Annotated in this window: 65 protein-coding genes (2 of these 65 running past the window's edge); 39 read left to right on the top strand and 26 right to left on the bottom strand. The window is 63.4% G+C overall.

The genetic code is table 11. The features are described 5' to 3' along the window. Positions 1-247 carry the final stretch of a DJ-1/PfpI family protein gene (locus ACYQ6W_RS14380; protein WP_459676193.1) on the top strand. The gene continues 437 nt to the left of window position 1, outside the view, so 247 of the gene's 684 nt are visible here — the last part of the coding sequence; its start codon lies off the left edge, out of view; it ends in the stop codon at positions 245-247. On the opposite strand, the gene ACYQ6W_RS14375 is transcribed toward ACYQ6W_RS14380, so the two are convergent. The 8 genes from ACYQ6W_RS14375 to kaiC all read right to left on the bottom strand — a co-directional run bounded on the left by ACYQ6W_RS14375 (position 244) and on the right by kaiC (position 8,358). Next, positions 244-426 (bottom strand): hypothetical protein, encoded by a 183-nt coding sequence (locus ACYQ6W_RS14375; protein ID WP_459676191.1) that lies wholly within the window; start codon positions 424-426, stop codon positions 244-246. The two genes, ACYQ6W_RS14380 and ACYQ6W_RS14375, sit on opposite strands and share 4 nt — an antisense overlap. 202 nt (positions 427-628) lie before the next feature. Further along, complete coding sequence (locus tag ACYQ6W_RS14370; RefSeq protein ID WP_459676190.1) at positions 629-1,444, bottom strand: hypothetical protein; 816 nt, start codon at positions 1,442-1,444, stop codon at positions 629-631. A 91-nt stretch (positions 1,445-1,535) separates the two neighbouring features. Continuing rightward, positions 1,536-2,345: a bestrophin-like domain gene (locus tag ACYQ6W_RS14365; protein WP_459676188.1), complete on the bottom strand. Its 810-nt coding sequence runs from the start codon at positions 2,343-2,345 to the stop codon at positions 1,536-1,538. A 120-nt stretch (positions 2,346-2,465) separates the two neighbouring features. Further along, positions 2,466-4,052, bottom strand: coding sequence for a mechanosensitive ion channel family protein (locus tag ACYQ6W_RS14360; RefSeq protein ID WP_459676241.1), 1,587 nt, complete (start codon positions 4,050-4,052; stop codon positions 2,466-2,468). Between the two features lie 228 nt (positions 4,053-4,280). Continuing rightward, positions 4,281-4,481, bottom strand: a complete 201-nt coding sequence (locus ACYQ6W_RS14355; protein WP_459676187.1) for a hypothetical protein — start codon at positions 4,479-4,481, stop codon at positions 4,281-4,283. An 81-nt stretch (positions 4,482-4,562) separates the two neighbouring features. Continuing rightward, positions 4,563-6,335, bottom strand: coding sequence for an ATP-binding protein (locus ACYQ6W_RS14350; RefSeq protein ID WP_459676185.1), 1,773 nt, complete (start codon positions 6,333-6,335; stop codon positions 4,563-4,565). Beyond that, positions 6,335-6,661, bottom strand: a complete 327-nt coding sequence (locus tag ACYQ6W_RS14345) for a circadian clock KaiB family protein (RefSeq protein ID WP_459676184.1) — start codon at positions 6,659-6,661, stop codon at positions 6,335-6,337. Before ACYQ6W_RS14345 ends, ACYQ6W_RS14350 begins: the two co-directional genes overlap by 1 nt. Further along, positions 6,658-8,358: a circadian clock protein KaiC gene (kaiC, locus tag ACYQ6W_RS14340; RefSeq protein WP_459676183.1), complete on the bottom strand. Its 1,701-nt coding sequence runs from the start codon at positions 8,356-8,358 to the stop codon at positions 6,658-6,660. The genes ACYQ6W_RS14345 and kaiC overlap by 4 nt, the downstream gene beginning before the upstream one ends. A 379-nt stretch (positions 8,359-8,737) precedes the next feature. On the opposite strand from kaiC, the gene ACYQ6W_RS14335 reads away from it, so the two are divergent. Further along, entirely contained in the window at positions 8,738-8,938 is a 201-nt protein-coding gene (locus ACYQ6W_RS14335; RefSeq protein ID WP_459676182.1) for a hypothetical protein, read from the top strand. An 88-nt stretch (positions 8,939-9,026) separates the two neighbouring features. After that, positions 9,027-9,554 carry a DUF1003 domain-containing protein gene (locus ACYQ6W_RS14330; protein ID WP_459676180.1) on the top strand — a complete coding sequence of 176 codons (528 nt, stop codon included), beginning with the start codon at positions 9,027-9,029 and terminating at the stop codon, positions 9,552-9,554. On the opposite strand, the gene ACYQ6W_RS14325 is transcribed toward ACYQ6W_RS14330, so the two are convergent. Together ACYQ6W_RS14325 and ACYQ6W_RS14320 are read right to left on the bottom strand one after the other, a co-directional pair. Beyond that, positions 9,551-13,207: a Hint domain-containing protein gene (locus ACYQ6W_RS14325; protein WP_459676179.1), complete on the bottom strand. Its 3,657-nt coding sequence runs from the start codon at positions 13,205-13,207 to the stop codon at positions 9,551-9,553. The two genes, ACYQ6W_RS14330 and ACYQ6W_RS14325, sit on opposite strands and share 4 nt — an antisense overlap. 120 nt (positions 13,208-13,327) lie before the next feature. After that, on the bottom strand, positions 13,328-13,777 hold the full coding sequence (locus ACYQ6W_RS14320) for a BLUF domain-containing protein (protein ID WP_459676178.1): 450 nt from the start codon (positions 13,775-13,777) through the stop codon (positions 13,328-13,330). A 238-nt stretch (positions 13,778-14,015) separates the two neighbouring features. On the opposite strand from ACYQ6W_RS14320, the gene ACYQ6W_RS14315 reads away from it, so the two are divergent. Continuing rightward, the gene (locus ACYQ6W_RS14315; RefSeq protein ID WP_459676176.1) at positions 14,016-14,162 is read left to right on the top strand and encodes a hypothetical protein; all 147 of its coding nucleotides are present in this window, start codon (positions 14,016-14,018) and stop codon (positions 14,160-14,162) included. After that, complete coding sequence (locus ACYQ6W_RS14310) at positions 14,149-16,116, top strand: hybrid sensor histidine kinase/response regulator (protein WP_459676175.1); 1,968 nt, start codon at positions 14,149-14,151, stop codon at positions 16,114-16,116. Before ACYQ6W_RS14315 ends, ACYQ6W_RS14310 begins: the two co-directional genes overlap by 14 nt. A 38-nt stretch (positions 16,117-16,154) precedes the next feature. Here ACYQ6W_RS14310 and ACYQ6W_RS14305 read toward each other — a convergent pair whose 3' ends face one another. The 9 genes from ACYQ6W_RS14305 to ACYQ6W_RS14265 form a co-directional block, all read right to left on the bottom strand. Further along, positions 16,155-17,237 carry a metallophosphoesterase family protein gene (locus ACYQ6W_RS14305; RefSeq protein ID WP_459676174.1) on the bottom strand — a complete coding sequence of 361 codons (1,083 nt, stop codon included), beginning with the start codon at positions 17,235-17,237 and terminating at the stop codon, positions 16,155-16,157. A 188-nt stretch (positions 17,238-17,425) separates the two neighbouring features. After that, a complete protein-coding gene (locus tag ACYQ6W_RS14300; RefSeq protein ID WP_459676172.1) occupies positions 17,426-18,277 on the bottom strand; it encodes a glycosyltransferase family A protein in 852 nt (283 codons plus the stop codon). A 377-nt stretch (positions 18,278-18,654) separates the two neighbouring features. Continuing rightward, positions 18,655-18,981: a helix-turn-helix transcriptional regulator gene (locus tag ACYQ6W_RS14295; RefSeq protein ID WP_459676239.1), complete on the bottom strand. Its 327-nt coding sequence runs from the start codon at positions 18,979-18,981 to the stop codon at positions 18,655-18,657. A 28-nt stretch (positions 18,982-19,009) separates the two neighbouring features. Next, positions 19,010-19,249, bottom strand: coding sequence for a hypothetical protein (locus tag ACYQ6W_RS14290; RefSeq protein WP_459676171.1), 240 nt, complete (start codon positions 19,247-19,249; stop codon positions 19,010-19,012). Beyond that, the gene (locus tag ACYQ6W_RS14285; protein ID WP_459676169.1) at positions 19,246-19,419 is read right to left on the bottom strand and encodes a hypothetical protein; all 174 of its coding nucleotides are present in this window, start codon (positions 19,417-19,419) and stop codon (positions 19,246-19,248) included. Before ACYQ6W_RS14285 ends, ACYQ6W_RS14290 begins: the two co-directional genes overlap by 4 nt. After that, entirely contained in the window at positions 19,416-19,892 is a 477-nt protein-coding gene (locus ACYQ6W_RS14280; RefSeq protein WP_459676167.1) for an ASCH domain-containing protein, read from the bottom strand. Before ACYQ6W_RS14280 ends, ACYQ6W_RS14285 begins: the two co-directional genes overlap by 4 nt. Beyond that, positions 19,892-20,113: a hypothetical protein gene (locus tag ACYQ6W_RS14275; protein ID WP_459676165.1), complete on the bottom strand. Its 222-nt coding sequence runs from the start codon at positions 20,111-20,113 to the stop codon at positions 19,892-19,894. The genes ACYQ6W_RS14280 and ACYQ6W_RS14275 overlap by 1 nt, the downstream gene beginning before the upstream one ends. Further along, entirely contained in the window at positions 20,113-20,397 is a 285-nt protein-coding gene (locus ACYQ6W_RS14270) for a hypothetical protein (protein ID WP_459676163.1), read from the bottom strand. Before ACYQ6W_RS14270 ends, ACYQ6W_RS14275 begins: the two co-directional genes overlap by 1 nt. A 563-nt stretch (positions 20,398-20,960) precedes the next feature. Further along, the gene (locus tag ACYQ6W_RS14265) at positions 20,961-21,350 is read right to left on the bottom strand and encodes a helix-turn-helix domain-containing protein (RefSeq protein WP_459676161.1); all 390 of its coding nucleotides are present in this window, start codon (positions 21,348-21,350) and stop codon (positions 20,961-20,963) included. Positions 21,351-21,386: 36 nt separating this feature from the next. Between ACYQ6W_RS14265 and ACYQ6W_RS14260 the strand changes: the two genes are divergently transcribed. The 12 genes from ACYQ6W_RS14260 (at position 21,387) to ACYQ6W_RS14205 (ending at position 30,374) form a co-directional block, all read left to right on the top strand. Beyond that, complete coding sequence (locus ACYQ6W_RS14260) at positions 21,387-21,599, top strand: YdaS family helix-turn-helix protein (protein WP_459676160.1); 213 nt, start codon at positions 21,387-21,389, stop codon at positions 21,597-21,599. Positions 21,600-21,793: 194 nt separating this feature from the next. Further along, entirely contained in the window at positions 21,794-22,039 is a 246-nt protein-coding gene (locus ACYQ6W_RS14255) for a hypothetical protein (protein WP_459676158.1), read from the top strand. Further along, positions 22,024-22,335, top strand: a complete 312-nt coding sequence (locus tag ACYQ6W_RS14250; protein WP_459676156.1) for a hypothetical protein — start codon at positions 22,024-22,026, stop codon at positions 22,333-22,335. Before ACYQ6W_RS14255 ends, ACYQ6W_RS14250 begins: the two co-directional genes overlap by 16 nt. Positions 22,336-22,507: 172 nt before the next feature. Then, the gene (locus ACYQ6W_RS14245; RefSeq protein WP_459676155.1) at positions 22,508-22,792 is read left to right on the top strand and encodes a DUF2312 domain-containing protein; all 285 of its coding nucleotides are present in this window, start codon (positions 22,508-22,510) and stop codon (positions 22,790-22,792) included. 3 nt (positions 22,793-22,795) lie between these two features. Beyond that, on the top strand, positions 22,796-23,113 hold the full coding sequence (locus ACYQ6W_RS14240; protein ID WP_459676153.1) for a hypothetical protein: 318 nt from the start codon (positions 22,796-22,798) through the stop codon (positions 23,111-23,113). Then, the gene (locus ACYQ6W_RS14235; RefSeq protein WP_459676151.1) at positions 23,110-23,400 is read left to right on the top strand and encodes a hypothetical protein; all 291 of its coding nucleotides are present in this window, start codon (positions 23,110-23,112) and stop codon (positions 23,398-23,400) included. Before ACYQ6W_RS14240 ends, ACYQ6W_RS14235 begins: the two co-directional genes overlap by 4 nt. 192 nt (positions 23,401-23,592) lie before the next feature. Further along, positions 23,593-24,480, top strand: coding sequence for a hypothetical protein (locus ACYQ6W_RS14230; RefSeq protein WP_459676149.1), 888 nt, complete (start codon positions 23,593-23,595; stop codon positions 24,478-24,480). Between the two features lie 10 nt (positions 24,481-24,490). After that, complete coding sequence (locus ACYQ6W_RS14225; protein ID WP_459676147.1) at positions 24,491-24,832, top strand: hypothetical protein; 342 nt, start codon at positions 24,491-24,493, stop codon at positions 24,830-24,832. Between the two features lie 205 nt (positions 24,833-25,037). Then, positions 25,038-25,877 carry an HNH endonuclease gene (locus ACYQ6W_RS14220; protein WP_459676146.1) on the top strand — a complete coding sequence of 280 codons (840 nt, stop codon included), beginning with the start codon at positions 25,038-25,040 and terminating at the stop codon, positions 25,875-25,877. Positions 25,878-25,996: 119 nt separating this feature from the next. After that, positions 25,997-27,148 carry a hypothetical protein gene (locus tag ACYQ6W_RS14215; RefSeq protein WP_459676145.1) on the top strand — a complete coding sequence of 384 codons (1,152 nt, stop codon included), beginning with the start codon at positions 25,997-25,999 and terminating at the stop codon, positions 27,146-27,148. Positions 27,149-27,475: 327 nt separating this feature from the next. Then, positions 27,476-28,516: a hypothetical protein gene (locus ACYQ6W_RS14210; RefSeq protein ID WP_459676143.1), complete on the top strand. Its 1,041-nt coding sequence runs from the start codon at positions 27,476-27,478 to the stop codon at positions 28,514-28,516. Positions 28,517-28,592: 76 nt separating this feature from the next. Continuing rightward, on the top strand, positions 28,593-30,374 hold the full coding sequence (locus ACYQ6W_RS14205) for a hypothetical protein (protein WP_459676142.1): 1,782 nt from the start codon (positions 28,593-28,595) through the stop codon (positions 30,372-30,374). 290 nt (positions 30,375-30,664) lie between these two features. Here the strand turns inward: ACYQ6W_RS14205 and ACYQ6W_RS14200 are convergent, their stop codons facing one another. After that, positions 30,665-31,762: a helix-turn-helix domain-containing protein gene (locus ACYQ6W_RS14200; protein ID WP_459676140.1), complete on the bottom strand. Its 1,098-nt coding sequence runs from the start codon at positions 31,760-31,762 to the stop codon at positions 30,665-30,667. A 23-nt stretch (positions 31,763-31,785) separates the two neighbouring features. Next, the gene (locus ACYQ6W_RS14195; protein ID WP_459676138.1) at positions 31,786-32,370 is read right to left on the bottom strand and encodes a hypothetical protein; all 585 of its coding nucleotides are present in this window, start codon (positions 32,368-32,370) and stop codon (positions 31,786-31,788) included. Positions 32,371-32,559: 189 nt separating this feature from the next. Between ACYQ6W_RS14195 and ACYQ6W_RS14190 the strand changes: the two genes are divergently transcribed. After that, positions 32,560-32,727 (top strand): hypothetical protein, encoded by a 168-nt coding sequence (locus tag ACYQ6W_RS14190; RefSeq protein WP_459676135.1) that lies wholly within the window; start codon positions 32,560-32,562, stop codon positions 32,725-32,727. Positions 32,728-34,177: 1,450 nt separating this feature from the next. Here the strand turns inward: ACYQ6W_RS14190 and ACYQ6W_RS14185 are convergent. The 3 genes from ACYQ6W_RS14185 to ACYQ6W_RS14175 all read right to left on the bottom strand — a co-directional run bounded on the left by ACYQ6W_RS14185 (position 34,178) and on the right by ACYQ6W_RS14175 (position 37,557). Beyond that, on the bottom strand, positions 34,178-35,596 hold the full coding sequence (locus ACYQ6W_RS14185; RefSeq protein ID WP_459676133.1) for a macro domain-containing protein: 1,419 nt from the start codon (positions 35,594-35,596) through the stop codon (positions 34,178-34,180). A 3-nt stretch (positions 35,597-35,599) separates the two neighbouring features. Continuing rightward, positions 35,600-36,943 carry a DUF4433 domain-containing protein gene (locus ACYQ6W_RS14180; RefSeq protein WP_459676130.1) on the bottom strand — a complete coding sequence of 448 codons (1,344 nt, stop codon included), beginning with the start codon at positions 36,941-36,943 and terminating at the stop codon, positions 35,600-35,602. A gap of 326 nt (positions 36,944-37,269) precedes the next feature. Then, entirely contained in the window at positions 37,270-37,557 is a 288-nt protein-coding gene (locus ACYQ6W_RS14175) for a BrnA antitoxin family protein (protein ID WP_459676128.1), read from the bottom strand. Positions 37,558-37,814: 257 nt separating this feature from the next. On the opposite strand from ACYQ6W_RS14175, the gene ACYQ6W_RS14170 reads away from it, so the two are divergent. The 14 genes from ACYQ6W_RS14170 to ACYQ6W_RS14105 all read left to right on the top strand — a co-directional run bounded on the left by ACYQ6W_RS14170 (position 37,815) and on the right by ACYQ6W_RS14105 (position 48,055). Beyond that, positions 37,815-38,366, top strand: a complete 552-nt coding sequence (locus tag ACYQ6W_RS14170; protein WP_459676126.1) for a DUF6362 family protein — start codon at positions 37,815-37,817, stop codon at positions 38,364-38,366. A 108-nt stretch (positions 38,367-38,474) separates the two neighbouring features. Beyond that, the gene (locus ACYQ6W_RS14165) at positions 38,475-38,867 is read left to right on the top strand and encodes a hypothetical protein (protein ID WP_459676125.1); all 393 of its coding nucleotides are present in this window, start codon (positions 38,475-38,477) and stop codon (positions 38,865-38,867) included. An 89-nt stretch (positions 38,868-38,956) separates the two neighbouring features. Continuing rightward, entirely contained in the window at positions 38,957-39,853 is an 897-nt protein-coding gene (locus tag ACYQ6W_RS14160) for a tyrosine-type recombinase/integrase (RefSeq protein ID WP_459676123.1), read from the top strand. Positions 39,854-39,856: 3 nt separating this feature from the next. Further along, positions 39,857-40,060 carry a hypothetical protein gene (locus ACYQ6W_RS14155; RefSeq protein ID WP_459676121.1) on the top strand — a complete coding sequence of 68 codons (204 nt, stop codon included), beginning with the start codon at positions 39,857-39,859 and terminating at the stop codon, positions 40,058-40,060. Between the two features lie 2 nt (positions 40,061-40,062). Next, entirely contained in the window at positions 40,063-40,275 is a 213-nt protein-coding gene (locus ACYQ6W_RS14150) for a hypothetical protein (RefSeq protein ID WP_459676119.1), read from the top strand. Then, positions 40,220-40,588, top strand: coding sequence for a hypothetical protein (locus ACYQ6W_RS14145; RefSeq protein ID WP_459676116.1), 369 nt, complete (start codon positions 40,220-40,222; stop codon positions 40,586-40,588). The genes ACYQ6W_RS14150 and ACYQ6W_RS14145 overlap by 56 nt, the downstream gene beginning before the upstream one ends. Positions 40,589-40,593: 5 nt before the next feature. After that, positions 40,594-40,806: a hypothetical protein gene (locus tag ACYQ6W_RS14140; protein WP_459676114.1), complete on the top strand. Its 213-nt coding sequence runs from the start codon at positions 40,594-40,596 to the stop codon at positions 40,804-40,806. 45 nt (positions 40,807-40,851) lie between these two features. Next, positions 40,852-41,502 (top strand): hypothetical protein, encoded by a 651-nt coding sequence (locus ACYQ6W_RS14135; RefSeq protein ID WP_459676113.1) that lies wholly within the window; start codon positions 40,852-40,854, stop codon positions 41,500-41,502. A 134-nt stretch (positions 41,503-41,636) separates the two neighbouring features. Beyond that, complete coding sequence (locus tag ACYQ6W_RS14130; RefSeq protein ID WP_459676111.1) at positions 41,637-42,299, top strand: hypothetical protein; 663 nt, start codon at positions 41,637-41,639, stop codon at positions 42,297-42,299. Then, a complete protein-coding gene (locus tag ACYQ6W_RS14125; protein WP_459676238.1) occupies positions 42,262-44,337 on the top strand; it encodes a phage terminase large subunit family protein in 2,076 nt (691 codons plus the stop codon). The genes ACYQ6W_RS14130 and ACYQ6W_RS14125 overlap by 38 nt, the downstream gene beginning before the upstream one ends. Before the next feature lie 107 nt (positions 44,338-44,444). Continuing rightward, positions 44,445-44,699, top strand: coding sequence for a gpW family head-tail joining protein (gene gpW / locus ACYQ6W_RS14120; RefSeq protein WP_459676110.1), 255 nt, complete (start codon positions 44,445-44,447; stop codon positions 44,697-44,699). Then, the gene (locus tag ACYQ6W_RS14115) at positions 44,696-46,405 is read left to right on the top strand and encodes a phage portal protein (RefSeq protein WP_459676108.1); all 1,710 of its coding nucleotides are present in this window, start codon (positions 44,696-44,698) and stop codon (positions 46,403-46,405) included. The genes gpW and ACYQ6W_RS14115 overlap by 4 nt, the downstream gene beginning before the upstream one ends. Further along, the gene (locus ACYQ6W_RS14110) at positions 46,402-47,304 is read left to right on the top strand and encodes a S49 family peptidase (protein ID WP_459676107.1); all 903 of its coding nucleotides are present in this window, start codon (positions 46,402-46,404) and stop codon (positions 47,302-47,304) included. The genes ACYQ6W_RS14115 and ACYQ6W_RS14110 overlap by 4 nt, the downstream gene beginning before the upstream one ends. A 40-nt stretch (positions 47,305-47,344) precedes the next feature. Next, positions 47,345-48,055 (top strand): hypothetical protein, encoded by a 711-nt coding sequence (locus tag ACYQ6W_RS14105; RefSeq protein ID WP_459676105.1) that lies wholly within the window; start codon positions 47,345-47,347, stop codon positions 48,053-48,055. Between the two features lie 29 nt (positions 48,056-48,084). Here ACYQ6W_RS14105 and ACYQ6W_RS14100 read toward each other — a convergent pair whose 3' ends face one another. After that, on the bottom strand, positions 48,085-49,266 hold the full coding sequence (locus ACYQ6W_RS14100; protein ID WP_459676103.1) for a type II toxin-antitoxin system HipA family toxin: 1,182 nt from the start codon (positions 49,264-49,266) through the stop codon (positions 48,085-48,087). Between the two features lie 58 nt (positions 49,267-49,324). Continuing rightward, positions 49,325-49,672, bottom strand: a complete 348-nt coding sequence (locus ACYQ6W_RS14095; protein ID WP_459676102.1) for a helix-turn-helix domain-containing protein — start codon at positions 49,670-49,672, stop codon at positions 49,325-49,327. An 85-nt stretch (positions 49,673-49,757) separates the two neighbouring features. Between ACYQ6W_RS14095 and ACYQ6W_RS14090 the strand changes: the two genes are divergently transcribed. The 7 genes from ACYQ6W_RS14090 to ACYQ6W_RS14060 form a co-directional block, all read left to right on the top strand. After that, entirely contained in the window at positions 49,758-50,441 is a 684-nt protein-coding gene (locus tag ACYQ6W_RS14090) for a head decoration protein (RefSeq protein WP_459676100.1), read from the top strand. 117 nt (positions 50,442-50,558) lie between these two features. After that, positions 50,559-51,635, top strand: a complete 1,077-nt coding sequence (locus ACYQ6W_RS14085) for a major capsid protein (protein ID WP_459676099.1) — start codon at positions 50,559-50,561, stop codon at positions 51,633-51,635. Then, entirely contained in the window at positions 51,635-51,907 is a 273-nt protein-coding gene (locus ACYQ6W_RS14080; protein ID WP_459676098.1) for a hypothetical protein, read from the top strand. Before ACYQ6W_RS14085 ends, ACYQ6W_RS14080 begins: the two co-directional genes overlap by 1 nt. Before the next feature lie 7 nt (positions 51,908-51,914). After that, the gene (locus tag ACYQ6W_RS14075) at positions 51,915-52,259 is read left to right on the top strand and encodes a head-tail joining protein (RefSeq protein WP_459676096.1); all 345 of its coding nucleotides are present in this window, start codon (positions 51,915-51,917) and stop codon (positions 52,257-52,259) included. Further along, entirely contained in the window at positions 52,256-52,759 is a 504-nt protein-coding gene (locus tag ACYQ6W_RS14070) for a hypothetical protein (RefSeq protein WP_459676095.1), read from the top strand. Before ACYQ6W_RS14075 ends, ACYQ6W_RS14070 begins: the two co-directional genes overlap by 4 nt. Before the next feature lie 10 nt (positions 52,760-52,769). After that, positions 52,770-52,958: a DUF2635 domain-containing protein gene (locus tag ACYQ6W_RS14065; protein ID WP_459676093.1), complete on the top strand. Its 189-nt coding sequence runs from the start codon at positions 52,770-52,772 to the stop codon at positions 52,956-52,958. Positions 52,959-53,049: 91 nt separating this feature from the next. Further along, positions 53,050-53,299: the start of a phage tail sheath subtilisin-like domain-containing protein gene (locus ACYQ6W_RS14060; RefSeq protein WP_459676092.1), read on the top strand. It continues 1,253 nt past the right edge of the window; only the first 250 of its 1,503 coding nucleotides appear in the window; its start codon is at positions 53,050-53,052; the stop codon falls past the right edge of the window.

Below are 53,299 nucleotides of genomic sequence, written 5' to 3'. Positions count from 1 at the left end.
CATCACAGCAGGCGGGGTCACCAGTGGCATTGATTTCGGCTTGTCGGTGATCGCCGAGCTTTATGGCCAGGCGGAAGCTGAGCGCATCCAGCTCACCCTGGAATATGCCCCTGCACCGCCCTTTTCGGCCGGGCGGCCCGAGGATGCGCCCGCCACAGTTCTTGCGGCGGCGCGGCAGGTGCTCGCCACCGGTCGGGCGGCGCGTGAAGCGATCATCGCCCGGATCGCTCCCCCGGCTGAAGCTTAGTTCTTCCGTTCGATGTCGGCGAGCCAACGATCGAGCGAACCCAGGAGCTGCCGAGCGTCTTCCGGATCGATCGGCAGATAGACAGCCGGTGTTCCCCTGGCTTCCGCCTCTTCCGACCACAGGGTCAGCACGAAATTCTGCACCCCGGCTACCGTCGTCAGTCGCTCCGCACGTTTCATGGCCATCCAACTCCGTGATGTCCGTCAGAGATAATCCCTACTTATTAAGTAGGATTTCTGGCCATGTCAATAAATTTGCACGTGCTTCATAGCGCTACCTGTTCAAATGAAGGTTGTGATCAGAGACGGCAGCGGCTGTGCCGTAGCGACAAAGAAGAACGACTAGGTGAAAATTCCGACTAAGAGCGCCTAGGGCTCCTGCTCAACTCCCAAGCCGGCGGAGTTCGTCCGACTTGCGCAGGAAGGCAAGGTAGTGGCCGGCGGAGCTGATGGCCTGCTGCTTTTCAGCCAGGGCGCTGAGATACATCTCGTTCAGGATGGAACGCAGTTTGGCGCGAAAGAACACGTAATTCTCGGGCAGTAGGGCCCCGCTCCGATACCACCCACCGCGGAAGAGCCAATCGCCCAGCCGTTCGGCGACCGTGATGTCGAGTCCCTCGAAGAACCGAGTCTCCAACGCATCACCCGTATCGCCCTGCTGGCGATTGTCGAGTTCCGGCACTAGGTCGTAGGCGATGCGCTGGCCCACAGCCTGGAGCAAGTTCCGATCCGCGAAGAAGAGACACGTCGAAACCCAACGGGAGACCGGCAGGCCGGCGATGCAAAGCGTCACCCCAGGACCATAGCGGTCAACCGTGCCGAAGAGGACAGGAAGGCGCCCGGTGAGGGAAGCCGCAAAGGCGGCGTAGGTCAGACAGACATTGTGATCCCAATCCTTCCGGCCGATCGTATCGTTGAGGAAGAAAACACCTCGGGACCGGCCCAGCTCGCCCAACTGGACGATATGGTCTAATCCCGTCTGATAAGCGCCGAATTCCATTCGGCGGTTGTCATCCGCCAGCACCGCGTCGAACAGCTCAGCTTCGGCACCTGCCTGCTCCAAGATCCTGCCGCCCCCGGTGGAGACGGCCAAGATAGAGATCTGGGGAATGAACTGGCGCAACTGCCGGATAAACCAGAGAGAGCGCCCAACATCGGAGGCTCGGTAGGCACAGAAGACAGCGTGAAACCGATCCATGAGACCAGGGCTCTCCTGCACACAGCCGCGCCAGGCCACTTCGGCCGGGCACAGACAGAGCGCTCTCTTCTCGGAGAGCACATAGCGGGGATCAAGGGCGTTTTGACGTATCCGCAGCTTGCGGAGAGCGGAGCGGGACGATCGGGATGTCGTTGACATGCGCCAGCGTGTTCACCAATGTTTCCGGCGCGATGCGGATGCTGCCCTCGAAGGGGTAGTCCAGCAGATGAATGGTCACCAGGATGGTGGCGAGGAAGGCGGCGAAGATGCCGACCAGGACCGACTGCACGCCGTGATGGCCGACGCCGCTCGCCATCACGAAGAGCACGAGCACGCCTGAGAAGCCGATCAGCAAGCCCCAGACCCAGGGCGGCACATTGGTTTCCAGCTGAAACAGCCGCAACTGCCGCTGGTCGCGCACGTCGCTGGTGAGGTGCAGCAGGCTTTCCCGGGTGCCGACGACCAGGGCGTCGCTGAGGGGTACCGCGGCCACCGCGGCGAACAGATGGGTGAAGGCATCTGTCGTCTGCGGGCTGATCTGGCGCCGCGCCATGGCCGGCCATTCGCTCTCCACCTCGCTCTGCACGTAGCGGGCGAGCGCCTGGCGCACGGCGGCAGCGGCCTCGGGCGGCAGATAGGCCGAGCGATCGGCCATGTTCTGCAAGTCCAGCGCTTCGCGGTCCACCGCGTTGGACGCGTCGTTGAACTGATCCCAGACATTGGTGAAGACGAAGGCAATGATGACGGCGAGAATGACGCCCATCTGCAGAAAGACGGCGATGCCGACTTCGTGGAACTGCCGGCGGCTTTCGTGATGCGTCCGGCGCGAGATCAGGTAGCTGGCGACAGCCGGCACCAGAAAGGCCGCGACAACGACGAGCAAGGCACTGAAGTAGGTCACACGGCCCCCCGCCGCTCGTGCCACCACATGCGGGGGCCCAATGGGCTTATGTCGTCGCACCCCCTGTATTGGCAACCCATCTCGGCAAGCCTGGGACAGGCGGGGTCCGCGAACCCTGCCCTATCCGGCCGCGGCGAAGCTCGCGCCGGCCTCTGCCACGCACTGCATCACGCCGAACAGCAGCGCCTCCTGAACCTCGAGGAAGAAGGCGTAATCCGTCGTCAAGACATGCGCCTGCAACTGCACGGTGATAGCCGACCCGCCAAGGCTTGTCAGCGCGACGCGCGGGAAGCCCGGCCGCTTCTCCACCTGCGGATGGTCCGTCAACAGTCGCCGCAGCCCGTCCAGCACCGCCTGGCACTGTTCGGAGGAGGTATCGGCGCGCAACGTGATGTCATGGCGGAAGAGGCACTTGGAGCGCATCGACGCGTTGTTGACGTGCATCCGGGCCAGATCGCCATTCGGCACGGTGGTGAGCGTGCCGTCGAGTTCCCGGATCCGGCTCGAACGCGGACCGATCGATTCCACCACGCCCGATTGCGGGCCGTATTGGATGAAGTCTCCGACGCGGAAGGGCCGGTCCGCGAAGATCGAAAAACCGCCGATGAGGTTCTCGACCGTCGACTGCGAGGCGAGCGCCACCGCAATGCCGCCGACGCCGAGGCCGGCGACGAGGCCGAGGGCGGGAATGCCGATCTGATTGGCACCGTAGAGCAGCAGAACCGCGACGGCGGCGAAGCCGCCGAGCCGCGCGCAGAGCCGCAAGAGGTGCGAGTCGTAGCTGTTGTCCGGGATGCGGGGCGAGGCGATGACGGCTTCCGCAAGCAGGAAGCAGAGGCGCCAGGCCGCCCAAGCGGCGATGAGATAGAGCAGCAGAACGGAAAAGAAGACCTCCGCCACGGCGAAGGTGCCGGAGAGGTTGAGCTGGGACCGCACCAGCAGGATGAAGATCATGTAGAGCAGGAAGAGCCCGAGCGGCGCCACCAAGCCGGCGGCGGCACGGCGGAATCGGCTATGGCCGCGGCCCCAGCGCCGCGTGACCAGGAGCCAGAGGGCGGCGAGGCACAGGACCACGCCAAAGGCGATCAAGGTCGCCGCGATCTTCCAGAGCGGCGTCCCCAGCACGGTGTTCAGAGACCATCGCGGCAGTGCGGCAATCAGGGAGGCCGGGATCAGCGGCCCGGTGATGTTGACCTGCACCATCCGCCAGTTGGCGGCCTTGCTCGGCCGCAGCATCGGCTGATCCTGCATGAGCTCGTGATCGGCCGGGAGCTGCGCCACGGTATCCGCGGTGAAGAGATACTCGCCCTTCTGCGGCCCGCTCTCCATCCGCGCGATGGTGATCGCGGTACCCGGAATGAGCCACTTGTCGGGCAGCTTGCCGCCGGTCCAGCCAGGGGCGCCCGGAATGCTGGCCGGTGGGATGTCGGGCAAGCGGTTGAGGATGTCGGCGAGATACATGGCGGCCGAAGCACCTGCCTTCTGCCGCAGAGCCGGCGCCGCATCCGACAGATCGAAGAGGTCGCCGGCCCGCCGCGCCGTGAAGACCAGGCGCCGCTCGCCATCCAGGGTCTTATGGTTCGTATAGGCGATGAATTCCGCTTCGGTCCGGGCCGTCTGCCGCAGGAAGGATTGATAAGTGGCGCTCGGGCTCGACGTATCGAGCGGCTGCAGCGGCGTATCGGCTGCCGCGACACGGAGTGTCACGAGCAAGAAAACAAGCAACGGCAACGGGGCCAGAAGGTGCCGGCCGATTTCCATGAGGACGCGCAGCCGCCGCCGCCCTCGCCTCCGCTCGCGCGCCTGAGTCACCCGCCCCTCCCGTTTCGACCTGGCAATCGTTGCTCTATGCCACTGGGAAAGGTGAGCGGCCAGGAGGACTGCCGGGCAAGGTCTTTTTCTGGTCGTAGCCCGCTACCGGCTGGGCGGCGCTGCTCACCGCCGGCTGAGAAGCTTCTGAACCTCCTCGAAAACCTCCACCGCGTCCTGGGCCTGTCCCTCGACCGTTCGGCGGTAATCCGCGCGAATGGCAAGAATCTGGGCGGCGAGGATCGCCGCAGCCTGCAAGCGGCCCGATTCGAGCGTCGCCTCGGCAATGGCTTGCGCGTCGTCGCTCGGGTTCAATCCCGCGTTCATGACGAATCTCCCTGTCTTTTTATCGTCTTGCGGGAGACCCTAGGGGTTGCGGGGGCGGCTGGGAAGCCGTGCAGGCTCCGCTCAAACGCCTTCGATCACCTCTTTGATGCGGCGCGCCAGCGTCTCCATACTGAAGGGCTTGCTCTGGATGTGCATGCCGGGCGCGAGATTGCTCGCATTGAGCACTGAATGCTCGGCATAGCCGGTGATGAAGAGCACTTTGAGGTCCGGTCGCACGATGCGCGCGGCTTCGGCGAGCGCGCGGCCGTTCAGACCGCCGGGCAGGCCGACATCGGTGACGAGGAGATCGATCGGCAGATCGGATTGCAGCAGGGCGAGCGCGCCCGTGCCTTCGGCGGCTTCCAGGGCCTTGTATCCGAGGTCGGTCAGCACCTCCGTCACCAGCATGCGCACCGTCGGCTCGTCGTCCACCACCAGCACGGCTTCGCCCGCCGCGGCGCGCGGCACTTCCGCCCGCTCGCCCTGGGCCAGCGCCGCCGCGGCGGCGCCGCCATGCGCGGGCAGATAGAGGGACACGCAAGTTCCCTGGCCGAGCGCCGAGTCGATATGCACCTGCCCGCCCGACTGCTGGACGAAGCCGTAGATCATCGACAAGCCGAGACCGGTGCCGACGCCGATGGGCTTGGTCGTGAAAAAGGGATCGAAGGCGCGGGACAGAACCTCGGGCGACATGCCGGTGCCGGTGTCTCGCACCCGAAGCTCGACATAGGCGCCGGGCGCCAAAGACAGGGTCTGCGCCGCCGCCGAGTCGACCTGCACGCGGCGCATGTCGATCAGGATGTCGCCGCCCTGTGGCATGGCGTCCCGGGCATTGATGCAGAGGTTGAGGAGCGCATTCTCCATCTGCCCGGGATCGACCAAGACATGCAGGGCGCCCTCCTCCGCGGCCGTCGTTCGCACGGCGATTTCCGGGCCCACGCTCCGCTGGATCAGCTCGCGCATGCCGTCAACCAGATCGGCGAGGTCGGTCGCCTTGGGTGCCAAGGTCTGGCGGCGGGAGAAGGCGAGCAGCCGGTGGGTGAGCGCCGCGGCCCGGCGCGCGCCGTCCTGCGCGACACTCACATAGCGCTCGATTCCCTGCAGCCGCCCCTGGGAGAGGCGCGTCTGCAGCAGCTCGAGACCCGCCGTGATGCCGGTCAGGAGATTGTTGAAATCATGCGCGAGGCCGCCGGTCAGCTGCCCGACCGCCTCCATCTTCTGGCTCTGCCGCAGCGCGTCCTCAATCCGCTCGCGTTCGGCGATCTGCTCCTTCAGCCGGGCATTGCTCTCGGCCAAGGCACGGATATGAAGCTTATGTTCGGTGAGGTCGGTCACCACGCCACACAGCAGCATGGAGGGGCTGTCGCGCCCCGTGCCCTCTCCCGGCAACGGGCTGAGCGAAAGATAGACCGGCACCCAGGTCTGATCCGCCGCCACCAGCGTGAACTCCCGCCGCGCGCCGCCGAGTGCCGCAGCGGACAGAAAGGAGGGGAGGCCCTCGCGATCCTCGCCTGAGAGGATGGAGCCGAGGCCGCGCCCGACCAGGCTCGCGGGCTCCGAACGCAGCATCCCCGCCAGACGCGTATTGGTGTAGAGGATGACGCCATCCTCGTTCAGGGTCAGCGCACCTTCCTGGATCTGCTCGATCAGCACGCGGTAGGGCCGGTCCGCGCCCTGCAGGGTGTAGACCGCGTGCTCGCGCCGCGGCGTGGCCACCACCAGAGCGTCGATTTCGCCGCGCCGAATGGCCTCGAGCGTCTCCTCACTCTCTTGCAGCCGCGTCTCGAGCTCCCGGATGCGCGCCGCCATCGCGGCGACGTCGCCACCCCTTCCCGGCGCGTCTCCGCCCGGCATCAGCCGGCGCCCTTGGCTCGCACGTCGAGACCGACGAGCACCTTGTCGGTGTTGGAGAGATCCCCGATGATCCGCTTCAGCGGCGTAGGCAGCTTGCGGACGAGGGTCGGGATGGCGAGGATCTGATCCCCTGCCGCGAGGCGGGGGTTCTGGATGAGGTCGATCACCTCGATTTCGTAGCGACCGGCGAGATGCTCCTCGCACACCCGCTTGAGGTTGGAGAGAGCCGCCAGGGACTTGCTGGTCTGCCCCGCGACGTAGAGGCGCAGGTGGTAGTGCTCGGGATCGTCGTTCATCGCGTCGTCAGCCTGGTCGTCGTCCGTCATTCTGCAGCCCCCCGCATCGCTGCCATCGTCTCTCGGTCTCGCAGAAGCTCTTCTTCGCGGCTGCCGAGCTCAGCGAGGAGGAGGGATTCTTCCTGCTCCTCGTCGGTCAGCACCGCCTGGAGCTCCGCGATCTGCCGTTCGATCCCGGCACGGCGCCGCGCGAGATCCCGCCGGCGACGCTCAGCCTCCTGCTGGCGGGCAAGCTGTGCGGCTTCCTCCCGGGCGCGCTGCGCGACCCGTGCCGTGCCGGTGAGCACGCCTTCCGGCCCGATATAGGGCTCGATCAACTCGATGCCCGCGCCCGTGATCCGGTATTCACGGATCTGGTTGGAGTGGCTCATGCCACGGGCCTTGAGCATGTACAGCGTGCGGTTGAGCTCGCCATTCGCCTCGTCGTTATCGAGCTTGATCCAGCCGTCCATCAGCGAGGAGAGGCCCATGTCGGCATAATCGACCAGCCCGCCGTCGCTGCGCAGGCTGGTGAAAACGCCCAGGATGCCGCGGCTCTTCAGCAGGTCGATCATGCGCAGCAGCGTGCCGTGGACCTCGGAATCCGGGCCGCGAAAGGCGGAGATCGGATCGATGACGACGACCTCGGGGCGAAACTCCTCGAGATCGCGATTCATCCGGGCCAGATGCATTTCCAGACCAAAAAGACTTGGCCGCGAAGCCTCGAAGCGCAGCAGACCGGCATCGAGCCAGCGCCGCAGATCCAGCCCGTAAGACAGGGCGTTGCGCGCGATCTCGTCGGCGCTTTCCTCGAAGGCGAAGAACAGGCAGCGCTCACCCCGCAGGCAGGCGGCATGGGCAAAATGGGTGGAGAAGGTGGTCTTTCCCGTGCCCGCGACGCCCGAAATGAGGATGCTGGAGCCGCGGTAGAAGCCACCGCGCCCGAGCATCGCATCGACCCCGAAGACGCCGGTGGAGACGACCTCCTGCGACGCGGGACGATAGAGGCCCGAGGAGGTAACAGGCAGGACGCTGATGCCGCCGGTATCGATGAGGAAGGGATATTCGTTCGTGCCGTGGGCCGAACCGCGATATTTGACGACGCGCATGCGCCGCGTCGTCACCTGATCCACCACCCGATTGTCGAGGAGGATCACGCAATCGGAGACGTATTCCTCCAACCCCTGGCGGGTCAGCTGCCCCTCGCCGCGCTCACCTGTGATGACGGCAGTGAGGCCCCGATCCTTGAGCCAGCCGAAGAGACGGCGCAGCTCGGCGCGCAGCAGGGCGGCATCGGTGAAGCCGGAGAACAGGGTCTCGATCGTATCGAGCACGACGCGCTTGGCGCCCACGCTGTCCACCGCGAAGCCGAGGCGCAGGAACAAGCCTTCGAGATCGTATTCGCCGTTCTCCTCGATCTCGCTCGGATCGACGCGGACATGGTCGATGGCGATCCTGCCCTGCGCCACCAGCCCGTCGAGATCGTAGCCGAGCGACGCGACGTTGGCGGCCAGATCCTCGGCCCGTTCCTCGAAGCTCATGAAGACGCCGGGCTCGTCGAAGCGAGTGGCGCCATGGACGAGGAAGGTGGTGGCAAACAGCGTCTTGCCGCAGCCGGCGGCACCGCAGACCAGGCTGGGCCTGCCGGAAGGCAGCCCCCCCAGGGTGATCTCGTCGAAGCCCACGATGCCCGTGGGCGTCTTCGCGAGGCCGGCGGCTGCCATAGGCTCGGTCAGATTATCGTGCATCGATCGGGGCGTCCTTCCGGGCCGCGTCGGCGCGCCGGCGGCATCGAGAGAACCAAGACGCCTCAACCGAGAGGCTGGACCCAATCTGACTGCCGGCTACAGTGGGCCAGTGCCCGTTGTCGCCCCAAAACCGTTGCACGTCCTACCCTGCTCCCATTCGGCGGGTGTGCAGGACCCGGCGCCCGGTTCACCCACTGTCCTACTATTGTATCCCGCGGGGAATGACAGCGGGCTTCCCTCAATTTTTTCTCAAGCTTTCGAGAGCCCACGGCGCCGTCATCGGTCATGAAAGGGAGGCCGCCCTCCCATGTAGCGCCGGCCCTGGCCCGGGGGGGCCGGCGGCGCATACACTACCAGAAACAAACATCGGGAGGGCAGGATGGAGTTTCAGAATAGCGTCGTCGTCGCACGGCAGATGATCGAGCGGTTTGGACTGCAGGCGCAGGCCGTGGCAGCCGAGCGGGCAACCCTCGCTCAGCACGACGACCCCCGCATGCAGAACCACTGGGAACAGGTTCACGCCGCCATCTGCGAGCTGCGCCGGAGCGCGGCTGCGAAGGAGCGGGCCGCGCACAACTGAGGCTTGTCGATCGGGGGGCGCAGGTCACGCGCCTTCCGTTCCACACCGCATGGCCAGACCTTAGGATGGGCAAAACAGGAGCCCATCCATGCTTGGTTTTCATCACCACCTTCCTGACGACGATCTGAAGCTTCTGGCGCGCCTCAGGGCGCGCCCGCGCCATGCCAAGCCTGCCGAGGCGGATGGGGCGCGCAGCACCGGGGCCCGCGTCTCGGATGCCGTCACCGCGGTCGTCGGCTCCTGGCCCTTCATCATCATCCAGAGCGTGCTGCTCGCCATCTGGATGCTCCTGAACACCCTCGCCTGGATCAAGCACTGGGACCCCTACCCCTTCATCCTGCTCAACCTCGTGCTCTCCTTCCAGGCCGCGTACACCGCGCCGATCATCATGATGAGCCAGAACCGGCAGGCCGATCTCGACCGCGCGGCGGCGCAGCACGACTATGAGGTGAACCTCAAGGCGGAGCTCGAGATCGAGCTGTTGCACCAGAAGATCGACCAGATGCGCGAATCCGAGGTGGCGAAGCTCACGGAGATGCTGGACCGGCTGCAGACCGCGCTTCTCACCCTGCGGAAGGACCGGGAGGGCGATGAGGAGGCGGGCCGCCCCGCCTAAACGCGGCGGACCGCTCTTCGCTTGCCCCGCGCCGCAGCGCTCTCGGCCTGCCGATCGAGCCGCGCGCGCACACGGGCAAGCTCTGGTCCGGTGACGACGAGTGGCGCGCAGCCGCGCGCATCCCAGATGAGCGGCGAGAAATCGGGAAAGAGCGCGACGGCGGCACCGCCATTGCCGAAGCTGTGGCGGTTGCCGGTATCGAGATAGCTTTCCACCGGCAGGTCTTCCGCGAGGATCACCGCGTGCTCGGGTAGCTCCACATGGAAATAGGTGATCTCGGGGAAGCGCGACTGCGGCTGCCGGGCCACGGTGCGGCCGTTGACCAAGTAGCGGACCGGGATGAGCACGCCCTCCGCGTAGATCGCATGGTCGGGCGAGAGAAAGAGTGGCCGCACCGGAAGGTCAGGCCCGAAGGCATGGGCTGCGATCCGCACCGGCAGCACGGCCTCTGGCTCCGGATGATGCGCGACGTCGACCACGCGGCGGCCAATCCAGACGATGGGCTGCAGCAGACCCTCGGCGCAGACCACTTCGTCATCCACTGCGAGTGTTTCCACCGCAACGTCGCCCCGCGCGGTCTTGATGCGTGTGCCGGCTGCGAAACAGGTGACGAAGGTGATCGCGCTGCCTTCCTGCGTGGGCCCGACGAAGAGGCTGGAATAGATCGTGCCGAGCGTGTTGCCGTCGAGGCCGAGGCTGCCGCCGTCGTTGGAGACGACGAAGTTGCCGGAAAGCCCCAGCGGCAAGAAGAGTTCCGCTGCGACAGAGCCAGCCGACGTCACCTCACACGCGCCGGTTGCCTCATCATAGGAAATGGACGTCGCGCTATAGACGAGATCGGTGAAGTCGAGCGTATCCCCGATCCCGAAGCCGAGGATCGTCGCACCGTTCAGGAGCGCCGACGTGTCGGCGATGACGTCCGTCCCGCCACCGCAGCTGATGGTGCCGGACGGGCCTGCCGGGATGATGAGATCGTTGTTCTGCGTGCCGAAGGTGGTGGCGCTGGCGAGATTCTGCACCAGCGTACCATCGGATTTCGTCGTGTCGACGAGATAGAGGTCGTTCGGGTCTAGCCGGAAGATGGTGATGTCGTTCGGGTCCGTCTGGGTCCAATAGGTCACCTGATGGATGCCGATCGCCTCGTATCCGTCGCCGAAATAGACGTTGTCGAAGACGGTGATGGAGCCGTTCGCGTCCAGCGGGGCAAGGATGGTGAAGGAATGGGGGCCGCCGTTGCTGGCCCAGCCGATGCGCATGATGTCGCCGGCCAGCACCATCGTGGACCAGTTGGAGACGGCAGTATCGTCCTGGGGTGCCGCATAGGCGATGCGCCAGAAGCCCCCGGCGACGTTGTCCTCGGGATCGGTGCTGCCCGTGTTGGCTTGCATCGTGGCACCGGCCGCCGCGGCGACCTCGTGGGCGATGTTGTAGCAATCTTCGGTGTTGGCGGCGCCGGTATAGGCGGCGGCGAAGGCCGAGGCTGCGTTGACCACGTCCTGCGGCGTCGGCGCGCCGCCGAGGCTTGGTTGCGCGAAGGCCGAACCGAAGTTCTGGATGTTGTAGTCCATCGTGCCGACGGGCGTGCCGCTGTCGAAGGCAATGGGGATCTCGATCCCCGCATTGGCCTGGATCGCGTTGCCGCCGACGTAATAGACGTTTGCGAAGTCGCTCGCCTGGATCGTCTCGAGATTGTCGGGGGTGAGGATGGTGCCGTTCTGGACCCAGTACGGCAGGGACGGATCGCTCGGGTCCCAGTAGGAGAAATACTGCATGTCCGCGGCGCTCTGCGAATAGAGCGCGACACTCGGCAGTGACAGAGCAACCGATCCGAAGCTCCGCACCAGCAGGTCTTGCAGGCTGATCGACTGGCCGGGCGCAACCAGGGCCGGCACGGGCAGGGTTGCGTAGTAGTTGTGGGACGTGGCGGTCACCGTGTCGGTGATGAAGACGCCGCCATTCCCGTCGGACTGCACGGCGAAATCGGTCGGTCCGTAGTCACCGGTGACCGTGAGGCTTGCCACCACTTGGCCGGTGGCGCCACCCTCCTTCACGATGAGCTGGCTGCTCTGCTGGTCGTAGGCCACGTAGTCCGCGGCGACGCCCTGCAGGTCGATCGTATCGCCGTTTCCAAAGTCTTCGATGATGCCGGCGAAGCTCGCGCCCTGGGCGATGGTCAGCTGGTCCTCGTACATGGCGATCTGCTGGCCTGCGCCCACCGTGCCCGCAACCGTCAGCGTCAAGCCGCTGTAATCCATCGCGACCACGCCGGAGCCGTCGAGCGTCGTCCCCGAGGCGATCGTCATCGCGCCATCGTCGATGATCTGGCCGTCATTGGTGACGTGTCCGGCCGTGAGCGCAAGCGCGGCTTCCGAACCGATGACGATGCTGCCGTCGAGCCCGATCGACAGGTCTCCTGCAATCGTTCCATCCGGCACGATGGCGAGGTTCAGCGTGCTGCCCGCCCCCGTGACGTTGATCTGCGCCTCGGACGTCACGGTGCCGCCGATGGTCAGGCTCATGTCGGCATTGGCGGCGGCGGCATTGAGGGTGAGGTCCGGCCCGAGCGCACCTTCGATGAGGGTGAGCCCAGCGCCATCGCCGCTGAGCTGCACCACCTCGTTATCCAGCGGGCCGAACTGCTGAGAATCAGCCGCGGTGATGGTGGGCGCACCGGCGGTGATGATCGCCGTGTCGCCGATCAGCGGATAGGAATTGGGAGCCGTGCTTGCCTCGGTGGTCCAGTTGCCGGTCTGGTACCAATCGCCGCCGCCGCCGTTCCACATCCGCGGGGTCGCGAGCAGGATCAGGGAGCCGCCGTTTCCAGCGCTGCCGACGAAGATTTGCTGGCTCGAGAGCGGCGTGTTGCTTGCAAGCGCGAATTTCGCGACCAGAGGGTTGGAGTGGCTGGCATTCCCGCCATAGACCGCCAGGATCCCGGTGTTCCAGTTGTAGGACCAGGAGAGCGACGGCGCGTCGATCAGGTCGATCGTGTCGCCAGTGACGAAACTGGTGATGGAGCCGGTGAACCCCAGCGGGTCCGTGAGATCGATCGTGCCGCTGGCATCGGCGAAATCGAGGGTGACACCGCTCGTGGCGCCGCCCACCGCCACCGTGCCGCCCTGCCCGACCGTGATCGTGCCGGCGCCCGTGAGCGCGGTGCTTCCGGCATCGAGACTTCCGCCTTCGACCGAGATTGCACCCGAGAGATCCAGCGTGCCACCCGAAAGAGCGAGGTTATCACCATTGCTGACAGAGACGGTGCCTGCGAGCGCAAGCGTGTCCGCGCCCGTCTGGTCCGCGGCGATGCCGAGGGTCACGCTGCCTTGATACGTCGCGAAATCCATACTGCCCGCATAGGTCACGTCGCCCGAGAAGCTCAGTGCGGTATAGCCGGCGCCGGCGTCGCCCATTGCGAATTGCGGGCCGAAGGTCGCGCCGTCGACGGCAAGCCCGGCGGGCGTGATGGAATCGGTGCTGCCGATCCACAGCTGCTCACCATCGATCGTCGGGTTGTTCGCGACGTCGGCTGCGGTGATCAGCGCCGTGCCGCTGGTGATTGTCAGCGTATCGCCCGTTTGCGGCACGCCGGGCGGATCCCAGGAGCCGGCCGAAAACCAGTCGGACTGGCTGCCTTGGAACAAGCGATCCGTCATGGTGGGCGACCCGTGCTTGGCGTGAGATTCGTTTCCTCGCCCGCACCTTACCGTAAATGAAACGTTTGAGCAGTCGGATTTTCAGGGGCAATCGACGCAAGAAGCGCCGCCCGCACCGGCTCAGTGCAGGACCGGAAGCTCCGTCGCGCCTTCGCCCAGAAGGAGCGCCCGCAGCATGCCGCGGATGTCGTCTGCATTGTCCGGCACCGCCACGGGGAAGCGCCGCGCCGTGGAGGTCAACTCGATCTCGAAGGCGGACGCGGTGGTGACCACCGCCATGGCCCAGTTCTCGAAGTCTCGGTCCGGATGATAGTCCCCATAGAGCAGTTCCACGTCCTCGTGGCGCGGGTCGAGGACGATGCGCTGGTAGAGCGCCTTGACCAGATCCGAGTCTCCTTCCAGCACCTGAGCATAGCCTGTCGCGCTGACCAGCAAGGCGCCGGTTATGCCGGCGACCGCATTGTAGGCCCGCGCGGTGGAGACGATGTTGGCGATGTCCGCCTCATTCTGCGCCTGATCGGCATGCCATCGCGCCCGGCTGCGGTAGACCAGTTTGAAGATCTGTGTCACGACCCCGCACTTCCCTGCTTCTTGCAAGTATCTTATTTTTCATTGAATTTTTCCGAACCGCAAGGCGCCGGGGACATTTGCCCTACTCAGTGCCGCACAATTTCGCGATTGGCAGCATCTCCGCGCCTCATAGTCTGCAAAACTGCGTGATCCAGCCATGCATCGCCAGACATCGACTGGCTAAGATTTGCCGCAGGAAGACGCTGGCAAGATGAAGCCGGCGCGCCTAGAAGAAGATATGAGGGCTTCCCGTGCGATCATCCTGGCGATCATTTCGGAACATGACGATCTCGTCTGCCGGGCCACTGTCGTGCAGCGGATGGCGGGCGCTTTGACCTGCGGGCGGACGGGCTTCGGCCAAGGGCGCGACCGTGCCCGGATCTGACGGGAAGGACTGTCCGCAGGCCGGCGCGCTGAGCGCAGTCGAAGCCCAGACGGGGGTGCTCGCCGACGAGATCAGGGACCGCAGCCAACTCTGGCAGGTCAGCCACGATCTCTTCTGCATCACCGATCTCGACGGCCGGGTCATGACCGTCAATCCCGCCTGGGAACATACCCTCGGCTATACACAGGCTGATCTCGCCGGCCAGACCCTGGAATGGCTCTGGCATCCGGACGACTTTGAAGCGAGCCGTGCCCTCCGGCTTCGGCTCCATCGCGGCGACGTCGTTCGCGCCTTCGAGAACCGCTTCCGCGACCATGCCGGAACCTATCATATCCTGTCCTGGTCCGCGGTGCGGAGCGGCCAACTTCTCTACTGCGCGGCACGCGATGTGACCGCCGAGCGGCAGCGGGAGACCACGCTGCGCGATACGCAGGACTTCGCCCGGCTCGCGCTCTCTGCCGTCGGCGGCGTCGGCGTCTGGACCTACGATTTGACGATCGACCGCTTCTTTTATGACGCCGCCATCGCCGATCTTTACGCCCTGCCGGTGGAGGAAGGCCGCACCGGCCTGCCCCGCGCTGACTTCCTCGCCAACGTCCACCCCGATGACAAGCGCGCCCTCGCCGCCACGATGGCCGGCGGCCTGGTTCAGCCGGGTGATCTGGAACTCGAATACCGGCTGTGCCAGCCGGACGGATCGGTCCGCTGGGTCCTGTCGCGCGGCCACACCTATCATGATGCGCAAGGGCGGCCGATCCGGCGAACCGGAATCGGCGTGGAAACGACACGGCAGCGGCAGACCGAAGAGGCCCTGCGGCAGGCGCAAAAGATGGAAGCGATCGGCCTGCTGACCGGCGGCGTGGCGCACGACTTCAACAACTTCCTCACCGTCATCCGCACCTCCGTCGATCTTCTGAAGCGCTCCAATCTTCCGGAAGAGCGGCGCCGCCGCTACGTCGCCGCGATTTCCGACACGGCGGAGCGCGCCGCTCGGGTGACCTCCCAGTTGCTCGCCTTCGCGCGCCGACAGTCGCTGAAGCCCGAGGTTTTCGCGGTCAACGACAGCCTCGTCGCGATTGCCGACATGATCCGCACCCTCGCGGGGTCACAGATCGACCTGAGCCTGGACCTGCCGGAGGAGCGGTATTTCATCGACGTCGACCCGAGCCAGTTCGATACCGCCCTGGTTAACATGGCGGCCAATGCGCGCGATGCGATGAACGGCCTAGGGCAGATCCGCATCAGCGTCCGCGCGGTGGAGGAGAAGCCCGCCATCCGCGCGCATGCCGCGGTCACCGCCCCCTTCGTCGTCATCAGCCTGACCGATACCGGGACTGGCATTCCGCCCGACAAGCTCGAACAGATCTTCGAGCCGTTTTTCACGACCAAGGACGTCGGCCGCGGCACGGGGCTCGGCCTGTCGCAGGTGATCGGCTTCGCCAAGCAATCCGGCGGCGATGTGGCGGTGGACAGCAGGCTCGGTGAAGGTACCACCTTCGCGCTCTACCTGCCGCGCGCGGCCCCGCCCGCGACCGATATGGGCCGCAGCGAGCCTGCGGCCGTCTTGGAAGAGGGCCACGACACCAGCGTTCTGCTCGTGGAAGACAATGCCGATGTCGGCAGCTTCGCGATGCAGGCGCTGGTGGAACTGGGGTATCTACCGGTTCTCGTTGCCGACGGGCAGGAGGCTTTGGCGGAACTCGCCCGCGGGGCAGACCGTTTTCACGTCGTCTTTTCCGACGTCATGATGCCGGGGATGAGCGGCCTCGAACTCGCGCAGGAGATCAAGCGCCTCTATCCGACCCTGCCCGTGGTGCTCACCTCGGGCTACAGCAGCGTGCTTGCGCAGGAGGGCAGCGGAGAGTTTGCGCTGCTGCGCAAGCCTTACGCGATCGAGGATCTCTCCCGCACCTTGCGCAACGCCATCCGCGCGCCGCTCGTCACGGCGCGCTGACGTTCCGCCTTGGGCGTCCTTCACCATGCTTTAGGCGGTCAGTTCGCCGTCAGGCGACGTGTTGCAAGATCAATGGTTACCTTGTCGAAGCGTGATTGTGCGACGCTGCGGCCATCGACGATGTGAAAGCCGATCCCCAAGGATCGCTTGTCCGCATCGATGCGCAGATAGCCATAGCCGTGGTCGTTGTATTTCTCGAGCTGCAGGCCGCGCGCCGTGACCGCAGGCTTCACGTCCATATAGTGCACCTGCGCGCCGAAATGCGGCTCCGGCACCTGCTGACCGCGCTTCGCCCGCACGAGCGCATTCAAGTGATGCCCGCCGTCGCCACAGACGATGAAGGGTACCTCAATGTCCTTGCCACCGAAGGCGATGCTGCGCGTGTAGCGCTGATAGTTGTGCGCATGACCGGAGAGGACGGCGTGCGGATAGACGCCCGTCTTGGTGCAGATGGTGTCGATCTCGCGCAGCATGTCGGTGCTCGAACCATGGGAGCCGGTCTGCCCCAGCTTTGAGGGCTCCGGCCAGTAACTGAAGGGCGGATGATGCACGGCGATCAACACCGCGCCGTCATACTTGCTGTCGCGGATCTGGGTGAGCTGCGCTTCGAGAAAGTCGAGCTGATGATCGGGCACCGCAGGCCACTGTCCGCTATGGCTCGAGATCACACCCGGATCTTCGAGCGCATTGCTGAACAGCGCGAGGATGCGGACGAACGGCATGTCGAGCGCGAAATAGACGCCGGGCTGTGTCATCGCGGTGCGATGCAGGGAGCCCGCTTCCTTGGTGATGACCGGGGCCGCCGCGCAGAAATTCCGCTTGAAGATTTCGAGCGACGCCTCCTCGGGCGGCGTGCCCGGGACGACGAAGGAATCGTGATTGCCGGGGATCGCGAAGATCGGCGCCGGGTAATTGCGGAAGGGCGAATAGAACTCGTCGTAGTAATACTTCGATTCGCCGAAATCATAGACAACGTCTCCCAGATGAAGCAGGCAGCACGGCCGGTTGGCGACCTCGGTGATGTTGCAATCTTCCGTCAGATGATCCAGCAGGCTCTCGATCTGCTTATACGTCGCATTGTCCGAGGGATGCTCGATCTCAAAGCCCGTGGGATCGGGCAAGACCTTGCCTTCACCGAAGACAGGTTCATGGAAAATAGGTTCTTTGAGTGGCGGGGCCTTGCGTTGCGGCATTGGACTTCCTCCCGGATCTGTCTCGTGACGACCGGGGGACGATAGGCGTCCCTTCCCCGCTGGACCGTGACGGTTCTGCGAATCATGAACTTTGAGAGCCGCCTGCTCGGTATAGCCTACTCCGGTGGTGGCAATTCCTGGCTTCTGAGATAATAGCTGTGCGTCGCGACCTTACGGTAGAAGGCTTCTTCTTCTGGCGGAAGCCTATTGGATTTATACCAGGGCAGATGCTTGCAGGTGAAGGTTCCACCCACGCGGACCGCTTTGAAATGGTCAGTGGGGTCGAGATAGGCCTTGTTGTAAACGGCAAAGGTCGTATCGATATTTGCCTTGTAAACCGGATCGCCACTCGGAGTGGGGGGCAACTCTTCCTTCCAAAACTTGCTTTCCCATTCCCATATCTTCCAGGTCTGATCCACGACGAAAAAGTCGTCGTCGCGCAGGGAGTCTGGGTCGGAAATATCGATCGCAAATCCGGCTTTGCCGATCTTCTCCCGCTCGGTCAACAAGACCAGCTGCGCCAAAAAATCAGGCGGCCGATTCCAATTGAAGAGAAGATCAGGGTCGGTCACGCAAAAATACTGAGGAAACAGAGAAAGGTTCAACGGGTCCTGAAAAATACTCCGGGGACCTTTGTTTTCTTTCTGCCAGACAACCTGCACATGCGACGACATCTCCTTGAGATAAGACATCATCGGGGGATATTCCGATGCATTATCCACCAGGACGATGTTTTGCAATCCGAGAGCCTGCAGTTGTTCGACCATGACACGGACATAGGTGACCGTGTTGAAGCAGGGCACGAGCATAGGCATGCTCTTCTGAAACAAAGCCGCGACAGACGTGATTTCCGCCGAGCTCTCGGGCGCCTGGGAACGTCCGACACCTCCCTCGTCGCGGCCCAGCCCAGTTTCGGCCATCGTGGTTCGTTTTGATACCCGCCCGGCCAGGCGACGTAGGGAGATCATGGACATTCCGCGCATGAGGAGAGGGAGGCTTTATACAGCCTCCCCTCGCCACTGCCTATTGATGGGCGAGTGGCACTCCCGCCGCCCGCCGAGGGAGGGGAACCTCCATAAAGTCTCCACGACTGGTCCACGACCTACGAAAGACTTGGCAGCGCCGTTCGGGCCGATCGCCACCGCGTTAATGACCGGTGGGTTCTCGCGACGAGGCGATGAATGGAATCTCCGCTCGACGCGGTTGGCGGACAGGGTGTCTGGCGAATGATTCCGTTAAGTAACTGACAACGGGCATTATCTAGACAGAGAAAGGGTAACGATACCCCCAGCGCATACCCCAACTTTGTTGCGCTTAAGTTCCCATTTGTTCGGGAACGGGAGCCCTAACGGCCCGGGGATCTTCCTCTTATCGGCGCCGGCCGCTCGACCTCCTCATGCTCAAACTCAACGTCAGGCAGGCTCGCGATCCACCCATTAACAGCCGTCTCCCGCCAGCCCACCGCTCCCGGCCCGAGTCGCACTGGATTAGGAAACTGCCGCGACCGGATCCGACGGTAAATGGTCTCGATGCTGAGGCCGGTTCGTGCAACCACCTCCCCGGCTCGCAGCACCCTGTCGGCTGGCGGCAGCGCAAAGGCAGGGCGATCAGCATCCGACCGCTGAGGGTCGTCTTCTCGAGCGAGCAGTTGCTTGGCGTCGCTGCTGATCATCGTCATGGAGCGCTCTCCGGTCTGAGCTTCATGCTGGAAACATCTCAATCTGGGTGGGGTCGTCGATCCGGCCGGCGCCGATCAGGCGCGGCGGCTGATAGGCGGCGCGCCGCCAGCTGCCTTCCCTCTCCTGCCACGCCGCCGGGAAATGCGGGTGCTCTGGCCAGTAAACCCGGGCCGCCCCCTCCACCGCGCAGCCGCGGCGAGCCGCGCAGGTGCCACAGAGGCGCGCCACGGTGGCTTCCAGCCCGTCGTGCCGGAGGGTCATGGCGCGCACCCCAGGCGGCTCACCGGTGGCTCAGCCGGCTGGCAGGCGATCGCCCGCAGATCGACAACCCGTTCGGGCGGCACGGTCTGGCAACTGGCCATGGCGGCCGCGATGCCGAGCAGCGCCGCCGCACCAATCACCAAAGGCAGAAGCGGGTTGCGCATCGTCACGCGGATAATTCACGGGGCGCCGGCGCCGCGGCCTCCGGCAACCGCACCCGCCAGAAGCCCTGGCGGCCCTTGACAGTCATGGGCTCGATCGCCGCGATCTCCGTCAGCGGCCAGGCCCACATATGCGCGCCAACCGCCGGGGCGATCTCCGCGCAGCGAACCGGCTCTCCGAGCCGCACCGTGCAGAGGACGGACGTCTTGGGCAGTGATGCGGGGAGAGCCAGCGCCTGCCGCAGCACCGGCAGGGCGAGATCGGGCACAAGCTGATTGTCGCGGATGTCGCCGCGCTCCAACTGATAAATCAGAGCGCGAATCTCATCGCCGCGCGGCAGCCGGGAGCCGGCGTGAATGGCGACGCGGCAGCCGCGATGATCCCGCGGCACTGGCCAGATCCGAAACTCATAGGGCTTGGCGCCGGCCGCGATCAGCGAGGCCCACGGCTGCCAGACGGTGATGCAGGGAAAATGCAGCATCAGTATCGCCCCTTGCCGATCGAGGTCTCGACGGCGTGCTGAAGAGAGCGCAGTTGCGCGAGATATCCTTTTGAGTTCTGGAGCGCGGATGTGGTGGCGCATTTCCCGTGCATTCGCACCCACTGCTCAACGCGCGCGGTCTCGGTTCTCAGGAGCGTGCGCAAGGCGCCGAGATCTTGCTGCGAGATTTCGAGCCACGGCGCCCGCTTCGGGCTGGTCATCACGCCCTGCCTGTCTCGCGCAACGCGCGCTGAAAGTCCCATTCTCGATAGGAACTGATCAGCCAGCGGATGAGCGCGAAGCGCGGCCGGCGGCGGGGCCGCACGTCCAAGGGAGCGCCGCGGCGCGCCAGCAGCTGGTGCGCCACCTCCGCGGCTGAAAGGTCTGGCCGATAGATGCTGGCCAGTTCCTCGGTCCACAGCGCGCTGGGGCAGTCCTTCCCCTTCAGACGCAGGATCACATCGTCGACGGCGGCCCAGAACGTCAGCTGACGATCATCGATCATGATCAGGTGGTCGCTGCTACAGTCTGTAGCCTCCACCCGCACAGAGCGTAAGCCCAAACGGCCGACTTGGTGCACTTGACCCGAGTAGTTCATGAGTATCACCGCTGAGAGGGTTATCGCCTTCCCGCGCAAGGTCGCTCAGAATCGCTAAGCATGCAACACAAAAGTTCAGCTCGCCTAAGCGTTTCGCTCAGGACCAACTCTGAGCGAAAGCTGGAAATGAGACCCCATCTGCGGAACCTGAGATTTCCTGGCCAGAATCACGCCCACGGTCGCCCTGCCATACCGGTTCAGGAAACCTGGGCGCTCACCCTCGCTGCGAGCTGACACTCAGTCACCGATGATAGTTATTCCCGAGCAGGGAGACACTTCGTTAACTGTTGGTCCGGCCGCCATTCGCAAGTTGCGGCGAGAAGAGCGTTCTAATCAAAAGAGGTATTTGACAAAAATTACTGAGAAACGATTCACGCTGGGTCGACAGCGTGATCAATCATCTGAAAGGATTCGATATTCTTACGGCAACAATTTGGAACTAGACTATGACTAGCTACCACCAGCAGAAGTCACCCCTTCTGCGCCTTGTCGGGCAGGACCATGCCTCTCATGATGTGCTTCGCGAGGATCCTCCTCTCATCGCTCGGAATGAGCTCCAGGAAGTCCAGCCAAGCGAGGAGGTCAGGATCCTCAACGAGCTTGCCTCGATATGGCGCGCCGGCGGCAGGCTGCGGCCCAGCCTCGATGTTGAGAATACGCTTCAACGCGCTCATGTTGCTCTCAGTGGGGCGCGTTTCGTTAAGCTCCCATTGAGCAACGGCACTCTTGTTAACCTTGAGCATTTCCGCCAACGCCGCTTGAGAGAGCCTTAGCTCTTTCCGCTTCTGCCGAATGAGATCACCAATGTCCATATCCGGACAGTGAGCCAGAGCGCACTCAGCTGCACTGAGCAATGCCACTTGCTCCTTTCGCTCAGTTGAGCTAAGCGTCGGGGTATGGACGCCATACGGCAGATTCGAGCCACTCGAGGCATGAGCGCGAAGATTACGCGTGAGATCGGCCTCAGCCGGGGAACGGTATCTCAATGGAGACGCATTCCAGCCGAGCGCGTGCTCGACGTTGAACGGATCACGGGCATTTCGCGTCGAGAGCTTCGACCCGACTTGTATCCTTTGGAAGTAAGCGAACCTTCTGGGGATAGTGAGTGATGCCCAGATCGGCGTTTTCTTGACGTTGCCATGTCGTCATTGGGGTGGCCGAAGGCGTGGTTTCCGTTTCGATCGTCGGCCACGCCACTTTCATTCGCCCTTACTCCTCTCTGATGCCTGCACATGAACATTCATGGAGCAATAGCGCAGTGCAGGGAAGCAAACAGGGTACTCAAAAGTTGCGAAATACCAACATGAGCAACGCATTTGATATTACGGAGATTATCACCGAGGCGCTTCAGAAGCACTACGGGCCGATGCGCTGCGGTCGGAAGATCGTCGCGCGCATCGCCGGCGCGTCGCATCGCACGGCCGACAACTGGTTCAGCGGCCGCAACGCGCCGAAGGGACCGGAGCTGATCCGGCTCATGGCCGCCAATGAAGAACTGACCGACGAGATCATGCGCATGGTGCAGGAGCTGAAATGTCACGCGCGCTGATCATCGATTTTGAATTGTGCGGCCTCGGCCACGATGCCGGCCCGCCGCGCACGATCCGCCTCGGGCTCGTCCACATCGCCATCGTCCCTGGCGGTTTCATCAGGGGCGTGCGCAGGCAGAGCCGGGCCTTCGTGGCCTGCCGCCGCATCCTCTGGGTGATCCTGGAGCGCGCCCGTGCCGCCGCCGCATCATCCGGCGCGAAGAAGGCGCCGCAGATGGCGCTCGACAGCGATTTCCTGGCCGAGCTCGAGGAGGCCGTGACGGTGCTCCGCGAGACGGATGGATCATCGGCATGACATCGACGCGCCCCTTTCCGTGCGTCACGAGATCGCCCGCCGGCGGCGATGCCCGGCTGCAGGGCGGTTTGCAGCATGCCTGGCGTAGCGCCTGGGGAGGCTGCCTTTTGACCGACGGGAGCGGCCTCCCCTTTTTTCTCCTCGGCTACCATCAGGCTGGGGGACTGGCGGAATGACGCCGTCATCCGTCAGCCGCGCCGCCGGCAGGCCCGACGCCGCCGCTGAAGGCAATATCGCCGCCGACCGGCTGCGCAGCATCGTCGAGCGGATCGAGCGCCTCGAGGAGGAGAAGAAGGCCCTCGCCGGCAACATCAAGGACATCTACGCCGAAGCCAAATCCGCCGGCTTCGATGTGAAGGTGCTCCGCCAGCTCATCCGCATCCGTCGCCAGGAGCCCGCCGAGGTCGAGGAGCAGGAAACCCTGCTCGATGTCTATCGCCGCGCGCTCGGGATGTAGCCGATGGACGGGCGTCAGTTCACCATCACGCTGTTCCGGGATGCGCCGCCACCGCGCGCGCTGCGGCTCGAGGAGAGCATCTCCGTCTATCCGGCCGTGCTCGTGCCCAGCGGCAAGCTGCGGTGCATGGGCTTCTCCGTCGGCGGCTTGGCGGAGATCGAGACCCTCTGCATCCTTATGCTGGAGGCCGGGTTGCCGGACGGCGCCATGCAGGTGCGCACGCCTATGGGCGAGGCGGTCTGCTTCGTCGCCAGCCTGCAGGATCTGGTGCGCCAGCCAAATGCCCCCGAGGCGGATCCGCAGCTCGAGCTGCTGGTATGAGCACCAAGCCTGACCTCCCGCCGCCAAGCCCGCGCTTCGCCGAAGCACGCGATGCGGAGGCAGTCCGGCGCCATCTGTTCGACGCCTGCGAACAGGCGGGCGGCATGCGGGCCTGGTCCCGCCGCACGGGCGTGCCGGTCTCTCTCGTCTCGGAGACCCTGAGCGGCCGGCGGGATCCGGATGTGACAATCGCCAATGCCCTCGGCCTGATCGCGCTCACCGCTTTCGTGCCGGCGCGGCAGGCCGCGCTACCGGCTCCAGTTTCTTCGGCGGAGGCCATGTCGTGAGTGCCATCGCTGGGCGCCCCGGCCGGCCCTTCCCGCTCCTCTCCATTCCCACAATGAGCCGCCCGGGCCTCGCGCCACGGGCGGCCGCCGCTATGCCTGGAGGTTCCCATGGCGCGTAAGAGCGCATGCGAAAAGCTGCTCGACCTCGTCGACACCCATCCGCGCTTCCTGCTGGCGGGGCCGGCCGCCTCCATGGTCTTCATCCGCCTGGTGCGGCTGATGGCGCAGCTGGGTGATGCTTCCGTTCTCCGCTTGGGTTTCGTTTTCGGTTCCTGGAAAGAGGTCGCCTTCGGGTTACGCATTTCGGAAACCGAATTGGAAACCCACCTCGAAACCCTGGCGCAGCGCGGCATCATCGAGCGCGACGAGACATCCCTCACCCTGCCGGACTGGCTGGGCTTGCGCGACAGGCGGGCGGAAGCAGCCCGCGAGAACGGCAAAAAGGGAGGCCGGCCGCGAAAAAATGCGGCGGACCCGCGCCAGGCGAACATCCTTTATCCCCTGGCCGGCGGCGTGCCTGGAGCGCCCGGATCGGAAACCCAGGAAACCGAAACCGAAACCCAAGCCGAAACCCTCTCACGCGGGCGTCCTCTCTCTCCTGAAGACAGTTCTTCTGAAGAGAGAGAAGAGGCAGCCGTTTTGGCTTTGCTGCGGGAGCTGGCCGAGGCCGGCGCGCTGCATCAGCGCGAGGCCGGGAACCGGGAGGCGGCGCGCCGCTGGCTCGAGCGCGGCGCGACAGCCGTCGGGCTGCGGGAGGCGTTCATGGCCTCACTGCGCCGCGCCAAGCCGCCACGCCTAGCGCCGATCAGCTATTTCGACCGGCTCTCAGAGGATCTGTTGGCGCGGCCGACTGCCGCGCCGGCCACCGCCAGCCGCCCGGCCGAGCAGCCGGAAGATCCCGCGACGGCCGAGCTTCGTCGCGAGAACAACGCCATGTGGCGCCGCTTCGTCGACCTCGAGCAACGAAATGGCCCCTGCCCGCCATCCATGGGCCGCTGGCTGGCCGGCGAGGTCGAGAATGCCGACACGTGGCGCGCCTATATCACCGAGGGCCGCAGCGCCTTCCAGAGCGCCGCCTGAGGAGAGCCTGGTGCCCGACCGCCAGCCCAATCCGCACCTATCTGACCTGGTGCTGAGCCCGGAGGAGACCCTGGCTCTCCTCCAGCCCCACCTGCCCTGCCCTTGCGCAGACTGCGCCGCGGTGACGCTGATGATGGCAGCGGCGTTGGCGGTCGGGCGCCACTATACCGCGGACGAGGTCGGCCGGGCGTGGCAACAAGTCGCGCTCACCGGCGAGAAGGTCGCAGAACTGACGGCTGGGCTGAAGTCGCGGCAGGAACGCGCATTGACGCCGCAGGGCGCAGACATCTCAGCGACCCGCCGAGGCGATATATCCCGCTGCAAAGCTTACCGGACGCGAGGTGCCCACTAAACTGCCGCACCGCAATCGCGTAGGACGGCTGTCGTTGGGGGGGGGAGGAAGCGGTCATCATGCGGAAACTGCCGAGTGTCGGCTAGGCGCCCATTATTGCCATTCATTGAGACCAAGGGCATTTCCCCAAAAGAAGTCGCTCGTCCAAGTTGCTACGGCACATCCGAGGATTGCCAGCGCCTCCTTATGACGACATGATCCTGAAATGTACTGGCCGTTCGTGATCCACCAAACATATGTCAGACGTCTGGACATTCATGAGCCCTACGGCGGACAACAGCAGGGCGGGATATCCACACCCGCGAGATGCCCAGGAATTTTTATATTTACTGGCCACGGTGCCAATATCATCGGCTACAAGGACGTATTTCAAGCTGACGGAACGCTACGATACACTGGGCAGGGGCAAACTGGTGACATGCGTATGATCGCTGGTAATGCAGCGATCCGAGATCACTCGACGTCCGGAAAGGATCTTCTCCTTTTTAGTCAAACAAAAAAAGGAGGGCGAGTAAGGTTTGAAGGTTTGTTTGTCTGCGCAGGGTGGGAAATTGAGAGGCAGCCCGACTTCAACGGCAAAGAGCGTGACGCAATCGTATTCAGCCTCGTCCCCCTCCGCCAAACAGACTTTGAAGCGAATGACCTAGCAGTGGAGCCTCGTACAACATTAACGCTCAGCGAATTGCGGAAGCGCGCGATAGCGGCGGCGGCACCTGAGCAAGGTATCCAAAGATCAAGCGCTACCACCCTGTTCCGCAGAAGCTGTGACGTTCGAGATTATGTTCTTGCTCGTGCAAACGGTACCTGTGAAGCTTGTAAATGTCCTGCTCCGTTCTCAACAGCCAACGGAAAGCCATACCTCGAAGCCCATCACATTCGCAGACTAAGTGACGGAGGCCCCGACGACCCGCATTACGTCGCAGGTATTTGCCCCAACTGCCATCGGCGCGCGCACCACGGCAGCGATCACGAGTCATTCAACAAGGAACTATTAAGGCTGATCTTGGCTTTCGAGTCGGAAATGAGTTCTTCGGGGGCGAAGTAAAACTTTGAGATCATTCAGGTTGATTTGCGCCTAATGGCGACTGCCAGGCAAATTTTGCTTTCTCCCACAGGCGGACATACATTCGGCCAAAAGATCTTTGAACTGTGGTTGGAGGAAAGGTGAACAGGACAATCAAAATAGCGCTTAAGGACTTTCCCTCGTTCCCACCATCACTTTGCGTGCAGTCCAGCCCGCCAGCCTTGGCTGATGAGATCGATGTTGACTTGGGAAGGCTCTTTCATCACTTCTACCTCGACACTCAAGGCAACCCGCCGCCTGACCCTGATGCGGCGCAGTTTCACCACCTGAAACTCCTTACGGCCACGAAGGATTTCCGCGCTTGCGGCCAGGGCTTCGGCACACATGCAGCCTACAAGAGGCACGTCTCTAACGAGTTGGGCCAGGCCTTCTGCCGCTGGTTCCTTTATGAGCATCTCGACATCACCTACTTCGCACACATGGAACATGTGCTTGATCGCGGCTCGCTAGGGGACCTTGGCAATGCACATGTTGAGCGCGTGCGAAAGGGGGACGCACCAGATTATCTCTGCGCGAAAGGGGCAGGCGATCTTTTCCTCGCGGAAGCTAAGGGGCGGACCTCCACAATCTCCTTCGACAGCGCCGAATTCAAGCGCTGGAGGAAGCAATTCGACCGGGTTGTTGTCAAGGACGCGTCGAACGTGGCGCGAACCGTGAAGGGCTTCATTGTCGCGACGCGGTTCTCCTGCGAGAACAAACCGAGGGTCAGTTCGAAGCTTTTTGCTGAAGATCCCACAACGCTTGGAGAGGGGCCGCTGCGTGATGATGGCGCGCTTTTCGCGACCGTCAAGATGCTCCACTACGCAGGCATCGCCGCAAAGCTTCGTCAACCGATTCTATCGACGGCGCTGACTACCGGCACGCGCGTTCCAGAGGAGATTATCATTCCAGGCATGGTCTGGGAGTTGGTCACGGCGCCATATCAAGGCCGACGCTTTGTTGGGGGCTACTTCCCTGGCCCGGACGGAGTCCAACCCATCCAAATTTCCGATGGCAAGATTGCCTTTCTGCCGGAGAACCCGCTTCGGCTTGACTATGCTTCCGGCACTTTCTTTGGCGTAGAGGAAAACGTTTTCCGCACCGTATGCGAGGCGGCCAGGACTGGCAGTATGCGGGCGGTCCAACCGCTCGAAGAACCTGTCTTTTTCTACAGTGCAATTAGCTTCCTTCGAGATGGGTCAATCGTGGGTCCGGTGGACTTTTTTAGACCCCGGGAGCAGATTGCCTTCTGAGCTTGATGCCACTCCTAAAGCGCAAGTTTCCTTACCGCATAAGACTGGTTCTACATTAACCTATTTGCACTTAGGATCCGGGGCCAAGGCCCACCTTTTCTGACCAGACGCCGCCCTTCAGCTTTCAGCCCTATCCCGACATATTCACGAACAGAACCGGAGTTCGCCAAGCAGATGTCTGTCCCGGGATGACAACTGCTCGATGTGACTTGGTGGCATTCACTTCTTGACAAAATTATAAAAGAACATATAGAGAACATTTATTGCCCTATTGGCTAACTGGTGATTCGACACAGGCCAGGCCTTAAAGTTTAGGGGAGAGACTGTATGATCGAGTCCCATCATCTCAACGATATCGTCATCGAACGCATGATTTTTCATGTCGTCGGACCGGACGATACCAATCTCGTGCTGCTTGAGGAAATTGAACCCGGCGAGCATGCCGAGTTCTTCGTTGACCGTATCCGAGCGGCATCCAATGGCGTAATGTTCGACTTCGTCGCCGCGTCACCTGTGCTCGCATCGTTGCTCCGCGTTGAGGAAGACGCAGCCCGCTTCGTCTCTGAGACCAAGGATCTCGCAACTCTGTTTAATACTCTGCACTCGGGCGCCGCGAGTGTCGGAGTGTTCCTCGTGTTTGTGCTCAATGTTGCGGGCGAGCGGCTCTACGCGATCATCAAATATGATCATGAGGAGGTACTTTCTTACACGATAGAGGAGAAGGACGATGTTCGTCGCGCGCTTATCGCCGCTCTGACCAGCACCTTCGTGCGCTCGCCCGATGCATTGCAGAAGTCGGCTATCATCCGCTTGACCGGCGCAGGCGGCGAGCTCTCGGTGCGAGACCGTGTTGCGCCGAGTAAAATCACCCGTTATTTCTCAGGTTTTCTAGGCGCACGGCGCCGGTTCCAACCTGACCAGCTTACCACGACGCTTGCCGAAATCACCAAGAAGGCCGCACTCAAACATGCTGGCACCCTCGGCCCAGCTATAATGAGCCAACTCAACCGTCGCGTCTACGATGCACTCCAGGCGCAGCCAGGCTTCGATCCAGGCAATCGCGAGCCATTTCTGGCTGCGGTGTTCGGGCCGTTGCCCAAGGACTCCCCCGTTCGCTCGAGCTTCGACAAGGAACTGCGCAACTCGCGTATTGAGAATGAGGTATTCGATTTTGATCGCAACGCCGTGCCCCGACCGCGGCGTAAGCATATGGTGACGGACGAGGGAATCGAGGTCATTTACGACCGGCAATTCGAGAACCGTGTCCGGCGCGAGACCCTTGCGGGTGGCGGTGAGCGTATCGTAATTGAAACCGGCGGAATTAGGGTCGAGGATGACTATACCGAATCGCGTTCACGCCTGCGCTAGCGCCCTTGCCGCCTGCGACGGGTCGCTGAATGAGCGTCTCGATCGCTTGGACGTTCGCGGAACGCCTGGAGCAGACTTGCGTGCGGAGTTGGCGATAATTGCCGTCGCGTGGTGTGACCGTGGTTACGGCGCCTTCGAAGCTATCGACGCGCTTGGCGAAGCCATCGTAATGTCCAACCTGTCGGCCAGCTACGGCGAATTGCGCGTAAGCTTCATCAAGACACCGACCGCTTCGACATACTATTTCCTAACTGCGCGTGGCCTTGAGGTTCTATTCGACGACCGCGAAAAGGCCGCACTCGCGCGGCGTGTTCTCATCGCCGGAAAGTTTAAACCGTTCCGTACCGTCCAATGCAGCTTTGAACCTTGGACCGAGATGGTTGCCGACGCACCGCCTGACAATGGGCCCAGCTTGCCAGTTCCGAGGCGGATCGTGCGCGACCATCTCGCGATTGTCCCTCTGTCAGTTGGCCCACTACTACTAATTGTGCCGCCACAGCCAGCCGGAGATGCCGAAGAAGCGCTGGGCAATGAAAGTACGGGTGGAGCACCAGCTGTGCGGGCGGAGGCAACTTTCACGCAGGAAGTTACTCGCGACGCAGCCGTCCCCGACGCGATTAGCGCACAAGATGCGCTCGATCGGGAGGATGCAGTTAGGCGCGATCCTGAATCTGGGACGGTAGCCGCTAACGGGACAGAGCAAGCGACCGGGGCTGCGGCTTTGCAAACAGCCGCCGAAACACAGATCAACGCGGTCTTCAAGACCTGGCGCGACATCGCACTTCCGCAGTTGCTGCTATGTCTCGCAGACGAAATCTGGCGGCAGGACGGCGAGATCCAAGTCGCCCTAACTGGTCCGCGAAGACGCAAGCTGCGCGCCACGCTGGAGACGATCGATGCGAAGCGGGACTTCAAGATTATCACCGAAGTCGCCGAGTGGGTATTTAACTCAGGACGCGATGCCGAAACTCGCCATACGCTTTTCGTCTACGAACTTGCGCGCGAATGGCCCGGCGAAGGTCCGTTCGCGAGCACGTTCGCTGAACGCGCGCCTGGTGCGCTCGAAGCGGCCAAGACGGCGTTCCGTATGCATGTGCGCGACGCTAGTAAGGAAACCCTCAAATCGTTGCAGGAGCTGCGAAAGACGCTGGCTGACGACGTCACCCGCGTTGTCGCCCAGACTCGCGAACTGACCGGCACTTTGTGGCGCGACCTGCTCGTCGTGGTCGCCGCCGTGCTCGGACGCTTCTCTCTTCTCGCTAGTCTGGGCACAGGAGAGGCCGGGTTCGCTAATGCGCTGCTCTATGGCCTGGCAGTTTACCTGGCTTTTAGCCTCGGCATGGTGCTCTTCGCCAACGCGCGGTTCATGGCACTATTCCGCATGATGCAGGCAAATTGGCAAACCAAGCTCTATGGCTTCGTCGATTCCGAAGACTTTAAGTCGCTGGCCACCGAGCCTCTGAACAAAGCCGAGGGCGTCTACGAGTGCACCCGCAATGCCGCGATAACTGCGTATGGCCTCACCGTCATCGCGTTGATTGCGCTCGCCATTCTAATTCCTGGAGTGCCGCCCCGGTCTGCTAATACGACGATTTATGGCGACGCCGCGGCCCACGCGTCCAGCGCCGCGGGTCCAGGGAAAGGTGTAGCCTCTAGCGGTTCTGTGTTTGATGGCAATGGCCCACAGTCTACAGCTGGCAATGACAGCGCAGCGACGCCGAGCAGGGCACCCATGACGGGCGCACCTGCTGCTGTTGTCAACAGCAGGCACCCGAATGCAAAAGATGCAGTGCGAGGGCCGTCCGGACACACAGCCGTGCCAGCGGCAGTCCGCGCAGCTACAGCACGGGCGGACTAATAAAATGCCCGCGCTGATAGTTGAAAGCCATGACGCACAGTTGGTCACTTCTTCTCACTTTGATTGACTCACCATCTGAGCACCAGAAATTTGCTCTATCAAACGCCCCCGCCCAAGGTATACTTCTGTCCGAATGCACATGCTTGCTGAATGATCGGCGCCTTCCCCTCATTGTCAGCTGGTATATTGCAGACAGCTAGCGGCCTTAAGACAGCGCCCTTTCGAATACTCCTCTCTGTGGCCAATACGGTAATCAACCAAAACTAGATGAATTCAAAAACCTTCGAACATTAATCTTTCTGTGTCGAAACCACAACCCGTAAGGCAGGACCCTTACTGGAAGGCAAGAGACGTTCAACTTCAGGCTTGTGCAGCAGACCAAAAAGCAGTTTCTCTACTTCAATATCCGGCAGCGAGAGTGCCAATGCTATCTCGTGGCGAGTGAGACGTTCTTGCCACAGACTCTCCAAGACCATTTTCCAGATAGTAGACTCCTCCCGCTGCATGCTGTCAGGTTCATGCGTGCGGTAGCCACGTCGTCCTATTTCAATAACTATCCCCCGATATTGCCAATCGCTCAGGATATTCAGCCGATGCAGCCGATAGGCTAAAGCCGAGGCAGCCACTCCCCAGCGCTTCTTGGCACGAACAATTTGATCAAGCGAAGAAACGAAAGGCAATTTGGCTCTTACGTCTGCCTCTGGCATCAAAAACGACGCAGCAAACTGTTGAGCTTCCAACTCCGCTTGCTTGCCCTGACCTGGACCTCCATGTCTATGAAGAACCAGATGCCCCAGCTCATGGGCGCAGTCAAAGCGACTACGCTCTGCTGATTTCATGGTATTCAAGAATATATAGGGTGTCTCATCTCGCCAACAAGAATATCCATCCACATTTAGAGTTTCTTCGGCGAGAGAGAATACCCGAATACCTTTTGACTCAACCAATTTTATCATATGATTGATTGGCTGCTCCCCCAGGGCCCAATGTTGGCGCAAGGCACGAGCGGCCGCAGCTGGATCTCTCTCTGTTGATAAATCCAGAATCTGAGATTTTGGCAAATTGAACCGTGCATCCACCCAATCTTGTAGCAGATAGGCGAAAGGTGCCGCTGCTTTGGATGCATCTCGCTCACGCGCTGTCATTGAGCTAAGGCTGCGAAAGCTTACTCCATCAGCGGAGGGGGTGTCGCAAGTTTCGGCAAAGAAGAATGCCTCTGGAAATCCAAGCGCTGCCGCAAGTTTGAGCACGGTATCAGGGTCGGGGGAATTCTTGTCGTTCTCTATGCGGGACAGCGTAACCGCCGTAATGCCTGCAAGATCAGCGAGCGCTCGACTAGTTAAGCCTCGCCGCTGGCGGGCGAGTGTCAAGCGCGAGGGATTGAACATGATCCAGTATTATCCGCAGCCGTCTATTTTCGTGATATTCTAATGTCATAATCGTTATTAGGCATGTCGAGGTCATTCTCCAGCGTAACCGATTCAAATTCTCCCTTCTTCAGAAAAATAATACGTTCATGAAAGTCGACAAACTGGTCGTTTTCAAGCGGCACCGGCCTCGAGAGCTCAGCGCGCACGCCGGTTATCTCGTCGCAGCTGACACAAAGGTACCAAACCTCTCCCCTTTCCTGCTTGGCCGAGATAACGCTTGAAGCCTGAGCAAAGAGATTTCCCTGTGCAGTCTCAATAAGTTCTTTGGACGCGACCTTCTTCTTCGAAATCGCCTTCGGGTTATATTGAAGATCGGCCGCAAGATCGACATTTTGGAATACGATTCGCTTGCCACTCTTTTCATCGAAAACGGCCTCGATGCCATTTTCTCTAATCCGTTTCCATTTCTTCGCGCGAAACAGAATGCGGATATGCCGAGTTCCAAATATGTACGACAGAGTTCCAGGCGCAGTAGCCGGATCATCGTCCGTTGAGTCCCTACGCGCTCCAACCGCCATCTGCACCACGTGGATGAGATCGCCCCGGGTTACCGCGAAATGCTCCATCAGCCGTAGCGCAACATCATCCTCGTCAGCCCTGACAGTGCACTTTGAGGGCAAACCCATATGACCACCATGTTAACTTTACCCCTCTATTTTGAGGAAAAAAATTAACATGGTCAAGCCCTTTTAGTGGATCGACAAGCCGCGAGGTTGTCAAAGCGCGGCATTTTAGACGGGCGAAGATCGGACAGGATGGCGGTGCTGGTACTAGTTACCAAGAAAGCAGAGGAAGTGAAGGCGATTTTCTCGCCTACTTTTTCGGCGGCGCCAGAGATTGCGCAGAATTTAATCATTTGCCTAATATATGAGCCTGAAATCAAGCGTGCAGGCGCGTGCATCCTGCCGTTGTTGAATTTGTAGCCGACTATGTGGTCGCGACCTTGGGGCGGGCTGGACAGACGCTTCTCTCTCTCTCTCTCTCTCTCCGGTGCCCGACCTGCCGCTTTCGGAGCATCATGCCGGAGATCATCCGCCAAGTCGCGGAGGCCTATGGCGCCGATCCCGAGGAGCTGCGGCTGGCGACGCCCTCAGCCAGCGCGATCTCCGAGATGGACGAGGTTCTGAACTAGGTCTCCCTCATCCCGCAGGACAGATTCGTCCTCCCCGGGTGATCCAGTGCTGGGCGCTGGTCAGCCGGTCAGCCCGTGCACGGGCCGTGCATTTCTATAGCAGGCGGAAGCTGGCAACCTTCCTGGGGTGTGACTACGAGGCGGCGCAGCGCTGACACGTTCAGGGGATCGCCATGACCACCGCGCATCTCAACCAGCTGGGGCTTTGCGCCGCGCCCTGCGGCATGCTCGGACCGCAGCAGCACCTATTCGAGGAGGCGCTCGTCCGAATCAAGGCAGCCGAACCGCCCCGCCGCACGCCGGTCTGCGCGGTCGAATTCGGCGGCGCGGAAATATTTCTGACTATTAACCTCCGCATCTCCCCAGTTTTTGAGCCTCGGGGAGATAGATTGGCGGCGCGTCTATACGCTTCCCATCACAAGATGAGCCTTCAATCAACGAGCAGCAGCAAGGTGGTGATGTCATCGCGTGCGCGGGCCGGTATTTCATCGTCTGGAACGTGGCGACTGCCGAGCTCGACACCTTCCCGATCTGCTTCGCCCCCTCCTCCACCTTAGGATCGTGCAGAGTTTCGATCGGCGAGGAGCTGCCCGACTGGGGCATCACCCATGAACAGGCGGTCGTGGCTGTGGGCGAGCGGGAGCTGATTGTCCGCACTGCGCCGCAGCGCGCGATCCACATCTGCCGCTATTCGGGCGAGTTGATCTGTCGCATTGTCGGCGCCGCGGTCTGTCCCTATGCCGCGCGCTTCGCCGCCTCGAGCGAGCGTGGAGAGTGCGACAGTAACTCGGGTATGACTCAGATCTGGCCTCCATTGAGTAGGACAGAACTGCTGTTATGTTGCACTGCCCGAAACGTCTCGTCATGCGTCGGGGCAAGTAGGCCAAACGCGGAGAGTCCATTTGGGAGCGCCGGGTAGCGACTTGCTGCAGCTAGGTTCTTCCCCAGTCTGGTTTAGACCGGAAGCGGATTGCCTGATTTGGAGCAAAGAATGGGACAATCTGTCCTTTGCAACCGCGGACGTCCCGGCGACTCTCGACCGACTCAAGCCGTTCCGGGATGGACGCACGTAGATGGTTTGCGCCTGAACTGGTCACTCGCAAGTTTGACAGCCACCGGTCGGTGCGCCCCCTGATCGACCACTCAAGCCGGCCTCTACTGCTCCTGAACGCGGACGTGCTCAGTGCTCGGCATCGCCAAGGTGAAGAGAGGGCACCCAAATGTTGGTCGAGTTTTTGACCTTAGAGATTGCGCGAGCCACTGAACCCTAGATCCAATAAACGCTGCCGGTCTTCTTCGTTGTTCTCAGCCGACAGCTCGACTGTAAGGGTCAACTGGCTGGAGGTCATCCGCATCAAGATGTCGAAGATTTCGCGCCGGGCGAATTCGGTGCCTCCGTCGAGTGTCACCGCTAGGATGTCCCGGCTAACCCGAGGCCCGTTGCTAGCAATTGCCGCCGACACGTCGCCAGACACAACCGATCCGATAGAGGAGCTACCGTTTTCCGGAGCAGCAGCGCCCTCCTTGCCGATAAGAGAATCGATATTTGGCGAGCCGTCCTCGCTGCGCCGGCTGATCGGTCGCGCGCCAGCGCGTCCAAGCGCGTCGCGCATGCCTTCTGACGTCGTCTCGTAGCGGACATAGGAAACGGGCTTCTGGCTCCACTTGGCAAGCCCCTTGCTCTTAAGCCACTCGGGCTCCGGATCGGATAGAAGGATAGCTTCGGCATTCTGTCTCAGCATGTCCATCGCCTGCGCAAAAAGCTGGCGGCTCCATTTTTCGTTGGCGGGCGCGGCTGATGCGAGGCTCAGCGATCCCGCTCCCTCCCGGCCAGCCTGTTTCGCCAAAGTCTTGCGAGTAAGGACGCCGAAAGGCAGCAACATCACAACGTCAACGCCCTGATTCATGAAGATACTGGCGACTTCCTCGCTGGCGCGGGTGCCATGGAGGAGCGCGACCGTCTTACCGGCGGTCGATCGCGCTAGCTCCCCCGCGATCGCTTGCAGGGCCTGCAATTCACGGTCACCGGGATTGCGGGAGGGTAGTAGCCCGATCCACCGCCCGGACAATGCTTCCGGACCTCCCAGAACATAGAGCGGGCCGGGAGCCTCTAGAGTGGGCAGCCTTTCACGTTCAACAAGTTTGTACCCAAGCTGCTCAGCATCCTTGCGCTGATCATCGGTTGGCAGCTGAGTGGCTGTGTGGGCAACTCGCCGCGACGCAGCGGGTTCAAAAACCAGCACATGGGCATCGATGCCACCTAATTTGTCACTGATCATCCGCGACACACGATCCCAGTCTAGGCCACCGTGCCCGCAACCCAGCGCGGGAAGCGCGATTGTCACTGGACCAACCCCATCCAGGTAGCTGCGTAGATCGTCGAGGCCAGCATCGATATCCTCATAGCGGGAAGGTTCGCGCCAGTCGCGCTTCGTCGGGAAGTTGATGATCCAGTCTCCGGTCAGAGACTTCCAGATATGCATCGTGCCAGGCGTGACGCGGCCGTCCTTGCAGTCGCGTTGATAGTCCTTGAACATGTCTGGGTAGCGCTGCTTGAATGCTAAAGCGACGCCAGCACCCATCACGCCAACGCAGTTGACGGTGTTGACGCGAATATCCGCGGGGGCATCAAACATGTCACCTTTTACAAACTCAAGCATGATCTACTCTTCCGATGCCTCTTCGATCGCTTTCACACAGCGCTGGTACAGCGCATCTGCCTTGTCTTCCTCCCACCAGCGCGGAACGAGGGCGCTCACATCCGCCCTGGCGATGGCGAACAGCATATTTAGTTCCTCCACATCGTCCACGACATCGAAGATTTGTTGCTCGTCGCGCCCCTGTCCGAGCACGTCCCCCACAAGATCATGATAGCATATCAGCTTCATCAATGTCCTCGCCGAAGAGGCTCTGACCATCGCGACATGCTCGGTCAGAATATTGGCCATCATTGGCATCGCTGCTACCGGATGATCGGGATCGACCTTCTGCAGGCCGCCGTTACCGTCCCAACGCGAGCGTGGCCCCTTACCGATATCGTGCAGATAGGCCGCGATCTCCACTAGCATCTGCTGCTTCTCGTCAAGAGCATCATATTCACCGAGCGACAGAAGCTGCTCGACCACTTCCTTCGTATGGATGTCGACCGTGCGCTTATGCACGCCATTCTCTGAGCGCAGTCCGACCAGTTCAGCTGTCTGCGGCAGGCATCCGAAATCCGCGCGTAGGCCCTCCCGCAGGTGCTTCAGACTATTGAATTTTGCAGTGCCTTCATGGTCGCCTGCATGCTCCTCCACGTAAGCGCATGCCGCCTTGAAAAGAGCTGCGATCTCGCCGGGGCCCTTGACCACGCTGCTCGTTCCGCCGCTCGCGAAATTGAGGAACCAATGGGGACGTGCCCATCGATCTTGAAATTCGATGGGCGGAAATGGCCTGGTCCCGACGATTGCTTCGACACGTTTCTTAGTTGCTTGGTTCCACACCACACAGCGCGCCGCCGCCGTAATAGGAAGTTGTCCGTGGATGAGGAGTTCGGCCATGCGTCGGTGACGATACTCCTCGTCTGGGTCGCCCCATTTCTTGCTATCGATCGCAGCCCAGTCGAGCTTCGCAAGGTGGGCCGCATCGTGAAAGAAATCCGGTGGAATCGCCGTGTTAGCCGATGCGTTGGTGAAAATCGCGTCCGCCCGATCCGCCAGTGCGATGGGGAACTCGAAGTAGAGAATGTCGTACTGATCGACATTCTTGGCATTCACCACGCCCAGCAACATCGGGCTGACCGAACCGAAATAGAGCGGCACATAATCGTGGACACATCCCTTCGGACCGCACGGAACTTTCATCCGCGCGCGACGGCCTTGAATTCCCTCTGATGCAATCGAGCGATGCTTCCCGGGAAACTGTGCATGGTTGTTGGCAAGGAAGCCATGTTGCAGCAATCCGGGTAAATTGTCGATGTGCGAGAAATGATAAACGTAGCGATAAGCATGCTCAGCAGGAATCGGCATACTGCCCCCTTTATCACCAATCCGCTTGCCACTTGATTCCACGTACAGACCCACGAGCCTTCAGCGGAATAAAATATTCTAGCGTCCAATCCTGGCTCAAGCCACATTGGCAACGAAAGTCCAGAAAGTCGACGCCAAAGTCGCTCTCATCCTTTTCTCAGAAGTGCGATATAGCTTTCTAGCTGGCGGCCCTTTCCAGTCCCCTTGACCTGGAAGTGGCAGATCGAATTAGTCACACCCTTTCTGCCGGAAGTTTGCGCGTTGCCAATCCGTTTTACCGCTCTGCCGCAACTCGAAGCGTGATCAAAGGCTCCAGCGGCACTGTATCAAGCACTGCGGCGCAGCAGCTCGTTGACCCTGCTCTGCCAACCTGGCCCAGAGGCCCGCAGACGCTCGACAAGCTCTCTGTCCAGCCGAATACTGACAGAAACCTTGATAGGGGCCTTCTGCGGTCCGCGGACACGATGCCGGCCGCGCAATTCTGCCGAGGCGGACTGCGCAATGGCGGAGAAACTTTCGCTTAACTCCGGATTGTCAAGACCCTGCTCGATGCCACGCCGAATCGCAGCATCTGCTTCCGCTCTTGGGCGAATCAGCTTAGGTTTCCCGGACATAAGTATCGAACTCCTTGCTATTGGCCTTGCGCAGGCTGATCAACTCCAGGCTGCGCCGCTTAATCGTGAACATCACACACGTCGCAGCGTGCCGTGTGATGCCCATCACTAATTGTATATGCGATTAGGGTCAAGCACGCAAGAGAGTAACGGCCCCCGTGAAATCGAGCTGTCGGTTGCCGGGAAATCATCCACAACCTTGCCAGCACTTCGTGCATTCGCCTATTTTGTACGCATAACAACCAAAGGCGTCCGCGATGCTGCCTATTCCCGGTGAATTCACTGCCGATTATGTGGTCGCGGCTTTCGAGCACGCGGGACAGACGCTGCTGTCGCTCCCCATCACCGGCACCCGCCCTGCCGGTTTTCGCAGCAACATGCCAGAGATCGTCCGCCAGGTCGCGGAGGCCTACGGCGCCGATCCCGAGGAACTGCGGCCGGCGACGCCCTCGGCCCGCGCGATCTCCGAAATGGACGAGGTTCTGAACTGGGTCTCCCTTATCCCGCAGGACAAGTTTGTTCTTCGCCGGGTGATCCAGTGCCGGGCGCTGGTCAGCCCCCGCACCGGCCGGCATGTCTATAGCTGGCGCAAGCTCGCGACCTTCCTGCGCTGCGACCGCGAGGCGGCCCAACGCTGGCACGCCCAGGGCATCGCCATGATCACCGCCCGCCTTAACCGGCCTGGGCTTTGCGCCGCGGCTGGCGGCATGGTCGGGCCGCAGCGGCACCTGGTCGAGGAAGCGCTGGCCCGGATCAAGGCGGCCGAGCCCGTGCGCCGGAAGCCGGTCCGCGCCGTCGAATTCGGCTGAGCGGAAACATTTCTGATTCTTAACCTCCACATCCCGCCAGTTTTCCGCTACCGGGGAGATAGAGTAGCGGCGCGTCCATGCGCATCCCCCTCACATGATGAGCCTTCAATGACCGAGCAGCAGCTGCAACGCGGTGATGTCGTCGCGTGCGCGGGCCGGTATTTCGTCGTCTGGAAGGTAACGGCCGCGGAGGTCGAGGCCTTCCCGATCTGCTTCGACCCCGCCGCCACCTTCGGCCCCTTCCGCGTTTCGATCGGCGAGGAGCTGGTCGGTTGGGGCATCACCGATGAACACGCGGCCGTCGTCGCGGGCCAGCGAGAGGTTCTGACCTGCACCGCGCCGCTGCGCGCGATCCGCGTCGGCCGCTGCTCGGGCGGGCTGATCTGCCGCATCATCGGCGCGGCCGCCCGCGCCGATGCCGCGCGCTTCGTGGCTGATCGCGGGCGTCGCGAGTGCAACAATAACTCGGACACGACCGCGACTTTGGCCGCCGCCGAGTAGGACATAACTTCGGTTATGTTGCACTGGCACCCTACCCCTTCCGGTGCTCGGCATGGTCCAAAAATACCACGATAACTCTGGAAATTCACATGCCTTCGCTCGAGGTTCTCCCGCCCGAGCGGCTTCCTGCTGCCGACGCGGCCTTCGTGGTCGCTCCACCTGTTGCAAATAACGACCCTCAATGCATCGAGCTCTGGCTTCACGGCCGGCCAGCTTTGACCGCCTCCGCCTATCGGGCGGACGTCGCCGCATTCCGCCGCCTGGCCCCCATCGCGCTCCATCAGCTCACCCTCGGTGACCTGCAGCGTTGGGCTGAGAGCCTCGCCGCGATGTCACCGGCGACGCAGCGGCGAAAGCTGGCCGCCGTGAAGAGCCTGCTGACCTTCGCGCATCGCATCGGCTACCTACCCTTGGATGTCGGCCGGCCGCTTCGCCTGCCGAAGGTCAAGGACACCTTGTCCGAGCGCATCCTCGACGAGGCCGAGGTGCAGCGCATGATCGCGCTCGAGCCGAGCCCGCGGAACCACATCCTGCTGCGCGTGCTCTACAGCTGCGGCCTGCGCATCTCCGAGGCCGCCGGCCTCAAATGGCGCGACGCCAAGGGCACGCGGAAGGGTGGCCAGCTGACCGTCTTCGGCAAGGGCGGCAAGACGCGCTTCGTCATCGTGTCGCTGAAGCTCTGGAAGCAGCTCGCCAGCCTGCGCGGCGAAGCCGGACCAGACGATCCGATCTTCCGCTCGCGGGAGGGCAATCCGCTCTACCGCTCGCAGATCCATCACATCGTCAAGGCGGCCGCCGCCCGGGCCGGGCTCACCCCGAAGGCCTCGGCGCACTGGCTGCGCCATGCCCATGCGAGCCACGCGCTCGACCGCGGCGCGCCGGTGCATGTCGTCCAGCAGTCGCTCGGGCACGGCAGCCTGGCCACCACCACCCGATACACCCACGTCCGGCCGGATGACGGCTCGAGCAACTATCTGCCGGAGTAGCCGATGAGCGCCGATCGCTTCGCCCTCCCGTTGCGCGAGACGCTCGAGATCAACGGCTATTTCTCGGCGATGACGCCGACCGAGCAGGCCGCCAGCTACGCCGATTTCGTCAGCGAGCACGAGCAGGTCTGCGGTGCCGTCTGCCAGCGCCTCGCCTTCCTGGCCTCCCATGCCGGACGGCCCTTTCCCCGCGAGGAACCCGCCTGACCGTGATCGAGATCCGAGACACGCCTGGCGGCTTCGCGCTCATCCACAAGCGCGGCAGCCGCATCCTGCGCGAGGTCACCGTCCGCCAGCCGGAAGAACGGCTGCTCGACGTCACGTGCCTTGATGATCCCTTCAACCCGAAACCTGAGAGAGGTTCCGATGCCCCGCCCCGCCGGTCGAGCCGCCCCCAAACGGGCCACGCCGACCAAGGCTGAGAAGGCGCCAGTCGCCGGCTCCAACTATCCCGTCATCAAGGCCAAGCCGATCGTCGACGCGGTCGAGGAATATGTCCGGCTGAAGGTCGATGAGAAGCGGGTCGAGTCCCGGCTCAAGGAGCTCAAAGACCAGATCATCATTCCCGCGCTCGAGGGCGCGCCGACGGCCTTCGTTGGCAATCGCATCGTCTCGGTGACCGAGAATGCCGGGTCGCCCGGCACGCCCAACCAGACCATCACCCGCGAGATGATCGGCCAGGTGATCCCGGGCAAGAAACCCCGCGCCGGCTACACGCAGCTGAAGGTGGAGTGATCGCCATGTCGTTCCTCACGCTCCTGGGCCTTCTCTTCGTTGGCCTCAAGCTGGCCCACATCATCGCGTGGTCCTGGCTGCTTGTGCTGGCGCCCTTCTGGGCCATCCCCGTGCTGCTGGTGGCAATGATTGTGTCCGCCGGCACGGGTCTCGGCGCCGCCCTGCTGATCGGCACGCGGAACGAGAAACGTCGCGGTCTCAAGCCCACCAGACGGTAGCAAGCGTCTCAGGCTTACCGGGGCGTCACCGGAGATTCCACCAGCATGATATCACTGTCGATCGAGCTGGACACACGCCAAGTGACGCGAGCCCTGCAGGACGCCCAGCGGCAGATTCCCTTCGCGACGATGGTGGCCGTGAACGATCTCGCCTTCCGCGTGCGCGCGGCCGAGAACGCGGCGATGACGACGATCTTCAAGCATCCGCGCCTCTTCACGCAGCGCGCGGTGCTGGGCCGCGACATCAAGCGGGCGACCAAGGCGAACCCGACCGCCGTCGTGTCGGTCCGGCCCGAGGTCGCGAAATATCTGGCACCTTACGAGTTCGGCGGCGTGCATGTGACGCCAGGCCGCGCGCTGCTGAACCCGAAGGACATTCGGCTCGACCAATACGGCCAGCTGCCGAAGAACGTCATGAAGCGCCTGGCCGCACGGCCTGACATCTTCATCGGTTCGATCGATACCAAGCACGGCAAGATCGCCGGCGTTTGGCAGCGATTGAAAGCGCCGAAGCGCGGACGTGGCGTAAAGGGCAAGCCGGCGCCGCGCCTCAAACTGCTGATCCGTTTTGGCGAGGCATTGCCCGTGCATAAGCGGCTGGGATTTGTGGCGCGTGGCGCCGCTGTGGTGCGGGCACAGGGCGCGCAGGCGATGCGGGCAGCGGTGGAGCGGGCGCTCCGCACCGCGCGGGCCTGACGACCCCCTCCCCCCCTCTCGTGGGTCCTTCCTGGGGTCCTGCGCATCGCGGGCATTGCGCCAGCCCGATGCGTCGCTAGATGCACCCCACCAAAATCCGGGTAACACCCGAAGGTAACAGCCGAGGGTAACAGGTGGAGATCAGCCAGGCTGAGTTCGGCCGCCTGATGGGCGTCTCGCGGAAGACCATCACCGATTGGAAAAGCAAAGGCCGGATCGTCATGCTTGGCGATCTGGTCGATCGCGAGGCCTCGCTCAGGAAGCTCGCGGCGGCCGGCAATGTCCGGGCGATAACTGTTACCTCCGGCGCGACCAAAGTTGTTACCTCCCGCCGAAAAACTGTTACCTCCCTTCCCTCCACTGTTACCTCCCCACCGCCGGCAGGTAACACCGAGGGTAACAACCCGGCGCCGCCTCCGCGGCCCGGGCGCCCGCGTCGGGAGACGCCGGCCGAGGCCGCCGAGCGGATCGTTCTGAACGCCGGCGGCCTCCTCAGCGAGGCCGATGCCCAGACGCTGAAGGAGAACTATCTCGCCCGCCTGCGGCAGCTGGAATACGACACCAAGGCCGGCCAGGTGGTGCTGATCCGCGACGTGGTCGAGGCCGTCGGCACTGAATATGCCCGGGTGCGCACCCGGCTGCTGGCCATCCCGGCCGAGCAGGCACCCCGCCTCGCCCAGCTGAAGACCGTGCCCGAGATCCAGGACGCGCTGATGCGCATGATCGTCGAGGCGCTGGAGGAATTGACTCGTGACGGAGATGGCCCCGCCGCCGCTGATCGAGGCGGGCCAGTATGATCGCGGCAGGGACCAGCTGCGGGCGGCCCTCGCCCGGTCGCTCCGCGCGAACCTCCGCCCGCCGCCGCGGCTGACGCTCAGCGAATGGGCGGCGCGCCACGCCTTCCTCTCCCCCGAGACCAGCGCCCAGACCGGCCGCTTCCGGTCCTTCGCCTATCAGGACGGCATCATGGATGCCGTCACCGACCCGCAGGTCGAGAAGATCACCGTCAAGAAGTCCGCCCGCGTCGGCTATACCAAAATCCTCGACCATATCGTCGGCTTCCACATCCACCAGGACCCCTCGCCCATCCTGGTGGTCCAGCCGCGCGTGGAGGATGCCGAGGATTACAGCTCGACCGAGATCGAGCCGATGCTGCGCGACACACCGGTGCTCGCCGAGATCGCCGGCGACCTCAAGGCGAAGGACGGCAAGCAGAAGCTGCTGAAGCGCGTCTTCCGCAATGGTTCGTCCATCACCTTTGTCGGCGCCAACAGCCCAGGCGGCTTCCGCCGCATCACCAGCCGCATCGTCCTCTTCGACGAGGTCGACGGCTATCCGGTCGGCGGTGCCGGCTCCGAGGGTGATCAGATCAAGCTTGGCATCAAGCGGTCTGAGACCTTCTGGAACCGCAAGATCGTGCTCGGCAGCACGCCGACCAACGAGGGCGTCAGCCGCATCGAGAAGTCCTGGGCCGAGAGCGACCAGCGGCACTACTTCGTGCCTTGCCCGCACTGCGCCGAGATGCAGGTGCTGCGCTGGGGCGGCGAGGACGCGCCCTATGGCCTCAAGTGGCGGCGGAATGCGGACGGGCAGCACAAGCCCGAGACCGCCTTCTACCTCTGCGTGAACGGCTGCGTCATCGAGGAGGTGGAGAAGCCGGGCATGGTCGCCCGCGGCGCCTGGCGCGCCACGCGCCCCTTCAAGGGACATGCCGGCTTCCACATCTGGGCCGGCTACAGCCTCTTCGTGAATGCCGCCTGGTCGCGCCTGGTCGAGGAATGGCTGGAGGTGAAGGGCGATCCCCTTGCCCGGAAAACCTTCTTCAACCTGGTGCTGGGCGAGGTCTACGAAGAGCAGGGCGAGAAGACCTTCAGCGAACGGTTGCTGGCTGCTCGCGTCGAGGTCTGGGCCGCGGAGGTGCCGGACGGCGTCGCCGTGCTCACCGCCGCCGGCGACACGCAGGACGACCGCGTCGAGCTCGAGATCGTCGGCTGGGGCCGGAACGAGGAGCGCTGGTCGATCGCCCATGAGGTGATCGAAGGTGATCCGGGTGGTCCAGAGGTCTGGGCGCAGGTCGATGCGGTCCTCAAGCGGAAATGGTTACGCGCCGATGGCCGTCCGTTCACCGTCATGGCCGCCTGCATCGATTCCGGCGGCCACCATACCCAGGCCGTCTATCGCTTCGCGCGCGAACGCCTCGGCCGAAACATCTGGGCCATCAAGGGTGAATCCGCCCAGGGCGGCGCCCGCAACCCGGTCTGGCCGACCAAGCGGCCGAGTGCGCGCAACAAGGCGGCCTTCCGGCCGGTGGTGATCGGCACGAATGCCGCAAAGGATCTGATCCGCGACCGGCTGATGTATGACCCGCCCAAGGCCGGGGAGCCGGTCTCCGGCTACATGCATTACCCGGCCGACCGCGACATCAACTTCTTCGCCCAGCTACTCGCGGAGCGGCTCATCACCCGGGCGGTGAACGGCCAGCGCTTTCGTGTCTGGGAGCAAATCCCAGGCCGCGCCAACGAAGCGCTCGACCTTGCGGTCTATTCCTACGCGGCGCTGCAGGGGCTGATCCACAAGGGCCTCAAGCTCAACAAGCGGGCCGATGACATAGAAGCCGGTCTCGCGCGGCAGGCGCCTGCGACACCGCCTGAGGCCGCAGAGACCGAAGACGAGACCCAGCCGGTAGAGATCAAGCCGGCTGCTCCCTCGCCCGTATCGCCGGCACCGTTGCCGCCCTCGTCGGCACAGCCACCCGCCGGGCCGCCGCCACGGCCCGCAGTGACCGTTTCCATCAGGCCGAAGCGCCGATCGCTCGCAGACCTTCTGCCACACTGAGAGAACACCATGCCCCTGTTCCAGCGCGCCCTGCAGACCCTCGGCCGCTGGCGGGCGATCCGTGCGCTCTTCGCGCCGGCCGCGCTGGTGCTAGCCGGCTGATGCCGATGTCGATGGGCATCCTTGCCGGCACGCCGCGCCCGATCCTGCAGGGCTGGCTGACCGAGGCGCAGCAGGCCTATGCCGACCTGTCCACGGGCAAGAAGGTCGTCTCCGCGACCTACACCCAGGGCAACGGGACCAAGGCCGTAACCTTCACCCAGGCTGACACGGCGAAGCTGACGTCGTGGATCCTGCAGCTGCAGCAGGCGCTGGGCCTGCGCCGCCGCGCCCGCGCACCCATGAGGCCCTATTTCCTGTGACCGTCCAGATCCGCCTCTACGGGCCCGACGGCGCGGCTCTGCCCGCCCGGCCAAGCCGTGCCGGCGCGCTGCCCGGCGGCGGCCGTCGGCCGCAGGCGCTGACCACCGGCAGTACCGTCGCCTATGACGCCGCCGACCGGCAGGGCCAGCACATGGCCGCCTGGTCGCCCTATCTCTGGTCGCCCGATGGCGAGCTCAACCTCTACCGCGACACCATCGTCTCCCGCGTCCGCGACCTGGTGCGCAACGACGGCTGGGCGAGCGGTGCCGTCACCCGCATCCTCGACAATTGCATCGGCTGGAACTTCCGGCCCATCGCCAAGCCCGACTATCGGGCGTTGCAGCACCAGACCGGGCTCAAGGCCTTCGACCATGCCTGGGCCAAGGAATACGGCCGCGCCGTGGATGCGCATTGGCGCGCCTGGGCAGACGACCCGGGGCGCTACTGCGATGCCGCGCGCCACATGACCTTCAGCCAGATGGCGGGTGTCGCCTTCCGGCATCTCATCGTCGACGGGGACGCGCTGGCGCTGCTCCCCTTCATCGCAAACCGCATCGGGCCCGGCCGGGCACGCTACGGTACCGCCGTGCAGCTGATCGACCCCGACCGCCTCTCCAACCCACAGCTCAGCTTCGACAAGCAGAGCTTCCGCGGCGGCGTCGAGATCGACGACTGGGGCGCGGCCGTCGCCTATTGGATCCGTCGTGCCCATCAGGGTGACTGGTGGGCAGCCGGCGACAGCATGACCTGGGACCGCATCCCGCGCGAGAGCAGTTGGGGCCGGCCCGCGGTGGTCCACTTCTTCGAGGCGACACGCGCCGGCCAGCATCGCGGCGGCGCCGGCGTCTTCACCCCCGTGCTGCAGCGGCTCAAGATGCTGATCAAATATGACGGCACCGAGCTCGACGCCGCCATCATCAACGCGATCTTCGCCGCCTATGTCGAAAGCCCCTTCGATCCTTCGCTGGTTAAGCAGGCGATGGCCGACGGCGACGATCGCGAGATCGACGAGGATCTTGGTCTCGCCCCCTATCAGGCCGAGCGGCTGGAGTTCCACAAGCTGCACGGGCCGCTGCTCGGGGGCGCGCGCGTGCCGGTGCTCTTCCCCGGCGAGAAGATCAACACGGTCGATGCCGCGCGGCCCGCGAGCAACTTCAGCGCCTTCGAGGGCGCGATGCTGCGCAACGTCGCGCAAGGGCTCGGCCTCTCCGCCCAGCAGGTCAGCAACGACTGGTCGGACGTGAACTATTCCTCGGCCCGCGCCGCGATGCTCGAGGCTTGGAAGACCCTCACCCGCCGCCGGCACGAGTTCGGCGTCGGTTTCGCCTCTCCGGTGCGCAGCGCCTGGCAGGAAGAATGCCACGAGATCGAGGCCCTTCCCCTCCCGCGCGGCGCGCCGGAGTTCTTCGAAACGCGCGGCGCCTATGGCCGCTGCCGCTGGATGGGCCCGGGCCGCGGCTGGATCGACCCCGTCGCCGAGAAACAGGGCGCGATCATGGGCCTCGACGGCTGTCTCTCCACCTTGGAGGACGAGCTCGCCGATCAGGGTCTCGATTACGAGGAGGTGCTGGAGCAGCGCCAGCACGAACTCCGCATGCTCGATGAGATGGGCATTCCCCGACCCGAATGGGCCGGCCAGCTGATCGGCGTTGATCAATCTCAGACGACTGTCGAGCAGGTCGCCAAGAAGCCCGAGGCCGTATGAACCGCTTTCCCCATCTCGCACAGCGGCTCTTCAACGTGCCGATCGCGATCCATCCGCAGAAGGCGGAGGTCATCGTCGCCGCGGTCGCCGATCGTCTCGGCATCACCCACGTCTTCCGGCAGGGCGCGCTGCGTGCCTCCGCCGCCGGCGCCTTCATAGATGACGACGAGGATGATGGTTTCAGCCGCAAGGCGGATGACCGGCCCTACAAGGTCGTGAATGGCGTCGCCGTCATTCCGATCCGCGGCACGCTCGTCCACAAGCTCGGCACGCTGCGGCCCTATTCCGGGATGACCGGCTATGACGGCATCCGCATGAACCTCGGCCTTGCCCAAAGCGATACCGAGGTTAAGGCCATCGCGTTGGATGAGGACAGCTGCGGCGGCGAGGTCTCCGGCCTTTTCGACCTGGTGGACGACATCTTCACGATGAGCGCCCGGCAGGGTGGCAAGAAACCGATCTGGGCGATCCTCGACGATCGCGCCTATAGCGCCGGCTATGCCATCGCCTCTGCCGCCGACCGCATCATCGTGCCCCAGGCGGGCGGCGTCGGCTCGATCGGCACCATCGTCATCCATTCCGAGTTCAGCGAAGCGCTGAAGAAGGAGGGGATCGCTGTCACGATCATCCGCTCGGACGAGCTCAAGGCCGAGGGCAATCCCTACGAGCAGCTCTCCGCCGAGGCGCGCGACCGCATCCAGGCGGAGATCGATGATCTCAACGACCTGTTCGTCCGCACGGTCGCGCGTAACCGCGGCCTGGACGAGAAGGCCGTGCGCGCCACCCGCGCCGGCGTCTTCACCGGTCCCAGCGCCCTCGCCCGGGCGGTCTCGCTCGGCTTTGCCGACCAGGTGCTGCCGCCGGACACGGCCTTCCGGTCCTTCTTTCGCTCCCTGTAACCCCCGAGCGCCGTGATGGCGCCCAATCGAGAGGTCCATCATGACCAAGACCAAGAAGCGGGCGACGCCCGCCGAAGCCATGTCCTTCGCCCATCTGCTGCCGCTCAACCCGGGCGCCTCCGCGCGCGCCGAGGATGACGACGACAAGGACAAGGGTCCGGACGCCGAGGACGGCGAGGACGAGGACGGCAAGAAGCCGGCTGGCAAGAAGGCCAAGAAGGCCCGCGCCGATGATCAGGGCAATGACGACGGCGAAGACGACGGTGCCGATGGCGACGGCGACGAGGATGGCGCCGACGCCGATGACGGCGAGAATGACGACGGCGACGGCGAAGACGACAAGAAGCCGGCTGGCAAGAAGGCCAAGAAAGCTCGCGCCGATGACAAGGATGGCGACGGGGAAGACGACGAAAAGGAAGACGGCCCGTCTGCCCGTGCCGGCGCGATGCGCGAGCGTCGCCGCTGCGCCGCGATCTTCGGCTCCCGCCACGCCGCTGGCCGCCCGGATCTCGCGGCGCACCTCGCCTTCAACACCACCATGTCCGCGGCCGAGGCCATCGGCACGATGAAGACGCTGGTGGGTGGCGAGAAGGCAGGCGCCCGCAGCGCCCGCAGCACGCTGGCCGACCGCATGCAGGCCGAAAGCGTGCCCAATCCGGGACAGGGTGCGGGCACCGCGCCGACCGGTCCGAAGGGCCTGGCCGCCGCGATGATCGCCGCCAGCAAGAAGGCTCAAGGTGCGGGTGCGTAAGCGAAGCCGCGCGACGAGACACCGCCGCTTTACGGCAGAGGAAGCGGCGGCGGGTTCAATGCATGCGTCCACATCTGCGCTAAAACCTCCCGATCGCGCACAGTGACTTCATGCTTATCCATGAATTCCGAAACTCGGCCCATGGAAGACACGATTTCTGCGTAGATTTTTTCAGCCTCCTTGCGATTTATACCGAAATCGGAATGAGCTTGGAAAGCAATCGTCGGATTCGCTTCGGGTGAAACACCCTTGGTCGGCGCGAGAACCAGACGCTGAGGCTGATGAACCGAGAGATCAAAGATTGGCGACAGGCGCCAAAAACCATCCTCTCGGATAAAGCCGTGATTGCGTAGATGATCGTCGGTATTGTGGATGAAGCAATTGAACAGCAGACGCCGGAAAAGCTCGCGGCCGCAGGGTTGAACTCCACTTAGCTGCGCGCGGCGCGCGAGATCCGCGTAGGTGAAGTTCGCATAGAATTGAGTCGGATCGGCGGAAAGCATGGTCCCGGCGCTCGTATAGCCCAGCCGGGCGCCATTCGCACCACGGTCAAATCTGCGGACGAGCAGAACCGTCCGGCCACCGACCCTCTGGGTGAAATGCGGTGGTGTCTCGATACCGGCGGCCGCCGCCAGTGATAAGCACGTCGCCTCCACCTTGGGGTCGTCAAACCGATCGCCGGCAGCTGGGAACTTGACCATATGCAAGCGCCCCTCATGCAGCAGGGTCGCTTTGGGCCTGGCGCCTCCCTGATCAGCGCTATGTCGAAAGAGACGCTGCAGGTGGTGCATGTGGGCCTGCCCCGCCTCAACGGCCTCCGCCGCTTCAAACAGCTCCTGAAGCGTATCCTGATCTGAAGGCAAAGTGAGAAGCGGCTCCTCGTCCGGTAGCCAGCGCATCGGTCCGCTGTCGGGTGTCGGGCCAAAAGACAGTTCTCCGGTCCGCTCCTCACCCACCGCCGCGAGAAATTCGCCCATGCCGAACACCTGCCCCGGAAAGGCCGCTTCGATGATCGATTTGCCCCAACCGTCCGGCGCCGCATCGTAGAAAGGTAAGGGCACCTCGTAGGGCAGGCCGTCATACCCGGCGCTTTTGAGCTTAAGGATGCTGGGATCGATCGCGAAGCGCTGTGGCTGCGCCAACCAGGATCTGGCATAGACGAACCGCGACCTGCGTTTTCTTCCACTTCCCTCGAAGGACAGCAGGCCCATGGGCGCCGGCCCATCAGGGAGCTGGGCATAGACAACGAGCCGATCGAGGCGACCTTCTCTAGAAATCCGCCACATCGCGAGATCCTCCTGCCCGGCGCCGCGCGCTCATCTCCAGCTCCTCGCCCAGTTCATCCTTTTCCAGAGCTTCGGAAAGCCTACCCTCGAGACCCAGGGCTGCGAGCACCGCCACGACCGAACTGATCGCAACGCCGGGTTTGCCGGCTTCAAGATCGACGATAGTCGAGCGGTTCAGGCCGGTCCTGCTTGCGATGTCCGCTTGGGTCAGGCTGCGCCGGATACGAGCGAGCCTGATCCGGCTGCCAATGAGCTTCAGCTCTTCCTCTTCCGCACCCGACAGAAAGTGCCGACGCCTGGCCATATCGGTTAAATCCATCACAAACGGCATTTATGATGGTTTTATCCAACAGAACGCGACCAAGCAAGAGTTCACCTCAGGCTCTCGGCCTAGCATCCCAAATGGAGAACCGACCATGACGCTCACCGTCACGCCGATCGGGGACAATCCGCAGGTCCCCAGCGCCACCGCCTACAGCTACATCCCCGACCAGCTCATCGCCGGCAACCTCAAGCTGGTGACCTCGCCGATCGTCGTCTCGGGCGGCGGCGTGCTGCCGCGCGGCACCGTGCTGGGCCAGCGCACCACGCAGAGCGTCGAGGTCACCGCCGGCACGAATACCGGCAATGGCACCGTCGGCAGCACGGGCGTCGGCACTGCCGTGAAATTCGGCACCTATACGCTCACCGCGACGGCCGCGACCGTCTTCTCCGTGACCGACCCCGAGGGGACGGTGCTGGGCAACGCGACGGCCGGCACGGCCTTCTCGACCGGCAACGAGGTGCTCTTCACCATCACGGCCGGCAGCACGCCGTTCGTGGCGGGCGATAGCTTCACCCTCTTCGTGCCGCAGAGCACCGGCGACTACGTCGTTTCGGTGAAGACCGCGAGCGACGGCAGCCAGACCCCCAGCGCCGTTCTCGCGACGACCGTCGACACCACGAACGGGCCGGTGACCGTAGACGCCTATCTCATGGGCGAGTTCAACGCCCGGGCGATCTCCTACGACAGCTCCTGGACCCTGCCGGCGCTACAGGCCGCGCTGCGGCCCCTCAGCATCTTCGTGAAATTCACGGTCTCGGCCGCCGATCCGAGCTGATCCGGATCTTCGAGAGGCCCCGCGCCCTCGCGGGGTCTTTCCTCGCCCAATCGGCCCTTGGGCAAGGCCGCCGCAGCGCCGTGACGCGCCGCATCCCTTTGATGGAGCCTTTTCCCCATGGCCGGCAATCTGGTCTATGACACCAACACGCTGATCGAGGTCGTTCCCAACCTCAAGCGCGCCACCTCCTTCCTTCTCGACAGCTTCTTCCCCGGCATCCAGGTCGCCGACAGCGAATTCGTCTCGATCGACGTCGATGTCGGCAAGCGCCGTATGGCGCCCTTCGTCTCCCCGCTTGTCGAGGGCAAGATCGTCGAGCAGCGCCGCATGCAGACGAACACCTTCAAGCCGCCCTATATCAAGGACAAGCGCGCACCGGATCTCCTCAAGCCCGTACGCCGCATGATCGGCGAGCGCATCGGCGGCGCACTGACCGGCCTCGAGCGCGAGATGGCGAATCTCGTCGCCGAAATGGAAGACCAGGTCGACATCCTCACCCGTCGCCAGGAATGGATGGCCGCCCAGGTGCTCCGCACCGGCACGGTCACCCTCGAGGGCGAAGGCTTCCCCGTGGCGCTGATCGACTTCGGCCGCGATCCGTCGCTGACGACCGCGCTGACCGGAACGGCACAGTGGACGGCTGCGAACATCCTGACGTCCAACGACGCGCCGGGCACCGCTTCGCCGGCCTCCAACGTCGATCAGTGGCAGAACCTGGTGCTGAAGAAGAGCGGTGCGGTGATGACCGACATCGTCTTCACCACCACCGCCTGGGATGCCTTCCTGCTCGATCCGAAGGTCAAGGGCGCGGTGCAGTATCCGAAGCTCGCCGACGTCGGCAACGTCATCAACCCGGGCGCGCAGATCGAGCGCGGCGGCGTCTTCAAGGGCCGCTGGGGCCAGTATCGCCTCTGGCTCTACAATGAGTGGTTCGTCGACCAGAACGACGTCGAGCACCCGATGCTGCCCGATGGGACGGTCATCCTTTGCGGCCCGGACATGATGGGCGTCCGCGCCTTCGGCCAGATCATCGACCCCAAGTTCAACTACAAGGCTATGCCCTTCGCGCCGAAGACCTGGGTTGAGGAAGATCCCGCGCAGCGCTACCTGCTCATGCAGTCGGCGCCGCTGGTCATCCCGAGCCGCGTCAACGCGTGCTTCGCGGCGACCGTCTGCCCGGCGGTGCTCAACTGATGAGCGGCACCAGGGACAATCCGGCCGCCGGCGCCAAAGAGCCCGCGGTCCCCGTCGCCCCCGCGATGGAAAGCGGCATCGTGGCGCCGGGCCGTACCGTCATGGTCGGCCGCACGCGGCACACGCCCGGCACCACGGTGGAACTGCCGCCCGACGAGATCGCGCAGCTCCGCGTGCTCGGCTTCCTGCTCGACCCGGAAAACCCGCTACCGGCGGCGAGCCAGGGGCCGGAGTATCACCGCAGCCGCTCTGACGTCGTGCGGGCGCGCTGAGGCGCCCGTGCTCGACATCGACAGGCTGATCATCGGGCCGGTCTCCAGCGTCTTCGAAGAGCCGGTGATGATGACCCGCGCGCGCGACCTGAGCCAGGTCGCGATCAGCGGCGTTTTCGACGAGGCCTATCTGCCCCTGTCAGCGATGGGCGGGGATCTCGGCTTGGATGGTCTCCATGTCACCACCGCGGGCCCCATGCTCGGCGTACAGCTCTCCGCCATTCCCGGCGACCGCCCGCGGCAGGGCGATCAGCTCTTCATCCGCGGCAAGACCTATGCGGTGAAGGAGGTCCAGCCGGACAGCCACGGCTGGGCCCTCCTCATCCTCAACCGGGCAGCGCTCGAACCATGACGATCCGCACGGAACTCCGCGCCGCCATCATCGCGGCCCTCCTCGGTCAGACGATCGCCGAGGACCGGGTTTTCGCGTCGCGCGACTGGCCGACTGAAGCGGATGAGCTGCCGATCATCCACGTGCTGGCGCTCCGCGAGCGCAAGGAACGCGTGCGAAGCGGCGCGCTCTTCTACACGACGACGGCCAGCATCGACGTGCTCGCCCAGCTCGCCCGCGGCGGCCCCGAGACCGCCATCGCGATGATGGATGACCTGGTCTCCGACATCATGGGGCTGGTGATCTGCGCGCCGGCCGTGCGCGACATCACCCAGCTCGCGCCGAACGTCGATATGTCAATCACGCTGAACTCGGATGGCGACCGCCATGTCGCCCAGGGCCTCGTGACCTTCAGCATCGAATACCCCGAGAAATACCAGCCGGGCCCCGGCGCGCCTCTCCAGAAGATCCAAGCCAATCAGGGCGGCGTCGGCAGCTTCAGCGTCGACCTGCCCCAATAGGAACATCGCCATGATGGTCTATCCCGCCCCCGGGCGCCGCGTGCGCGACCCGCATACCAAGGCGCTGCTGCCCGAAACCGGCCGCGAGGTGCCGGACCACGACTTCTACTGGCTTCGCCGCCTCCGCGATGGAGACGTGACGACGGATCCGCCGTCTCCCGCCGCTATCCCGGCATCCTCGGCGGTCGCAGAGGGCTGACCGCCCGGGCGTAGCCCGCTTCTCATCGGCCCACTGGGCCGCCCTGGCCGCGCCGTGACGGCGCCGCATCCCATCAGATGGAGCCGCACCCGTGGCGACGATCACCTTCTCGACCATCCCCATCCAGAGCCTGCTCGTGCCGACCGTCGCCGCCGAGATCGATCCCTCAGGCGCCAATACGACCGGGCAGGTCTACCGTACCCTCATCATCGGCACGATGCTGGGGAGCGGCACGGCGACGCCCAATGTCCCGGTGCTGACCTCCGGCGCCTCGGATGCCGAGACGATGTTCGGCACCGGCTCCATGGCAGCCATGATGGTCGCCGATTATCGCCAGCAGG

This window comes from Acidisoma sp. 7E03, from assembly GCF_054665075.1.
Note: the sequence above shows the minus strand (reverse complement) of the source record. Positions and strands in the feature narration are given on the sequence as shown.

Bases quoted from the DNA above. Each gene is read 5' to 3' on its own strand.
- ACYQ6W_RS14190 (WP_459676135.1), top strand. From the start codon at position 32,560: ATGGCGGTGCTGGTACTAGTTACCAAGAAAGCAGAGGAAGTGAAGGCG.
- ACYQ6W_RS14350 (WP_459676185.1), bottom strand. From the start codon at position 6,335: ATGCCGGGCGGAGACGCGCCGGGAAGGGGTGGCGACGTCGCCGCGATG.
- ACYQ6W_RS14345 (WP_459676184.1), bottom strand. From the start codon at position 6,661: ATGACGGACGACGACCAGGCTGACGACGCGATGAACGACGATCCCGAG.
- ACYQ6W_RS14295 (WP_459676239.1), bottom strand. From the start codon at position 18,981: ATGATCAGCAGCGACGCCAAGCAACTGCTCGCTCGAGAAGACGACCCT.
- ACYQ6W_RS14260 (WP_459676160.1), top strand. From the start codon at position 21,387: ATGGACGCCATACGGCAGATTCGAGCCACTCGAGGCATGAGCGCGAAG.
- ACYQ6W_RS14085 (WP_459676099.1), top strand. From the start codon at position 50,559: ATGGCCGGCAATCTGGTCTATGACACCAACACGCTGATCGAGGTCGTT.
- ACYQ6W_RS14245 (WP_459676155.1), top strand. From the start codon at position 22,508: ATGACGCCGTCATCCGTCAGCCGCGCCGCCGGCAGGCCCGACGCCGCC.
- ACYQ6W_RS14325 (WP_459676179.1), bottom strand. From the start codon at position 13,207: ATGACGGATCGCTTGTTCCAAGGCAGCCAGTCCGACTGGTTTTCGGCC.
- ACYQ6W_RS14335 (WP_459676182.1), top strand. From the start codon at position 8,738: ATGGAGTTTCAGAATAGCGTCGTCGTCGCACGGCAGATGATCGAGCGG.
- ACYQ6W_RS14235 (WP_459676151.1), top strand. From the start codon at position 23,110: ATGAGCACCAAGCCTGACCTCCCGCCGCCAAGCCCGCGCTTCGCCGAA.
- ACYQ6W_RS14210 (WP_459676143.1), top strand. From the start codon at position 27,476: ATGATCGAGTCCCATCATCTCAACGATATCGTCATCGAACGCATGATT.
- ACYQ6W_RS14200 (WP_459676140.1), bottom strand. From the start codon at position 31,762: ATGTTCAATCCCTCGCGCTTGACACTCGCCCGCCAGCGGCGAGGCTTA.
- ACYQ6W_RS14065 (WP_459676093.1), top strand. From the start codon at position 52,770: ATGATGGTCTATCCCGCCCCCGGGCGCCGCGTGCGCGACCCGCATACC.
- ACYQ6W_RS14300 (WP_459676172.1), bottom strand. From the start codon at position 18,277: ATGATCTCCCTACGTCGCCTGGCCGGGCGGGTATCAAAACGAACCACG.
- ACYQ6W_RS14330 (WP_459676180.1), top strand. From the start codon at position 9,027: ATGCTTGGTTTTCATCACCACCTTCCTGACGACGATCTGAAGCTTCTG.
- ACYQ6W_RS14275 (WP_459676165.1), bottom strand. From the start codon at position 20,113: ATGACCAGCCCGAAGCGGGCGCCGTGGCTCGAAATCTCGCAGCAAGAT.
- ACYQ6W_RS14110 (WP_459676107.1), top strand. From the start codon at position 46,402: ATGAACCGCTTTCCCCATCTCGCACAGCGGCTCTTCAACGTGCCGATC.
- ACYQ6W_RS14355 (WP_459676187.1), bottom strand. From the start codon at position 4,481: ATGAACGCGGGATTGAACCCGAGCGACGACGCGCAAGCCATTGCCGAG.
- ACYQ6W_RS14240 (WP_459676153.1), top strand. From the start codon at position 22,796: ATGGACGGGCGTCAGTTCACCATCACGCTGTTCCGGGATGCGCCGCCA.
- kaiC (WP_459676183.1), bottom strand. From the start codon at position 8,358: ATGCACGATAATCTGACCGAGCCTATGGCAGCCGCCGGCCTCGCGAAG.
- ACYQ6W_RS14105 (WP_459676105.1), top strand. From the start codon at position 47,345: ATGACCAAGACCAAGAAGCGGGCGACGCCCGCCGAAGCCATGTCCTTC.
- ACYQ6W_RS14250 (WP_459676156.1), top strand. From the start codon at position 22,024: ATGTCACGCGCGCTGATCATCGATTTTGAATTGTGCGGCCTCGGCCAC.
- ACYQ6W_RS14195 (WP_459676138.1), bottom strand. From the start codon at position 32,370: ATGGAGCATTTCGCGGTAACCCGGGGCGATCTCATCCACGTGGTGCAG.
- ACYQ6W_RS14140 (WP_459676114.1), top strand. From the start codon at position 40,594: ATGTCGTTCCTCACGCTCCTGGGCCTTCTCTTCGTTGGCCTCAAGCTG.
- gpW (WP_459676110.1), top strand. From the start codon at position 44,445: ATGTCGATGGGCATCCTTGCCGGCACGCCGCGCCCGATCCTGCAGGGC.
- ACYQ6W_RS14095 (WP_459676102.1), bottom strand. From the start codon at position 49,672: ATGCCGTTTGTGATGGATTTAACCGATATGGCCAGGCGTCGGCACTTT.
- ACYQ6W_RS14255 (WP_459676158.1), top strand. From the start codon at position 21,794: ATGAGCAACGCATTTGATATTACGGAGATTATCACCGAGGCGCTTCAG.
- ACYQ6W_RS14290 (WP_459676171.1), bottom strand. From the start codon at position 19,249: ATGACCCTCCGGCACGACGGGCTGGAAGCCACCGTGGCGCGCCTCTGT.
- ACYQ6W_RS14180 (WP_459676130.1), bottom strand. From the start codon at position 36,943: ATGCCGATTCCTGCTGAGCATGCTTATCGCTACGTTTATCATTTCTCG.
- ACYQ6W_RS14145 (WP_459676116.1), top strand. From the start codon at position 40,220: ATGCCCCGCCCCGCCGGTCGAGCCGCCCCCAAACGGGCCACGCCGACC.
- ACYQ6W_RS14220 (WP_459676146.1), top strand. From the start codon at position 25,038: ATGTACTGGCCGTTCGTGATCCACCAAACATATGTCAGACGTCTGGAC.
- ACYQ6W_RS14175 (WP_459676128.1), bottom strand. From the start codon at position 37,557: ATGTCCGGGAAACCTAAGCTGATTCGCCCAAGAGCGGAAGCAGATGCT.
- ACYQ6W_RS14160 (WP_459676123.1), top strand. From the start codon at position 38,957: ATGCCTTCGCTCGAGGTTCTCCCGCCCGAGCGGCTTCCTGCTGCCGAC.
- ACYQ6W_RS14080 (WP_459676098.1), top strand. From the start codon at position 51,635: ATGAGCGGCACCAGGGACAATCCGGCCGCCGGCGCCAAAGAGCCCGCG.
- ACYQ6W_RS14135 (WP_459676113.1), top strand. From the start codon at position 40,852: ATGATATCACTGTCGATCGAGCTGGACACACGCCAAGTGACGCGAGCC.
- ACYQ6W_RS14125 (WP_459676238.1), top strand. From the start codon at position 42,262: ATGGCCCCGCCGCCGCTGATCGAGGCGGGCCAGTATGATCGCGGCAGG.
- ACYQ6W_RS14270 (WP_459676163.1), bottom strand. From the start codon at position 20,397: ATGATCGATGATCGTCAGCTGACGTTCTGGGCCGCCGTCGACGATGTG.
- ACYQ6W_RS14315 (WP_459676176.1), top strand. From the start codon at position 14,016: ATGAGGGCTTCCCGTGCGATCATCCTGGCGATCATTTCGGAACATGAC.
- ACYQ6W_RS14155 (WP_459676121.1), top strand. From the start codon at position 39,857: ATGAGCGCCGATCGCTTCGCCCTCCCGTTGCGCGAGACGCTCGAGATC.
- ACYQ6W_RS14370 (WP_459676190.1), bottom strand. From the start codon at position 1,444: ATGGATCGGTTTCACGCTGTCTTCTGTGCCTACCGAGCCTCCGATGTT.
- ACYQ6W_RS14070 (WP_459676095.1), top strand. From the start codon at position 52,256: ATGACGATCCGCACGGAACTCCGCGCCGCCATCATCGCGGCCCTCCTC.
- ACYQ6W_RS14170 (WP_459676126.1), top strand. From the start codon at position 37,815: ATGCTGCCTATTCCCGGTGAATTCACTGCCGATTATGTGGTCGCGGCT.
- ACYQ6W_RS14230 (WP_459676149.1), top strand. From the start codon at position 23,593: ATGGTCTTCATCCGCCTGGTGCGGCTGATGGCGCAGCTGGGTGATGCT.
- ACYQ6W_RS14185 (WP_459676133.1), bottom strand. From the start codon at position 35,596: ATGCTTGAGTTTGTAAAAGGTGACATGTTTGATGCCCCCGCGGATATT.
- ACYQ6W_RS14090 (WP_459676100.1), top strand. From the start codon at position 49,758: ATGACGCTCACCGTCACGCCGATCGGGGACAATCCGCAGGTCCCCAGC.
- ACYQ6W_RS14280 (WP_459676167.1), bottom strand. From the start codon at position 19,892: ATGCTGCATTTTCCCTGCATCACCGTCTGGCAGCCGTGGGCCTCGCTG.
- ACYQ6W_RS14100 (WP_459676103.1), bottom strand. From the start codon at position 49,266: ATGGGCCTGCTGTCCTTCGAGGGAAGTGGAAGAAAACGCAGGTCGCGG.
- ACYQ6W_RS14375 (WP_459676191.1), bottom strand. From the start codon at position 426: ATGAAACGTGCGGAGCGACTGACGACGGTAGCCGGGGTGCAGAATTTC.
- ACYQ6W_RS14165 (WP_459676125.1), top strand. From the start codon at position 38,475: ATGACCGAGCAGCAGCTGCAACGCGGTGATGTCGTCGCGTGCGCGGGC.